This window comes from Paraburkholderia phymatum, from assembly GCF_038900715.1.
GTDB lineage: Bacteria > Pseudomonadota > Gammaproteobacteria > Burkholderiales > Burkholderiaceae > Paraburkholderia > Paraburkholderia phymatum_A.
Genome location: NZ_JAYMRZ010000043.1, coordinates 1 through 43,049 on the forward strand (window position 1 = coordinate 1; position 43,049 = coordinate 43,049).

The 43,049-nt window shown below is 58.3% G+C and carries 31 protein-coding genes and 15 pseudogenes; 29 read left to right on the top strand and 17 right to left on the bottom strand.

What is annotated here, in order from left to right; translation table 11 throughout:
* Window positions 1–1,034 precede the first annotated feature (1,034 nt).
* A complete protein-coding gene (locus VSR68_RS40790) occupies window positions 1,035–1,496 on the bottom strand; it encodes an iron-sulfur cluster assembly accessory protein (RefSeq protein WP_342937833.1) in 462 nt (153 codons plus the stop codon).
* 521 nt (window positions 1,497–2,017) lie between these two features.
* On the opposite strand from VSR68_RS40790, the pseudogene VSR68_RS40795 reads away from it, so the two are divergent.
* The 8 genes and pseudogenes from VSR68_RS40795 to VSR68_RS40830 form a co-directional block, all read left to right on the top strand.
* Window positions 2,018–3,139 (top strand): annotated as a pseudogene (locus VSR68_RS40795) (tetratricopeptide repeat protein); the annotation flags it as partial.
* A pseudogene (locus VSR68_RS40800) lies at window positions 3,136–3,538 on the top strand (MFS transporter); the annotation flags it as partial. The pseudogenes VSR68_RS40795 and VSR68_RS40800, both read left to right, overlap by 4 nt.
* 118 nt (window positions 3,539–3,656) lie before the next feature.
* Window positions 3,657–4,067, top strand: a pseudogene (locus VSR68_RS40805) (alcohol dehydrogenase catalytic domain-containing protein); the annotation flags it as partial.
* 374 nt (window positions 4,068–4,441) lie between these two features.
* A pseudogene (locus VSR68_RS40810) lies at window positions 4,442–5,128 on the top strand (branched-chain amino acid ABC transporter substrate-binding protein); the annotation flags it as partial.
* A gap of 71 nt (window positions 5,129–5,199) precedes the next feature.
* Window positions 5,200–5,943: pseudogene (locus VSR68_RS40815) on the top strand (IS6 family transposase).
* A gap of 463 nt (window positions 5,944–6,406) precedes the next feature.
* Entirely contained in the window at window positions 6,407–7,087 is a 681-nt protein-coding gene (locus tag VSR68_RS40820) for an ATP-dependent Clp protease proteolytic subunit (protein ID WP_342945118.1), read from the top strand.
* A gap of 54 nt (window positions 7,088–7,141) precedes the next feature.
* Complete coding sequence (locus VSR68_RS40825; RefSeq protein ID WP_342945119.1) at window positions 7,142–7,522, top strand: hypothetical protein; 381 nt, start codon at window positions 7,142–7,144, stop codon at window positions 7,520–7,522.
* Window positions 7,449–8,693, top strand: a complete 1,245-nt coding sequence (locus VSR68_RS40830; RefSeq protein ID WP_342945120.1) for an ATP-binding cassette domain-containing protein — start codon at window positions 7,449–7,451, stop codon at window positions 8,691–8,693. Before VSR68_RS40825 ends, VSR68_RS40830 begins: the two co-directional genes overlap by 74 nt.
* Here VSR68_RS40830 and VSR68_RS40835 read toward each other — a convergent pair.
* A pseudogene (locus VSR68_RS40835) lies at window positions 8,693–8,807 on the bottom strand (IS6 family transposase); the annotation flags it as partial. The gene VSR68_RS40830 and the pseudogene VSR68_RS40835 overlap by 1 nt on opposite strands.
* Before the next feature lie 152 nt (window positions 8,808–8,959).
* Complete coding sequence (locus tag VSR68_RS40840; RefSeq protein ID WP_342945121.1) at window positions 8,960–10,129, bottom strand: porin; 1,170 nt, start codon at window positions 10,127–10,129, stop codon at window positions 8,960–8,962.
* Window positions 10,130–10,731: 602 nt separating this feature from the next.
* Here VSR68_RS40840 and VSR68_RS42985 point away from each other — a divergent pair.
* Both VSR68_RS42985 and VSR68_RS40850 read left to right on the top strand, forming a co-directional pair.
* A pseudogene (locus VSR68_RS42985) lies at window positions 10,732–10,870 on the top strand (IS5/IS1182 family transposase); the annotation flags it as partial.
* Window positions 10,871–10,917: 47 nt separating this feature from the next.
* Window positions 10,918–11,934, top strand: coding sequence for a 1-aminocyclopropane-1-carboxylate deaminase (locus VSR68_RS40850; RefSeq protein ID WP_342945122.1), 1,017 nt, complete (start codon window positions 10,918–10,920; stop codon window positions 11,932–11,934).
* A gap of 5 nt (window positions 11,935–11,939) precedes the next feature.
* Here VSR68_RS40850 and VSR68_RS40855 read toward each other — a convergent pair.
* Both VSR68_RS40855 and VSR68_RS40860 read right to left on the bottom strand, forming a co-directional pair.
* A pseudogene (locus tag VSR68_RS40855) lies at window positions 11,940–12,110 on the bottom strand (DDE-type integrase/transposase/recombinase); the annotation flags it as partial.
* Between the two features lie 310 nt (window positions 12,111–12,420).
* Window positions 12,421–13,080 (bottom strand): annotated as a pseudogene (locus VSR68_RS40860) (hydrogenase small subunit); the annotation flags it as partial.
* Window positions 13,081–13,763: 683 nt separating this feature from the next.
* On the opposite strand from VSR68_RS40860, the gene ectB reads away from it, so the two are divergent.
* The 7 genes and pseudogenes from ectB (at window position 13,764) to hypF (ending at window position 21,625) form a co-directional block, all read left to right on the top strand.
* Window positions 13,764–15,032 (top strand): diaminobutyrate--2-oxoglutarate transaminase, encoded by a 1,269-nt coding sequence (gene ectB / locus VSR68_RS40865; RefSeq protein ID WP_342945123.1) that lies wholly within the window; start codon window positions 13,764–13,766, stop codon window positions 15,030–15,032.
* 118 nt (window positions 15,033–15,150) lie between these two features.
* Window positions 15,151–15,567, top strand: a pseudogene (locus VSR68_RS40870) (DDE-type integrase/transposase/recombinase); the annotation flags it as partial.
* A 943-nt stretch (window positions 15,568–16,510) separates the two neighbouring features.
* Window positions 16,511–17,092 carry a GNAT family N-acetyltransferase gene (locus tag VSR68_RS40875; protein WP_342945124.1) on the top strand — a complete coding sequence of 194 codons (582 nt, stop codon included), beginning with the start codon at window positions 16,511–16,513 and terminating at the stop codon, window positions 17,090–17,092.
* Window positions 17,093–17,250: 158 nt separating this feature from the next.
* Entirely contained in the window at window positions 17,251–17,559 is a 309-nt protein-coding gene (locus VSR68_RS40880; RefSeq protein WP_342937611.1) for a hypothetical protein, read from the top strand.
* Window position 17,560: 1 nt separating this feature from the next.
* On the top strand, window positions 17,561–18,148 hold the full coding sequence (locus tag VSR68_RS40885) for an isochorismatase family cysteine hydrolase (protein ID WP_342937612.1): 588 nt from the start codon (window positions 17,561–17,563) through the stop codon (window positions 18,146–18,148).
* Between the two features lie 82 nt (window positions 18,149–18,230).
* Window positions 18,231–19,256, top strand: coding sequence for a hydrogenase expression/formation protein HypE (gene hypE, locus VSR68_RS40890; protein ID WP_012406424.1), 1,026 nt, complete (start codon window positions 18,231–18,233; stop codon window positions 19,254–19,256).
* Window positions 19,250–21,625, top strand: coding sequence for a carbamoyltransferase HypF (hypF, locus tag VSR68_RS40895; RefSeq protein ID WP_342937613.1), 2,376 nt, complete (start codon window positions 19,250–19,252; stop codon window positions 21,623–21,625). The genes hypE and hypF overlap by 7 nt, the downstream gene beginning before the upstream one ends.
* Window positions 21,626–21,679: 54 nt before the next feature.
* On the opposite strand, the gene VSR68_RS40900 is transcribed toward hypF, so the two are convergent.
* Window positions 21,680–22,009: a hypothetical protein gene (locus VSR68_RS40900; RefSeq protein WP_342937614.1), complete on the bottom strand. Its 330-nt coding sequence runs from the start codon at window positions 22,007–22,009 to the stop codon at window positions 21,680–21,682.
* Here VSR68_RS40900 and VSR68_RS40905 point away from each other — a divergent pair.
* A complete protein-coding gene (locus VSR68_RS40905; protein WP_342945125.1) occupies window positions 21,996–22,157 on the top strand; it encodes a hypothetical protein in 162 nt (53 codons plus the stop codon). The two genes, VSR68_RS40900 and VSR68_RS40905, sit on opposite strands and share 14 nt — an antisense overlap.
* Before the next feature lie 730 nt (window positions 22,158–22,887).
* On the opposite strand, the gene VSR68_RS40910 is transcribed toward VSR68_RS40905, so the two are convergent.
* Together VSR68_RS40910 and VSR68_RS40915 are read right to left on the bottom strand one after the other, a co-directional pair.
* Window positions 22,888–24,084, bottom strand: a complete 1,197-nt coding sequence (locus VSR68_RS40910; RefSeq protein WP_342937616.1) for a pectate lyase — start codon at window positions 24,082–24,084, stop codon at window positions 22,888–22,890.
* Window positions 24,085–24,417: 333 nt separating this feature from the next.
* Complete coding sequence (locus tag VSR68_RS40915) at window positions 24,418–24,654, bottom strand: hypothetical protein (protein ID WP_342945126.1); 237 nt, start codon at window positions 24,652–24,654, stop codon at window positions 24,418–24,420.
* Window positions 24,655–24,698: 44 nt separating this feature from the next.
* Between VSR68_RS40915 and VSR68_RS40920 the strand changes: the two genes are divergently transcribed.
* The 3 genes from VSR68_RS40920 (at window position 24,699) to VSR68_RS40930 (ending at window position 29,650) form a co-directional block, all read left to right on the top strand.
* A complete protein-coding gene (locus VSR68_RS40920) occupies window positions 24,699–25,718 on the top strand; it encodes a YecA family protein (RefSeq protein ID WP_342945127.1) in 1,020 nt (339 codons plus the stop codon).
* Window positions 25,719–25,951: 233 nt separating this feature from the next.
* Entirely contained in the window at window positions 25,952–28,630 is a 2,679-nt protein-coding gene (locus tag VSR68_RS40925; protein WP_342945128.1) for a DEAD/DEAH box helicase, read from the top strand.
* An 18-nt stretch (window positions 28,631–28,648) separates the two neighbouring features.
* The gene (locus tag VSR68_RS40930; RefSeq protein WP_342937620.1) at window positions 28,649–29,650 is read left to right on the top strand and encodes a hypothetical protein; all 1,002 of its coding nucleotides are present in this window, start codon (window positions 28,649–28,651) and stop codon (window positions 29,648–29,650) included.
* A gap of 395 nt (window positions 29,651–30,045) precedes the next feature.
* Here the strand turns inward: VSR68_RS40930 and VSR68_RS40935 are convergent, their stop codons facing one another.
* Genes VSR68_RS40935 through VSR68_RS40950 form a run of 4 tightly spaced genes read right to left on the bottom strand, consistent with a single transcriptional unit; the run spans window position 30,046 to window position 31,117 of the window.
* Window positions 30,046–30,363 carry a CcdB family protein gene (locus VSR68_RS40935; protein WP_342945129.1) on the bottom strand — a complete coding sequence of 106 codons (318 nt, stop codon included), beginning with the start codon at window positions 30,361–30,363 and terminating at the stop codon, window positions 30,046–30,048.
* Window positions 30,363–30,635 carry a type II toxin-antitoxin system CcdA family antitoxin gene (locus VSR68_RS40940; protein ID WP_342937622.1) on the bottom strand — a complete coding sequence of 91 codons (273 nt, stop codon included), beginning with the start codon at window positions 30,633–30,635 and terminating at the stop codon, window positions 30,363–30,365. The genes VSR68_RS40935 and VSR68_RS40940 overlap by 1 nt, the downstream gene beginning before the upstream one ends.
* A 48-nt stretch (window positions 30,636–30,683) precedes the next feature.
* Window positions 30,684–30,935 carry an RES family NAD+ phosphorylase gene (locus VSR68_RS40945; protein WP_342937623.1) on the bottom strand — a complete coding sequence of 84 codons (252 nt, stop codon included), beginning with the start codon at window positions 30,933–30,935 and terminating at the stop codon, window positions 30,684–30,686.
* Complete coding sequence (locus VSR68_RS40950) at window positions 30,932–31,117, bottom strand: hypothetical protein (RefSeq protein ID WP_342937624.1); 186 nt, start codon at window positions 31,115–31,117, stop codon at window positions 30,932–30,934. The genes VSR68_RS40945 and VSR68_RS40950 overlap by 4 nt, the downstream gene beginning before the upstream one ends.
* Before the next feature lie 512 nt (window positions 31,118–31,629).
* Between VSR68_RS40950 and VSR68_RS40955 the strand changes: the two genes are divergently transcribed.
* The 6 genes and pseudogenes from VSR68_RS40955 to VSR68_RS40980 all read left to right on the top strand — a co-directional run bounded on the left by VSR68_RS40955 (window position 31,630) and on the right by VSR68_RS40980 (window position 34,994).
* Entirely contained in the window at window positions 31,630–32,211 is a 582-nt protein-coding gene (locus tag VSR68_RS40955) for a hypothetical protein (RefSeq protein ID WP_342937625.1), read from the top strand.
* An 11-nt stretch (window positions 32,212–32,222) separates the two neighbouring features.
* Window positions 32,223–32,906: a hypothetical protein gene (locus VSR68_RS40960; RefSeq protein ID WP_342937626.1), complete on the top strand. Its 684-nt coding sequence runs from the start codon at window positions 32,223–32,225 to the stop codon at window positions 32,904–32,906.
* Between the two features lie 12 nt (window positions 32,907–32,918).
* Complete coding sequence (locus VSR68_RS40965) at window positions 32,919–33,512, top strand: RES domain-containing protein (RefSeq protein WP_342937627.1); 594 nt, start codon at window positions 32,919–32,921, stop codon at window positions 33,510–33,512.
* A gap of 234 nt (window positions 33,513–33,746) precedes the next feature.
* Window positions 33,747–33,977, top strand: a pseudogene (locus VSR68_RS40970) (transposase); the annotation flags it as partial.
* Window positions 33,973–34,300: pseudogene (locus VSR68_RS40975) on the top strand (DDE-type integrase/transposase/recombinase); the annotation flags it as partial. The pseudogenes VSR68_RS40970 and VSR68_RS40975, both read left to right, overlap by 5 nt.
* Window positions 34,301–34,427: 127 nt before the next feature.
* Complete coding sequence (locus tag VSR68_RS40980) at window positions 34,428–34,994, top strand: sugar O-acetyltransferase (protein ID WP_342945130.1); 567 nt, start codon at window positions 34,428–34,430, stop codon at window positions 34,992–34,994.
* Window positions 34,995–35,353: 359 nt separating this feature from the next.
* Here the strand turns inward: VSR68_RS40980 and VSR68_RS40985 are convergent, their stop codons facing one another.
* Together VSR68_RS40985 and VSR68_RS40990 are read right to left on the bottom strand one after the other, a co-directional pair.
* Entirely contained in the window at window positions 35,354–36,046 is a 693-nt protein-coding gene (locus VSR68_RS40985) for an IS6 family transposase (protein WP_342945134.1), read from the bottom strand.
* Between the two features lie 248 nt (window positions 36,047–36,294).
* Window positions 36,295–38,610, bottom strand: a complete 2,316-nt coding sequence (locus tag VSR68_RS40990; protein WP_342945131.1) for a S9 family peptidase — start codon at window positions 38,608–38,610, stop codon at window positions 36,295–36,297.
* Window positions 38,611–38,792: 182 nt separating this feature from the next.
* Between VSR68_RS40990 and VSR68_RS40995 the strand changes: the two are divergent.
* Together VSR68_RS40995 and VSR68_RS41000 are read left to right on the top strand one after the other, a co-directional pair.
* Window positions 38,793–39,008: pseudogene (locus VSR68_RS40995) on the top strand (IS6 family transposase); the annotation flags it as partial.
* A 645-nt stretch (window positions 39,009–39,653) separates the two neighbouring features.
* Window positions 39,654–40,100 (top strand): annotated as a pseudogene (locus tag VSR68_RS41000) (IS6 family transposase); the annotation flags it as partial.
* A gap of 34 nt (window positions 40,101–40,134) precedes the next feature.
* Here the strand turns inward: VSR68_RS41000 and VSR68_RS41005 are convergent.
* The 3 genes and pseudogenes from VSR68_RS41005 to VSR68_RS41015 all read right to left on the bottom strand — a co-directional run.
* Window positions 40,135–40,302, bottom strand: a pseudogene (locus tag VSR68_RS41005) (IS630 family transposase); the annotation flags it as partial.
* Between the two features lie 151 nt (window positions 40,303–40,453).
* On the bottom strand, window positions 40,454–41,659 hold the full coding sequence (locus VSR68_RS41010) for a hypothetical protein (RefSeq protein ID WP_342945132.1): 1,206 nt from the start codon (window positions 41,657–41,659) through the stop codon (window positions 40,454–40,456).
* Between the two features lie 178 nt (window positions 41,660–41,837).
* Entirely contained in the window at window positions 41,838–42,830 is a 993-nt protein-coding gene (locus VSR68_RS41015; RefSeq protein WP_342945133.1) for a DNA-binding protein, read from the bottom strand.
* Window positions 42,831–43,049: the final 219 nt, after the last annotated feature.

Below are 43,049 nucleotides of genomic sequence, written 5' to 3' on the forward strand. Positions count from 1 at the left end.
TTCGGGCGCGCGTGACGGCGGCGCCTATCCACTGAGCCGGAGCGTCATCATGTCACTGCTCACCAACACTGTCCCATACGAAAGCGCAAGCCGCCACGATGTCACGTGGGCAACGCTCGCAACATGGGCTGTCGAGCCACGACTTCCCGGACATTCACTCGCGCAGCATTGAGGGCATGACGCCGCTGATGGTGGCAGCGCTGCACGGCGAAGACAGCATAGTCGCAGCGTTGCTGGAGAAGGTGCACACGTCGGCGCGCTCGACAACGAAGGTAGGTATGCACCACTTCGGCGATCGCCTTTGTCCAGGATGAAATCGACGCCATTGCGGGTCAACTTCTCACTGCGGTAATTTGTGAACAATAGCGACGTCGGCATCGCGCTTCGCTCACAACATTCATTTCTTGATCGCATCAGCCGTGCTGATTCCGAGTGGCAAACACCGCTCCTTACGTTCTTGCCGTGAAGATGTACGAAGCTGCTGCGGCTGCCGAAAGCAACCTGGCTGCAAGAGATTATCGTAATCTCCCCAGCTCGTGCGCCGGTGTTATGCATCGGTAGCAGCATCGCGTGATGACGTGGTCAGAACGGGGTCGAGAGGTCAGGACCAGCAAAAATCGCTTGAATTTCGGCTCGCGGCAACGCGCAAATCGGACGTCGATCGGCACGTTTAGTTTGGATCGACAGTACGGACATGGCCAAAGCCGGTTGTCGCTTGATTGCCGCACAGAATAATTTATATGAGCGCCCCCAACGCGTCAGGGGTTCTTACGTATTGATCTGATCACTGAATTCCAGGTCTGAAGTCAGGATCGAGGTGGTCCCCCTCGTATTTCTTGGCGTAGGTCATAGACGTCTTCGTCCATAAGGTCCGCAAAGTGGTTTGAGCGCGAAGTCAACGACCAGCTGCACACGTACGAACTGCCGGAACTTGCCTTCATGGAGATCGCTCAAGCGGGAGAGACGCAACCACCACCGTTTGTTTCCGCTACGACTCCAATCGAATCACGCGCACGTTTCATCGCATTCCGACTTCACCGGGGACACGTCGAGAAGGCGCTACTGTGACCGCAAAACGTTTGTTCGTTCAGGCTATCGATCACGAAGCACGGGTGGGGTGCTCGCTCATCATAGTCGATCCGGGCGCCCGCGAGGAACTTCAAGCTGGCGTTATCTATAAATATGGTAATGCCCTGCGTGTTTACCTTCATGTCGGAATGACCGACTGAATCATCTAGCACGATGAAATATTTTATATCGTCAAAGCCGCGCACTTCGGCGCACAGACGAATGTAAATCTGCGTTTCGCCTTGCAGCGCGATCAGTTCTGCGACCTTTTCTGCTGCTTGAGGCGTGAGAGTCGGGATGTCAGGCGCAGGTGCTGCTAAAAGAGACGTTCGTTGAACAACCATGTAAGTTTTTCTCAGTAATTGGTTAGGAAGACAGACAGTGTTGATCGCTATATGACAAGCAAATAAACGCAAGGTTTGTGCCATGCTGAATTTGTGAGGTATGGGGCCTTTAGTCTCGCATCATTTTACGCGCGCGATGAGCGTTAGGATTTGAATTATTGCGTCAGTTTTGTCAGGTTCGTCGGCATTGTTCACCGATATCGATAGCTATCGATATCAAAACACATGTCATGGAAAGGTTCGATTCGCAGCAGCACCATTTGGCAACGAAAGGGCCAGACGGCGACTGTCAATACGCCGCTTTTCGAGCTTTCACGCAAGCGGCTCGGTTCAAATCGGCAGGCGATGGGTTGGAAGTCGTCGAAAGCGGCAGGTCGTAGCGGTCGAGGCGGCCCATAAATCAGTTACTCCGGAAATTCGTTAGCAATCGGGCGCGGCTGTCGGCTGCGGCCGGCCCTGTCGCGCATCAATACGCGGGACTTTCATTAAACCAGGTTTTCTCGTGACACTGGTGGTCAGAATGTATAGAAGACGGGGCGCGTCCACGACTACTTCGATGAAAAACAGCGAAGCGCGCGCGTTGCCCGACATCCGCGCTGGATTCCGCGAAGGCGCTCGATCTCGTCGCCCGTAACGGGACGGAACGTGAGCGCAGCCACGTCGACGTGCTGTCGCTGGCCATCAACGGACAGGCGGCCAGGGCACTCACCGCCGCGCTCGCGCACACCGACCGCTGGCCGCGGGACATCGTCATCCTGTCGATGCCGCTTGGGGCGTTCGGCCTCTTCGCGTTTTCCGGCATAGCCGACCATGACCAGGCACGCGTCGACCTGTGCGAACGCCACGCGAAACACTTCGATGCCGACGACTGGTGGTTCCTGACCTATCGAGGCTGGGCGCATGGCGAAAACGGCGACCTCCAGCTCGGACGCACGCTGACGCAACGCGCGCTGCAAGTGCGGCGACACAACGTGAATGCGGCGCACGCCGTCGCCCACGTGCTGTACGAATCCGGTGCGAACGACGAGGCGCAAGACATGATTACCGGCTGGCTGCCGGAATATGACAAGACGGGCGTGCTTCACGGCCACATCGCATGGCATAGCGCGCTCATCGCCCTTGAGCGCGCAGACACCGGGCGTGCGCTCGCCATCTACAACGAGCATGTCGCGCCGGCTGCGTCACTCGGCACGCCGATCAACATCGTGAGCGACACGTCGTCGTTTCTCTGGCGCATGCAGGCCTACGGCCACGCCGTCCCGGCGGGTATGTGGGACGACGCTGCAAAGTACGCGTCGGATTACTTCAAGGAAGCGGGCTTTCCGTTCGCTGACTTCCACATGGCGCAGGTAGCCGCGGCGACGGGCGACAGCAAAGCCGTCGAACAACGCGTTGCCGTGCTCAACAGGCTCATCGACGAAGGCAAGCTCCCCGCTGGCCCCGTCGTCCCGGCGATCTGCCGCGCGTCGTTGGCCTTCGCCGAAGAAAAGTACGCACTCGCCGCGGAGATCCTCGAGCCGGTCGCGCGAGACGTCGTGCGAATCGGCGGAAGCGGCGCGCAGCGCGAGGTCGTCGAGGACACGCTTCTGGTTGCGCTCATGCGAAGCGGCGAGGCCGGGAAAGCGCATGCGATCCTCAACGAGCGGCTTCATCGTCGTCCGTCTCCTCGCGACGAGCGATGGCTCGACCAGTTGCGCAGCGCGCAGGCGCCCCTCGCGAATCGATGATCGGGGCGACCAGCGTGCGGAAACTGCTCGTTGAAGGGATAGGCCCGGTCGCCGCAATCTCGATCGCACAACTCTTTGGTACTGCACTGTGGTTCAGTGCAAACAGTACTGCCGGCGATCTGGTGAAAATCTGGCACATCAGCGCGGCTGACATCGGCTGGCTGACGAGTGCGGTGCAGCTTGGGTTCATCCTCGGCACACTCGTCGTCTCGCTGAGCGGCGCCGCCGATCGTTTTCGCGCGAGCAGGATCTTCGTCTGCAGCGCCGTCGTCGGTGCGCTGTTCAACCTCGGCTTTGCATGGCTGTCGACCGGTCTCGTGAGTGGCGCGCTCTTCCGCTTCGGCGTCGGTATCTGCCTCGCCGGCATCTACCTCATGGGAATGAAGCTGATCATCGGCTTTCCGGGCTATGTTACGGGCGCCATCGAGGCTGCAAGCCTCGGGGTGCGTGCATTGAAGGCCGCCGCGATACCTCAAGACGCGCTTTGCGGCGGCCGAAGCACGACAAGGAGTTGACGATGAAAAAGACTTACCGCGCAATGCAGGCGACGAAGCCCGGGATTCTTGAACTGGTGGAACGCCCGATGCCCGTACCGGACGCCGGTCAGGTGTTGATCGAGGTCGAGGCATGCGGCATCTGCGGAGCCGACGTCAGTGATATCGAAGGAGCGGCCCCGACACTGCAGTCGCCCCGCGTGCCCGGCCATGAAGTTGTCGGCCGCATTGCTGCCATTGGAGCGGGGACGCCATCGATCTGGAAGATCGGCCAACGCGTTGGCGTGGGCCGTCTCGGCGGACACTGCAACGAATGCCCTCAATGTCGCCGCGGCCAGTTCCAGCTCTGCCAGAACCAGCCGATCGTCGGCGCTTCGTGCGAGGGTGGCTATGCCGAAATGATGCTTGCCCGTAGCACGGGCCTGATTTCGATCGGCGTGCGCCCGATGATCGAGACGATGCCGCTGGAGAATGCGTTCGTCGCCTATCAGAGGATGAAGCGCGGTGGCGTCAAGTTCCGGATGGTCCTGACCATGGGGAAGACGCGCGACGTGCGCTAACGACGATCCATGGCAACGGGTTATCTTCGATAGGGCAAAGGATCAGGTTGCCCGGAGAGGAGGCATCGATAAAAATTATCGAAAAGTGTCCGCATCCCGATCGAAATTTGCAGAAAGGTCCTCGCGGCTGATTTTGGCTACTGTGCCGCGTCATTACGATGGTTACACGGCGAGCGCAGTGTTGCCGAGCCCAACGGGTCGCGGATTCTGTCGATCCGTTCCCCAGCCAACCTATCGTGAGTACGACCATGCAACTATCCCGGCCATTGATTTGCCTTGCGTCCCTGACGCTTGCCCTGCAACCTCTCGCGGCTCATGCAGATCTGACGGTAAAAATCGGGCAGGTTTCTCCTCTGACTGGCGAACTCTCCCACATCGGAAAGGACGACGAGAACGGTGTGCGGCTCGCGATCGAAGATCTGAACAACAGAAAGATTCGCATTGGCGGGCAAAGCGTGACGTTCGTGCTCGACTCGCAGGACGACGCGGCCGATCCCAGGACGGCGGTGACCGTCGCGCAGAAACTGGTGGACGACGGTGTGGCGGGTGTAGTTGGCCATGCGAACTCCGGGACATCGATACCTGCTTCCAAAATCTACTCGGATGCAGGCGTCCCGATGATCACCGAATCGGCAACCAATCCCAAGCTCACGCAGCAAGGCTTCACGAAGGTGTTCCGTATGGTTGCGAATGATGTGAGACAGGGCTCGGTGATCGGCTTGTATCTGGTTCGCGATCTTGGCGCGCGCAAGGTCGCGATCGTCGACGACCGTACAGCGTACGGTCAAGGTCTTGCCGATGAGGTCGAAAAGTCAGTCAAGGCTGCCGGCGGCAACGTAGTCGCCCGTGAATTTGGCACCGACAAGACAACGAACTGGATGGCGATTCTCACGACCATCAAGAGCCGTCAACCAGAAGGTATCGCTTTCACGGGGGCGACACGCAGGTTCTGTCGCACTAACGCGCCCAGGTTAAAATTGGCGTTCGATCATGAATGACGAGCGGCATGGGTAAGACGAAGACACCGCGCAAGGCTTTGCCGCCGGGCATCGGCAAGGTTTTCAAGCGAGTGCACTATCCGCTGGACGTGATCCTGCTGTGCGTACGCTGGTATGTGGCTTACTCGTTGAGCCTGCGAAATCTCGAGTAGATGATAGCGCAGCGCGGCATCGAGGTCGATCATTCGAGCGTACACCGTTGGGTCATCAAGCTCGTGCCGCTGTTTGAGAAGGTGTTCCGCCGCCACAAGCGACCGGTGGGCAAGAGCTGGAGGATGGACGAGACCTACGTCAAGGTCAAAGGCCAATGGAAAATACCTGTACCGCGCTGTCGACAGGCGTGGCAACACGGTCGATTTCCTGCTGCGTGCCCATCGTGACAAGGTCGCTGCGCGCCGCTACTTCGAGAAGGCAATTGATCAAAACGGTGCGCCCGAAACGATTACCGTGGACAAGAGCGACGCGAATCTGGCGGCACTCGAAGCCAGAATCTGGCGTCACTCGAAGCCATTAACGCAGAGCGCGAAACACCGATCAGGATCCGGCAGAACAAATACCTGAACAACATAGTCGAGCAGGATCATCGAGCGATCAAACGCATCATCAGACCGATGATGGGCTTCAAGAATTTTCGGTGTGCGCGCATCATTCTCTGGGGCATCGAAGTAATGCATATGATCCGCAAGGAGCAGATGGAAGACGACGGTCTCGACCGAACGGTTGCCGAGCAGTTCTACTCGCTGGTAATGTAAGCAATACTATGTAAGTGCAGCCATGTTTGGCCCGCCGTCGTTATCGCGACAAAACCCCGGCGGTCCGCATGACCAGGCCGCCAGCCAGATGTTTGATGTATTGCTGAAACCTCGTTTGCGCGCTCATCGTCTCTCACAGAGTGCATGGATAGGTGCGGTAGCGAATCTTAAACTCTCAGTAAGGGATTCGTTTTTTCGAGAGCGAACTCATTAGATCCCACTTGCAAACCGGTCAATATCAGAAAATATTTAGGATATAGAAAAACATTTTATATCTGTGCGATTGACAATCAGTGATAGAATGGCATTCATTCTGCATCGCATGCAGAATCCAACTTTCTGACCCTGATGTACGGCGATGATCTTGAGGAATTGGAGTCATCCCCGTCTGGCATTTGATGCCCGTCGGCGCTGACATCAATGATGGCTCATTGACCAGTGTTTCTCTTGCAAAGAGGAAGGCATGAATTTTTTTCGCGGAAATGTTCTCCGTGCTGCGTTGCTGCTATCCATTTTTTATGCAGAATCGGCTGATGCCGATTTATCAAAAACTGTCCCAGACCCGGCCCGGCCCGATGAGGTATTGACCAGCAAGATATTTTATACCGGAACTGTCACACTTCAAAAGGCCAATGACCTGGTGTCGGCGTTGGATGAACTGAACGTGAAATATCCTAGGCTAAAATCCATATACCTTTACATCGATAGCCGAGGCGGAAGCATGAGTGCCGGGCAAATTGCTTACCGCGCGATTCAGAGTTCAAGGGTGCAGGTAATAACAGTTAATCTGGATGAGGTAATGTCGGCTGCCACGATGATGTTCTGCGGTGCCCGGAATCGCCTCTCCTTTCCTGATGCGCACTTTCTTCTGCATGCGCCGAACGAGGATTTCGGTGGCAGCTTTCGGCCCGATGAGCTGAATCGCATGAGGGAAGATGTGGGCGACCTTAGGGTGATGCTGTCAGATATTTACGGTCAGTGCACGAATATGGATCGCAAAGAAATAAACTCAATAACCTATAGCGAAAATAATAGAGAGCGTCTTACCCCCGCTGAAGCTTCTGTCAAGGGAATGGTGACTGGAATGGCTCACGAAATTGTAGATGCGCCGGTGTCCTATTACGTAAAAGACCGTGCGCGATAAGTAAGAGGGTATGTCCGTCATCGGGCTTACTGGCACCTGTTCACCATTTTTACGTTGGTGGGTCTTGTCATCAATGGCGGCGTGGTTAACCTGTTTTTCAACTTCGTAGTCAGTCGGTTGACCTTGCACTGGCGCGCGTGGCTGACACGCGACTTGGTGCGGCGTTATCTGAATGGCCGTGCGTATTTTCGCATCGAGCAGGACAACGATGTTGATAATATCGACCAGCGAATCCAGCAGGAAGTCGGGCCGTTCTGCGGCATGGCCATGACGTTGCCGTGGGTCTTGCTATACACGGGATCGGGATTGTCCGTTCAGGGCTGGATCCTGAAATCGATTGCGCCAGCGTTGTTTTTACGGTGTGCTCGCCTATGGTGCCGCGACCACGGTCATTACGTGGTGGCTGTACCGTCCGTTTATTCGCTTGCAGTTTGAATCGACCGTGGCGCAAGCCGATCTGCGCTTTGGCATCCTGCATGTACGGAACTACGCCGAAACCATTGCTCTGTATCGCGGCGAACAGGCAGAGGGCACGAGCATCGGGAAACGCTTGCAACGAGCGGTTGGTATCGCACTGGCGACCTTGCGATATCAACTCGTCGTGAATACCGCAGAGGCCGGTCTTGGCTTGATCTGGACCCTATTGCCGGTTCTCGTCCTCGTGCCACTGTATTTCAGCGGAAAAGTTACGTTTGGAACGATGACCCAGGGCGCCGCTTCCGCAGGGCTGCTGCTGGGCGCGATCCAGCGAATGACAGGATTCGTGCACACATTTGCGACGGCGGCGCCTCACGTGGTGCGACTAGCGCAGATCGTTGAAAAAGTACAGGAAGTCGAGCAGGAAGGCGCCGGTCGGGACGACACGATCACGTTTCATCGTGGCCAAGCCATCCGGTTCGATCGACTCACCGTCGAGACGCCAGGACGGGAACGCACGCTGTTGCGGGACCTGTGCCTGACGCTTTCCGCTGGCGAGCACCTGCTGATTATGGGGCAGACCGGAGTTGGCAAAAGTTCATTGTTGCGGGCGATGGCGGGGCTGTGGCGCGCGGGTAACGGCACGATTACGATGCCGGACACCGATGAAGTGCTGTTCTTGCCACAACGGCCGTACATGCTACTGGGTAACTTGCGCGAGCAGATCCTGTATCCGGCGATAGCGCGGGCGTTCACCGACAGCGAACTCCAGGCATTCCTGGTCGAGGTATCACTGCCTGATCTTGCCGCCCGGCATGGTGGCTTTGACAGTGTTATCGATTGGTCGCGCGTGCTGTCACTCGGTGAGCAGCAACGGATAGGCTTCGCGCGTGCACTGGCTGCCCAGGCGCGTTACGTTTGCCTGGACGAAAGCAACGAGTGCGGTCGACGTGGCAACGGAAGCGCGGCTGTACCGGCTGCTCGCCCTGCGCGGCATGACCTGCGTGAGTGTCGGGCATCGACCGTCGCTGCTCCCGTATCACACCCGGGTGCTGGAACTACAACCGGATGGGAATGTGCGTTTGGTCACCGTCGACCGGGGCCGCGAAGAGGCGGGTCGGCTGAGCGACGAGGATGTCCTTTGAGCGCTGCTGTCGGCAGGCATTCGTTATCGCGACAAAACCCCTGAGCGAGTTCAGGTATATCGGCCTTTGCCGGCAGGATAACTGCGTAGTTGGTCGGTAACGATTGTGCGCGGCACCGGGTTAGAGCGCGGCACCCGCTGAAAGAAGCGATTTGCTGCGACCGCAGGGAAGCGGTGGCCATGATAAAGCGATTTCGTCTTCTACATTCCTTCATTCTACCGTCACCTCTCCAGCAACCTGACAGTGCCGTTGAGGATTACCGCGAGGGAGTGATCTACTCTTCGGGTAATGAGGCGGGCTTAGCCACAAATCAGAACTTGTGACGGATGGCAGCGCGAGCAAGGATCTGGCGATTGTTGGATGAATCGTTCATGTTGGCGATGCTGGCAACAGCGGGCGTTCCGAGAGACGATGTTCCCGATGCTTGCTGCCAACCAATTCCGAAATAAACATCGATGCGTTTGGACAGGAAGTAGTTGGTCGAAATCGTTACCTGATTGAAATGCTGGTTCCCGACTACGTGGCCGGCAGCGTTTTGAACGCCATTCGAGTGCAAATAGTCATATGATGCAGCGACAGTCCAATCTGGGTTGAAACGATACATTATTCCGACGTCGTAATTGTTGAATATTGCCGTTCCCTCTGCGAGCGACGGGCCGAGATTTGCGTATTGGACGTTGGAGAACGAAGCTGCCAAGATAACCGGGCCGATCGCGTAATTGGCTCCTACGACTGCCGACTGGTAAGCTTTAGCGGAAACATATCCCTTGTTCAGGGCACCCTGAAGAGGAGAAACACCATTCCCATAGGCAGTAAAAAAGCCTGTGCCTGGCGCTGCGGTGGGGTTCTTAAAATACTCGAATGCTGCCCCCAGTTTTAATGGCCCATTCGTGTACCCGGCACCTACGGAATAGCCGCTGGTAGATGTGAAATTACCGGCAACGCCACCAAAGCTATACGCCCCCCCGAAGTTCACGCCGCGGATGTCAGGGCTCATGTATCGTACTGAGTTATTCAGTCGAACTGTGTTGCACGCATTGTCCACGTCCCCTGGGTGGCCGGCCGGCGCACCTCCCACAAGCGCTTCGGCAGTGAGTGGCTCGGGGAAGTAGAAGATCATATCGTATTGACGTCCAAATGTCAGGCCACCCCAGTTGTCGCGTTTGACACCGACGAAGGCCTGACGACCAAACAGCAGGCCGCCCTGAGCAGCCTGACCGTTATTTAAGTTCACACCCGACTCAAGGGTGAAAATCGCATGTAAAGCGCCGCCAAGGTCCTCGACACCGGTCACGCCCCACCGACTTCCCATGACACCGGCAAGCGAATCAAGCGAAACCCTCTTTCCGTCGGCAAGGTTGCTTTGGTACATGATCCCTTCGTCGAGAACTCCGTACGGAGTCACGCTATTTTGTGCCTGAGCGAGTGAGCACACTCCGAACATAGCTACACAGACCGACTTTGCGAAACCATTGCACATAATCCGTTGTCCTGCATAATATTTTGAGTGTCATATACTTTTTTAACATGCTGGAGCGGGTACGAATTGCAAGCCGTCGTCAGGAACCCTGCCGCAATTTGTTATCCGATTTTGCCGAAGTGCTTTCAAAGCATAGGTTATGCCGACTTAGGTTCAATACCGAGATGTTGGTGCACAACTGCGCCAGCGACTTTCTACCGGGATCAACCCGGTGTTCCCCCTTAAGACACGGCGAACCTGTCATCACGCTGCCCGCAGATAAACCCGGCCCGCGCAGCTAGGTTGAACGATGGGCCGATTCCCAGTGAATGTGCTATCGCTTGCTGCGGACATAGCGCAACGCTGTCAGCCGGATTGGTATCGTCAATGCATGTTTTCATGCGAACCGCCCATGTGCGAAAGTCGCCATTTGGTTCGTAAGCATTCGCCTATGAGGGAAGATCGAATGCTAGAGAAGGCAGCGTGCAAGGATCAGCGCTCACTAGATTAGGTCTTGTTAACGCGAAAGAACCTCACTTCGCAAGCCCAAGGGAATTTACGGCGATCGCGGCTACGACTCCGACACACATCGCGAGCCCGTGAATGGTAGAACGGACGGACTCACTCACTTGTGGCTTCACAAATTCCCAGCGTCTTCGTATCCGCTTCAATCGTCGTAGCGATATTCACGAAGCATTCTTCAAATTTGCTTGCTCGCTCGTCTGCGGGAACATTTTCAAACGAGCAGCGTCACATTTTTGAACTGGCCTCATACTATGAACGCGCAAAATCACTTACACGGAGCCACGATGAACCTGCAACGATTCACGCGCTACCCGCTCACCTTCGGACCGACGCCGATCCAGCCGCTCAAGCGGCTCTCGCAGCATCTCGGCGGCAAGGTCGAGCTTTACGCGAAACGCGAGGACTGCAACAGCGGCCTTGCGTTCGGCGGCAACAAGACGCGCAAGCTCGAATACCTGATCCCCGATGCGCTCGCGCAAGGCTGCGATACGCTCGTGTCGATCGGCGGCATTCAGTCGAACCAGACGCGCCAGGTCGCCGCCGTCGCCGCGCATCTGGGCATGAAGTGCGTGCTCGTGCAGGAGAACTGGGTCAACTACTTCGACGCCGTGTACGACCGCGTCGGCAATATCCAGATGTCTCGCATCATGGGCGCCGATGTGCGGCTCGTGCCCGACGGCTTCGACATCGGCATTCGCAAAAGCTGGGAAGAAGCGCTCGACAGCGTGCGCGCCGCGGGGGGCAAGCCGTATCCGATTCCCGCCGGCTGCTCGGAACATCCGCTCGGCGGTCTGGGCTTCGTGGGGTTCGCGGAAGAAGTACGTCAGCAGGAAGCCGAGCTTGGTTTCAGATTCGACTACATCGTCGTGTGCTCGGTGACGGGCAGCACGCAGGCGGGCATGATCGTCGGCTTCGCGGCGGATGGGCGCGCGGATCGCGTGATCGGCATCGATGCGTCGGCGAAGCCCGAGCAGACGCGCGAGCAGATCACGCGTATCGCAAAGCACACGGCGGAAAAGGTCGATCTGGGCCGCGACATCACCGCGCAGGATGTCGTCCTCGATACGCGCTATGGAGGTCCCGAATACGGCCTGCCGAACGAAGGCACGCTGGAAGCGATTCGTCTGTGCGCGCGGCTCGAAGGCGTCATGACCGATCCCGTGTACGAAGGCAAGTCGATGCACGGGATGATCGACAAGGTACGGCGCGGCGAATTTCCCGAAGGCTCGAAGGTGCTGTATGCGCATCTGGGCGGCGTGCCGGCGTTGAGCGCGTATAGCTTTATCTTCCGCGACGGATGACAGGGTTAACATCCGCCCTCTGCGAAGATGTGCATCGACTCAATGCCGGACAGGATGATGCGCGCGCAACGGAAATCCTTGAAGCCCATCATAGGCCCGATGATGGGCTTGATTGCGCGATGGTCCTGCTCCACGATGTTGTAAAGGTACTGGATCTGCCAAATCCTGATCGGCGTTTATCCGTAAAATCAACTCGCCAACGCTTGCTCAAAGGAGAGCATCGTGCGTGCACAACAGGTTTCCAAGCGATGCGCCGAGGAAGTTATACTGGCGGTGTCGCTTGAGCTGGCAATGGCGAAGTGGAAAGTCGGGTTACATGATGGCCGCCGCGATCAGTTGGCCGTACATACGGTGACGCAGACCACAGGCCGCATCCTATCCTGCCTGCAGGCGATGCTGTCGCTGATTGAACAGCGTCGGCAGAAATGGGCGTTGCCAGCCGAACTTCGAAGCGTCGTAAGCTCCGAGGCGGGCCAGGACGCGTTCTACCACGTATGTGATGATCGCAGCCATTACCTCGGGAATCGGGGGACAACCTGGCACCTTGATTATCGGCTTGTCGAGAATCACGCCGGCGATCGGTGTTGCGCGAGTCGGGTTAGGCTTTGCTGCCTGCACGCAGCCCCATGATGCGCAAGTACCCCACGCGATCACCGCTTTGGCGTCCGCGGATACACGCTTGAGCTTTTCGATGAACGGCTCGCCGCCAGGAAAGCAGAACATGCCGTCTTCGTTCAGTGGCGGATTGCCCTCGACGGCGACGATATAGCTGCCCTTGTAGCGGGTCATGATGTCGTTCAGGATTGCTTCGGCCTGCATGCCGGCCGCCGCCATAATCGTGTCGTCGTAATCGAGCGAAATCATCGAGAAGATCGCGTCCTTCGCAAGTGGGTGAGAGGAGCGGATAAACGATTCAGTGCAGCACGTGCATTCGAGGCCATGTAGCCAGATTACCGGGGTCCGTGGTTTCGTTTCCAATGCGTGCGCGATACGAGGGATGAACGACGAACCGAGCCCTAGCGCCGTGGCGGTCAAACTGCAAAACTTGAGGAAACTGCGCCGCGTCGCCCCATGACTTCGCATGACATCGTAAAAGCTTTCCAAACCACCCCCTTTCGCCGACAAATTTCCAGTAGGGAAGATCATTGCGGACCACACCGCTACACGGCTGCAACTATTGGAGGTCGGAGTTGTCATTGATCTGTTCCTGTTGCTCCACACGCTGATCAGGCCCAGTCCGCGGACCGACTCTAAGCAGCTTTCGGGCCATGCCGGTCCGAACCCTCGTAAGTTGCCGGACGGCGGAACGTTGGCGGATATTTGTTGAGAAATTGCGCCGGGCTGATAAATGTCCGTTTCCCGACAAAACAAACGCGTTACTAGCAAATGATCGACACCAGTGCCGTGTAGCACTTCTGACTAAGTCATATTGAACGGTATGTCTAACGACTTCGTCATGTTCTGGTGCGGCTCTTGCTGAACAAGCCGTGAACCCGCTCTCGCAACAACTGTAGATGCCATGAATCTTATGAAATGTATCGTGCCGATCCTTGTATCTACGAGAAGCCAATGACGCCGGTGTCGCCAGACTAGGGCAACATGATGGTCTATATGGCGCACAAATGGACCGATTATTGAAAACCGGAGTACGAGGTAAATTGCACCGCGTTGCGTTTGCACAGCATGCCAGCCGCGCGGTTATATATTCGTCACTCGTCTATTGCGCCCGGAACATCACGACGTACTCCGGCTTGACTTGCGGAGAGATGACGCCAAGGGAATGGCTAGGCGCAGATAAAAATCCAATGCAGTGTTATGCCGGAGAATTCATGGAGCACATGATTGAGAAGCTAATGGAGCTAGAATCCAATGTCCGCACCTATTCGCGCGCTTTTCCAGTCGTCTTCTGCAAGGCGCGGGGCGCGGAGATCTACTCGGTCGATGGCCGACGCTATATTGATTTCTTAGCAGGCGCGGGAGCGCTCAATTACGGGCACAACCATCCGGCTTTGAAGGAGTCGATCATAGAGTATTTACGGGGCGACAACCTCGTTCATTCACTGGACCTTTGGACTGCAGCAAAATACGTTTACCTAGATACCTTTGACCGTCTGATATTGAAGGCTCGTGGACTTGACTACAAGGTGCATCTGACAGGACCCACTGGCACCAACGCGGTCGAGGCCGCCATTCGCTTAGCTCGGAAGATAAAGAAACGAAGTAACATTGTTTCCTTCACCAACGGCTTCCACGGCATAACCATGGGTTCGCTCGCCCTCACGGGAAATGCGAGGCTTCGGAGCGCAGCCGGTTTGCCGTCCATGGGCAACGCGTTAATGCCATTCGACAATTATTTTGGCAAAGGTGTCGATACCCTAAGGTATTTCAAAAAATGCCTGAGCGATCGCTCCAGCGGTCTGGACTACCCAGCAGCTGTTATCGTTGAAGTGGTGCAGGGAGAAGGTGGAATCAATGTCGCTTCTCCGGCGTGGCTGCAAGAGCTGGAAACGGTCTGCCGAGATCAAGACATCTTGTTGATCATCGACGACATCCAGGCGGGGTGCGGTCGGACCGGCCGGTTCTTCAGCTTCGAGCACGCGGGGGTGGTACCGGATCTCGTGACCAACTCGAAATCGCTGTCGGGATTTGGATTGCCTTTCTCGCAGGTCTTGATTCGCCCTGAGCATGATCAGTGGGAGGCAGGGCAATACAACGGTACGTTCCGCGGAAACAATGCGGCCATGATTACCGGTGCGAAGGCACTGGAATACTTTTGGTCGGACGATGCTTTCGCAGACGAGGTCCGGCGGAAAGGAGAAATAGTCAGGAAAGGCTTTCTCGAGCTGATAGATTTATTGCGATATCGTCAAGTTGAGGCCGAGGAACGCGGGCTCGGACTGATGCGTGGCATTGACGTTCAATCAGGCGCCTTGGCAACCAAGATTAGTGCCGAGGCGTTCCGACAGGGGCTAATCATCGAAACATCCGGGCATTCCGGCCAGGTAATAAAGTGTCTTTGTCCGCTGGTGACGACCGATGATCAGATCGAGGAAGCAATGCAGATACTGAGATGCAGCATCGACAACGTGCTCGGATAGGTTTTGGTTCCTGTACGGCCGCCGGTTTGAAAATGGATAAGCATAGGCAGTCTTCGAGCTTTGTCGCGATAAGCGTCCGGTATCATGTGTCATGACAATGCGAACGGTCGGACACTCGATGACGACTCTGAATCCAATTTTGGCACGGGTGCTTAAGCGTTTGCACTATCCGCTCGATGTGATCCTGACGTGTGTCCGCTGATATGTGGTGCACCGCTCGACCATCAAGGTGTTGCCGCTCTGGAAAAGGCGTTTCGCCGCAACAAGCGAGCCGTCTGGCGGAGCTGGCGAATGGGTGAAACGCATACCGAGGTCGGAGGCCAGTGGAAGTATTTGTATTTCGCGGTCGACAAAGAAGGAAATACCGTGGATTTTCTGCTGCGTGCCCATCGTGATAAGGCTGCGGCGCTATTTCGAAAAGTCCATCGACCAAAACTGCGTGCCCGAGACGGTGACAATTGATAAAGGCGGCGCGAATCTGGCGGCGCCGGATGCTCTCAACGCGGAGCTGGGAACACCGATCTCGGAGGAACAACAGTCTGCATGAAGACATGCGCAGCACGGTCCGCGAAAAATCCGCCAAGATACTACGAGACAGCCTTTACGGCAGACTCTCGGACAGAGAGCGCGGCAGGTTCGCAAGACGGCACCCTGTAATGTGAGGAGCCAACCCACGGATACCAGCCGAATCCACCGTCGACGTCACAGGCTGCGCCGCTCCCAGCTGATGGTTTCCGCTTCTACCCAGCGCAATCGAAACGCGCGTTTTGCAGCAGCTACGCCGACCGCGGCAAGCTTCATCAGGGGGTTCTCCGTCTGTCAACGTTTCGAGCCTGTACTTTGGCACATCCGATGCCGTCGGCAGTGAGAACCCGCTCCTATCTTTGACCCCTGTCCGATCTATGCCATCCTTCTACCTTGCGGGGCGATTCCATTTCAAGTGGCGGCAGCGACCCAGAAGCGATAAGTCTGGTCTCACCTACGCTATTGCGACAGAACCCGTGCCTCTCACCGTATTTCCACCGGAACGGTAGACATCGGCCTGATGCAGGTCAATTCCATCCACTTTCTGCATTGCGCGTGAGGTTGATCGATGTGATTATCCTCCGTACTCCTCAGATGAACGCCCGACGATCACGTCAATATGGTTCTGAAACGTGATCACGCGCACGATCAAGACCCGGCGAACGAAGCGCGCCTCGTCGAACACCTCGTCAGCTCAACGCGCCGTTCGTGTCTTACTTCGTTGAAGTCGCGCACAGCGCGCGCTTGCCGGCACCGAATCCCTGAGACGGCTATGACGGCACCGGTTGTGGCGGTCAACACTGTGGCCGAAAGCCGGCGCGCTCGCGTGAGCTGCACGCGGTCCTCCGCGCAGCGCGCGATGCGTCGCCGCGGCGCGATTTCCCTGATCCGGTATTTCACTGCATGAGGGCTCTATGACATTTGAATGGCCGTCATCGTTGTCGCGACAGGACATGACCGAGCTGGTCGACCTGATGAATACGGTATCGACGCGCGAGACGACGCTCGGATTCTTCGAGCCCATCACCGCGTCGACCGGTCTCGAGATGATGGAGTCTCTCGATGCCGACCTCCGCGCGCGCGCGGTTGACCTGCTGATCGCACGCGAGCGGCCGGGCGGTCGGATCGTTGGCATGCTGATTCTCGCGCGTCAAGCGTTGCCCGCGCGGCGGCACATCGTCGAAATGAAGCGCTGCGTGATCGAGCCTGGGTATCGAGGGCGGTTCGTGCTCAACGGCTGGCGGCTTGCGCTCGAACGTGTCAAGGAGATGGGCTGCGAAATGATCGTCATTGATGTACGCAGCGATGGTAAGGCCGAGCAGCTATGGCGTCGTCTTGGTTTCGTTGAGTACGGCCGACTCGACGACTTCGCGCGCGTGAACGGCCGCGTGATCACGGGTTATTTTCTGCGCGCGTACGTGGACGACGTGATCGCCTACCAGAAGCGCACGAAAACGTTCTGGCACCGCTCGGACACGCCGACTATCGGCGAGTCCGAGTTCGAGACCACGTCCGTCGAGCGGGACGACGCATGACGCCAGCCCACGTTGGCGTCGCTCCTCGCGATGTGCGTGCAGGGTGTGTGGGCCGCTCATGCGAACCATGCGGTTGGGCCGTGGATCGTGGGCCGCGCAGCCGTAGTGTAGGGCATCTGCAGCTTCGGGATGACTTACGCGGTGACTCGGCTGATCACGTGGCTGGCCGTGCGATTCCGGTGCGACCCGCCGGCGCCACACCCCGCGAAGGCAATCGTGCTCGCGATCGGCTGGGGATTCTGGTCGCGCAGGTGCTCGCGCACTGGCTGGCCGGCACGCCGCATATCGCGGCGAAGATCCCGCCGGCCGCTTCGCTCTGTACGATCTATTGCACGGCTGACACGATCGGCCGCGTGGAGCTCGACGCGCGCCGTGCGGGCGTCGGCGCAGCGAAAACAACCATCGACGCCGCTGCGGCCGTCAGCGCGACCGCGGCCGTCACTCACCTATCCGACAGGAATGCATGACATGGCAAGCAACATTGCGGTTCTGACGAATGATCTCCAGTACGAACTGGTAAACAAGAATCCCGAGCGCATTCGCGCCGTGGCCGACGCGAAGGACAATTTCTGCCGGTTTCTAGACGGCATGCGGGACCGAGGCTGTGAGATCGTACACCTGCAACTCATCAATCGAGAAGACGACGCGAACGCCGAGCGGTACAACGGCTATCTGCCTGTGACGAAAGATAGCGAAGGCGCACAGATAATCGCCGATTTCCTCGTCGAATCGGATCTGGTCGTCGAAAAGAACAAGGACAGCGGCTTTTACGAGACCGATCTCCACGAAATGCTCCAGGCGCGCGGCGTCGACACCGTGGTCGTGACCGGCATGCAGACGCAGATCTGCGTGCAGACCACGGCGGCGGATGCGTTCTTTCGTGGATACAACATCTGGGTGCCGTCCGACTGTGTCGTGTCCGCGCAGGAAACGGACAAGAAGCGAGCGCTCGAATGGCTCGATGCCTATTGCGCGACCGTGACCGAATCGGCCGAGGTACTACGCACGATCGACGCGTTCGGTCACCTGCCTCGCAAGGTGATCAAGACGCCTTGACGCACGGGCTCGCCGGTCGCGGTGCCGCACACGCGGCCAGCGGACGACAGCATGTATCCCGAAACTTTCGATCGAAGCATCCATGAATATCAATGATCTTTCGCGCTCGGCGATCGTACTCGACCACGGCACGGGTGCCAAACTCAGCCGCGAACTGGTAGAAATGATCGTGTCGGTGCTGGGCGATACCTATATCGGCGAAATGGAGGACAGCGCGCTGCTCGACGTCGACGGTGGATACCTCGCGATGACGACGGATTCATTCGTCGTCGATCCACCGCTGTTCGGCAACGGCGACATCGGCAAGATCGCGGTGTGCGGCACCGTCAACGATCTGGCGGTGATGGGAGCGACGCCGAAGTTCCTGTCGCTCGCACTGATTCTCGAGACGGGTCTGCCCTTGAGCACCCTGGTGCGAGTGCTGGAGTCGATTCGCGACACGGCGCGCGAAGCGAACGTAAAGATCGTCGCGGGCGATACGAAGGTCGTCGGCAAGGGCGAGGCGGATCGGATCTTCATCAACACGACGGGCGTTGGATTCTTCGGGCGCGCTCCACTGCGGATGAAGCATGTGCGGCCGGGCGATCGCGTTATCCTGAGCGGGTGGATCGGCAATCACACGATCCACCTGTTGTCGATTCGCGAAGGGCTCGGATTCGAGACGCGCGTGCTGAGCGATTGCGCGCCGCTCAACCGTATGCTGGCCATGCTATTTGACGCGATGCCGGAAAGCGCGCTGCGCTCGGTGCGCGACGTCACGCGCGGCGGCTTGTCGGCCGTGATGCACGAATATGCGTCCGCGCTCGATTCGACGATCGAAATTCGTGAAGCCGACCTACCGATCCAGGCGGAGACCGCGATGGCGGCCGACATGCTCGGCGTCGATCCGATCAACATGGCGAACGAAGGCTGCCTTTGCCTGTTCGTCGCGCCGGAGCATGTCGAGCAGGTGCTTACGGTGCTGCGCGGTCATCCATACGGCAGGCAGGCGGTCGAGATCGGCGAGGTGCGCGACGCGGGCGATCGCGCAGTCGTCATGCGCACCCGCAACGGCGAGCTGCGCACGATTGAGGAACTGGCAGGCGCGGAGTTGCCGCGCCTATGTTGACCGGCAACGCAACCGCCGTCGCTCCGCACGCCGGCGCGAACGGGCCGACTCGATGGCGCGTGCGTGTTACCGGCGTGGTGCAGGGCGTCGGCTTCCGGCCGTTCGTGTACCGGATTGCGACGTCGCGCGCGTTGCGCGGTTGGGTGCTGAACGATGCCGACGGTGTACTGATAGAGGTGGAGGGCGACGCGCACGCACTGGCCGATTTCGCTGCGGCACTACGCTCGGAATTGCCGCCACTTGCGCGCGTAGCGTCGCTGCAGTCGCACTGCGTCGCGCCGCTGCTTGACGCGACGGAGCGCTTCGTGATCCGGGACAGCGAGCGTAGCGGCAGTAACCTAGCGCAACTGCCTGCGGATTCGCACGTGTGCGATGCCTGCTTGGGCGAGATGGCAGATCCGGCCAACCGGCGCTATCGCTATCCCTTCATTAACTGTACAAACTGCGGGCCGCGCTTCTCGCTGATCAAGGCGATTCCGTACGATCGCATCAATACGACGATGCGCGCGTTCACGATGTGTACGCGGTGCGAAGCGGAGTACCGCGATCCGTCCAACCGCCGCTATCACGCGCAACCGAACGCGTGTCCGGAATGCGGGCCGCGGGTGGAGCTATATGATGCAGACCGGATGCTGTCGGCCGGCGACGACGCGTTGCGCGCGGCGATCGACGCGCTGCGCACGGGCCTGACGGTCGCGGTCAAGAGCGTCGGCGGCTTTCATCTCGTCGTGGACGCGCGCAATCCGGACGCGGTCGCGCGGCTGCGCGACCGCAAGCGCCGCAATTCGAAGCCGTTCGCGCTGATGATGGCGTCGGTCGAGACGGCCCGGCGCTGGACCGACTGCAGCGAACTTGAGGCGCAATGGCTGAGGTCGCCCGGCCGGCCAATCGTGCTGCTGCGCAAGTTAAACGGCGTTGGCCTGGCGGAGAACGTCGCACCGCGCAATCCGAACCTCGGCGTGATGCTGCCGTCGGCGCCGCTGCATTACCTGCTGCTGTCCGATCCCGACCTGCCGGCACTGGTGATGACGAGCGGAAACGTGTCTGAATTTCCGATTGCGTATCGTAACGAGGAGGCACTCGTGCGCTTGTTCGAGGTGTCCGACCTGGTGCTGCTGAACGACCGCGACATCGCGATTCGTATCGACGACTCCGTGATTCGTTGCTCGAACCACCCTCAGTTGCCCGAACCGCAGATCAGTTTCTTCCGGCGCGCGCGAGGCTTCGCGCCATACGTAATAGAAGTCGGTCGATCGATGGCGCCAGTAGTCGCCTATGGCGCGGAACTGAAGACGACAGTTGCGCTCGCGGATCGCGAGCGAATCTATGTGAGCCAGCATATCGGCGATCTCGGCAACGACGACACGTTTCGTTCGCACCAGACGATCGCGTCGCACTTGGCAGACCTGTATCGCGTGAAGCCTACAGTGGCCGCCTGCGATCTGCATCCATCGTTCCGGTCGACCCGGCTCGCGTCGGACACACATGTGTCGCGTCAGCAGGTCCAGCATCACCATGCACACATGGCGTCGTGCCTCGCCGACAACGGGCTCGACGGACCGGCCATCGGAGTGATTCTGGACGGCGCCGGCTATGGCATCGACGGCACGACCTGGGGCGGCGAGTTTTTCATCGGCGACGCGCGGGCGGTGCAGCGCGCGGGACACTTGCGTTACCTGTCGCTGCTCGGCGGCGACAAGGCGGTGCATGAACCGGTGCGCACGGCACTCGCACTTGCGCTCGAATCGTTCGACGGCGATGAAGGCATGCTGGCGTGCGTGCCCGCGCTTGCGGCGCTTGGCCATGAAGCGCGGCACGTGTACGCGACGATGTGGCGGAAGGGCATCAACGTGACGCGCGCGTCGAGCATGGGGCGGTTGTTCGACGGCGTCGCGGCGCTGGCGGGCGTTTGCTCGCGGGCGGAATATGAAGCACACGGGCCGATCGAATTCGAGGGGCTGCTTGCGCGCGATCTGGCGATGAGCGAACCGTATCGTTACGCTTTTGACCCGTCCGCCGACGCGCCGATCGAGCTTGACTACCGGCCGCTCGTGCGGCAGGTCGTGTCGGATACTGCCGGTAGCGTCGAGCTGGCGACGATCAGCCGACGCTTTCATTCGACGATCGTACTGGCGATTGCGTCGCTGTGCGACCTGCTGCGTAGCCGGCATGCGCTCGACACGGTCGTGCTGAGCGGCGGCGTGTTCCTGAATGAATTTCTGCTGGTGAATGCACTGGTCGAACTTCGGCGGCGAGGCTTCGACGTACATGCGCATCGCGACGTGCCGACCAACGACGGCGGTATTGCACTCGGGCAAGCGGTCGTCGCGAGCGCGAGAATCACAGCGGAACGCAAGTCCGTCATATAAATGGCTCTTTCAGGGATTGAACCGACGAACAGACCAGATGCTGAATTGTTCGATCTATCCGATATGTTCGAGGTAGTTCGGCAACGCTGGCGCGCGCACGTGGCCGACAGCGATGGGAAGGAGTGTCTCGACTGCCTGTCTCGCGCCGGCACGCTGGAGCTGAGCCACAATCACCCGTACGTCTGCGACCGCGTGATTGTATATTTTCAGCCGGACCAACTGCTCCAGGCGCTCGACCTCACGACGCCCGCGAAGAGTTGCTTCATCGAAGCGCTGTTCGACGCGCTGCCAGAAATGTTCGCGCGGCAGGCCCGCATCCAAGTTCTGCGGGCCGTCCGACTCCGACGCGACCGAGGCCGTCGTCAAGCCGATGAAGACGGCCACCGGCCAGCGCTCGGTGCTGGCGTTTCGCGGCCGATATCATGGCATGACCGCGGGTGCGTTCGCCCTGACGGGCAACCTGAACGCGAAGACGGACGTCGCATCGCTGATGCCGGACGTGCATTGCGTACCGCCGCCCCTTCCGCGCTGACGGGGCGGGTACGGAAGCACTCTCGCTAGCGTACATTGAGCGCGTGCTGAATGATCCCGAAAGCTGCATCGTCGCGCCTGCCGCGGTCATCGTCGAGGCGGTGCTGGGCGAAGGCGGGCTGATTCCAGCGCCGCCCTCGTGACTACGGGGGCGCGCGACCTTACCGAACGTTTCGGCATCCCACTGCTGATCGACGATTCAGATGGGACTCGGCCGGACCTGAACGATGTTCGCGTTAGACCTGGCGGGGCATCGTGCCCGACGCGCCCCTGATCTCGAAGGCCATTGGCGGCGGCTTCCCACTGTCCGAAGTGCTGTATCAGGAAAGCGATGTCAGGTAGCCGACGATCTCCAACGGGGACTACGGCGACATACGACCATCTGGAAGCTTCTCTACAACCACTACGTCATCGCGACGAAGTTCGACGCGCCCGACATTGAAGCCTTTGCGGTCAAGGTAAGACCAGAGGCCGGCGGGGCGACTACGGACCCAACAGCGGGGGCTTCGACCGGCCTGAATACGGAACCCTCACTTTCATCCTGAAGTGAAACGCGATCCCACCTGCACATACCGATCACCGTTGCATGTTGCACGGCGGGGAATCCCAATCTGCGAACGAATATTGCGGCGCCCCGCGATACGTCGCTGGCGACCGTCGGCCTTTACTGACGTCGATGCCCGTGAGACAAATCCAACAGCCACGGGCAGTCGTCCTGTTCATGCTTGCTACTAGCGAGGACCGAAGGTCTGCACGGCTTTGAGGATAGATGAGGCTGTCCCGGCCCGATACGCGTAACCGACGGGCGCGAGTGAAAAAACCTCGCCCCTTGCCGATCTGCCGGTGGTCTGGTCGTACCGGTTTGCGTTCTCATGGAAAGCGTAGACGTCGCCCGGCGAATCAAGGCCAACCTGAATGCTCTGGTTTGTCCTGAAAAAATAGTTGTTTTCCGAATAGACAACGCCGCCGCTGCCAATCTGCAGAGCGTTGTACTGGGTCTCGTCTGACCCAGCCGCCGTGAGGCCAGTGGGTGTCGCCCCGTTATCGAAATAGTTGTCATAGGCGTGAATCCAGCCCCGCAGCAGCGGACGTCCCTTTAGGTTCGGGCCGAACTGGTTGTGGTGCAACGTGACATGCAGCCTGTTCCCTCCATATGCATAAGAATCCTGCCTGTTTGCGCCAACCAGCATCGCCAGACGTTCATTGGCCAAGTCCTGGTTCTTGCCCGCCCAGTTCCACATAGGATCGGGGTGCATCGTCAGCCACTCGCTGGTGAAATAGAACCGGCTATAGGAAACCGTCACCCTATCCGACGACAGTGTCACGCTCATTAGGTCGTCGCTCGTATCGTAGAACGCACAATGATCGACCCACGCATTGGTGACCCGTCGAAGCGACACGCCTTCATAATTGATACCGGCGTTACTGGATGTGCCGTAAACTTGAGCGGGCAGGGCCTGAAGGTCCCGGATAACGCCATGAAAGGTGATGTTTCTGATCACGACATTCTGGATGTTCTTGCCTGCCGGCAGCATCTCGCCGTCAAATTTGAGCTGGATGTTTTTCAGCACTGCACTGCCTCCACTGGCGCCTTCGATCGTCGTGTTGTTCCAGTCTGTGGTGGCGAAGGTGACGGTCGTCAGTCGCGGCCCGCCGTAAATTTCCCCCTTGACAAGGATGTGGTGCTGTCGCGCGTTGAATGCGGCCAGCAGATCAGCGAGGCTGGCAACCGTGACGGCGGAATCGTCTGACCCGGTCGCCGTTGCGAAGCCGCCGGTGTTCGTCGGCAGGCGCGCGGTGATTGCTGCCTCACTGGACTGCGAGCCTGTCGCTGCTGACGGATCTGGCGCAGAAGACGCCCCATGCGCGCTGCCACGAGCGCACAGTAGATTTGCGATTAATATTGTCATGAGTAGCCGCCAGTTCATTCGTTTCTTCCATTCGAGAATGCATAAAGCCAGGAACCGGCAATGGGCAGATGCCCGGCCCAAGGTGCATTCGGTTTAAACGTCGATGCACGTCCGCATCAGGCTGCGCAATCTGATGCGCGCATGGGCGACGTGAATGTTAACGCAGCTCTGCGCGCGCCCAGGATTGGGATGGCGGACACAGTCATACCCGTGAGCGCGGATTGGCAAACGTTAAGAAGGATTACTATGTAATATTTTTGGCTTGCCATGGTCTGCGTATTCGGCGTGCATGGTGGACACTGACGGCGCATCGGGGAAGGAGGATGGAAGCCGGTGACTGGCATCGGTATATTATAGGTGCCGGAACAATGGGGAGGCGCTTTCGCGAAACTCGAGTTTCTCCAGCAAATGCGTCCGATAGCGATAACAAGAGTTAGCGATATGCACGCGAAAAAATTCATCGCCTTCCGACCGGTATTCCGATTTGCGCATCGCCCCGTCGGGTAAAATGTTGGCCACCCGGCGCCCGCCGAAATGGTTGCGTGCAAGCGCTGCATCGAGTTGCATGTCGGCGACAGTGACATACACAGGCGATCAGCATCGCGTCTACCGTATACCACCGTGGGAATATCATGAATCTCGATTCCGAATTCGACGATCCGCTGACTGATGAAGAGTTTGGTGTGCTCGAACGCTTTCTTTCGAGCAATGCCGTTTGCGACGATGCGATGGACGCCGTCAAGTTGCACGGCTTTCTGACCGCCGTCATCTCCGGACCGAGCATGGTCATGCCGAGCGCGGTGCTTCCGTGGATCTGGGATGCGCGGCACGCAACACGTCAGCCCAGATTTTTGTCAGCCGGTCGGGCACGCAAGATTGCCGGACTGATCATTCATTACTGGAACGACATCAACAACGCCCTGAATCACTGTCCCGATCTGTTCGAACCTCCGCTGCACACGACCGAGTGGCGGGGTGAAGAGATTCTCGTCCTCGACGAGTGGTGCGAGGGCTATTGCAAAGGCATCGACATCGATCGGGAGGCCTGGGAGCTGCTGATTGAACGACACCCCGAGTGGTTCAATGTCATCCTGCTGTTTGGAACAGCCTCCGGATGCCAGGCACTGGGGCAGCGAGATTACACCGTCGAGCAACGTCGGTCATTCGCAAATCTGCTCACGGTCGCAGCGCTCAATATCCATCGATACTGGGATGAGGAGCGCCGAACACTGATGGAACAGGGCGAGCGGCCGAACATGGTCCCGGCGGTTTCAAGGCCGAGAGACAGGACGGGCAAGCATGCCGGGCGCAGCTATCTGGATGCGCAAGACGGGAACGAGTCCGAGGACCTGTTCCTTGTCGATTCGCTCGGCCGGACGACGGAAGATGCGTTTCACCCGCTTGCATTGTCCCCGCTGTCTACCAGCGTCACTCGCGAAGGCACGTCTGTCGATGTGCACGTCTATCGGGCCGGAAACGACAGCCGCGATGGCTGGATCCTGGAAATCATCGACTCGCACGGAACATCAACAGTCTGGGACGACCCGTTTCCGACCGACGGAGCCGCGCTGGGAGAAGCGTTGAACACCATCAACTCGCATGGCATTGCATCGGTAACGGCAGGTGTACCGGAGCACGTGACGAAGCACTGACCGCTCTTGAACCGTCTTGCGCGCTGAGTAAGGTCCGGTCGCCGCACCCTGCGGGTCAAACCTTGTGCGGCACGGACAGAAGCGTCACCCGGCAATGCCGTACAACATGCCGGCGGAAGCCAGCACCATGATCAGGACTAGCAGTTTTTCCCGGGGCGCAAGATATTACGTGATCTGCACGCCAGGCTATTTGCCGCCTGCATTCGAACCTGGTACTTCCCCATCGACCATCCATGCCTTTGACCGATAGCGATTGTCTCGCGCCCAAAATCACACCGGCAGGCCATCTCCTTGCAGCACCGGACGTCGATGCGCCTCCCTTGCCAGATGACGTTGCGCTAGGCGCTTCCTTCAGGCGCGGCACGGGTCATGGGCTGCTCTATCTGGGGAGCGCAACCATAGGGCGTGCACTGCCACCTGCGTGGGCATGGTGGCGCGACTTTGGCGCCCGCTATGTCACGTCTTTATGCACCACGTCAGAAGGCGAGGAGGTCACGGTCTCCCAACCGGACACAAGGGACTTCGAAAGACTGATCGAAGATGCGCCGCCCATGACGGGTGCCGAATATCTCACGTCGGATGTCCTCGCGGCACTGTGGGGCGAAATCGACGTCGCTTTAAGGGATGAGCTGGCGAGCACGGGGGAGTCGCTTCAGGCATTTCTCAAGTCGCGTCATCCTGCGTGGAATCTTGTGGGCCGTGTTCACTTCAACCTTGCCGAAAACCGCAAGGATCCTGAGGCCCCTTTCGCTTTCCTGGCAACCTACGCAGCGCGGATATCGGCCCATGGCAAGACACAACATCAACCGCTTTCGCGGGCGCTCGAGGAATTTTCCGGTGCGCGGAACAAGGCGAAGCTGCTCTCTCTCCTGATGCCGGTTCAGCGCGCTGCTGAACGCTGCGACTGGCTTCGTGCAATGCTCGATTCGCGCGAAATATACCACCCGTTGCGCTGGATGCCGGCTGACGCTTACCGTCTTCTCTGCGATTTGCCCGCTCTGGAATCTGCCGGAATCATGGTCCGGCTACCGGCTACCTGGGCGACGGGCCGCCCCGCGCGACCTGCGGTCAAGGCCAGCGTTGGGGCACGGCCTCCGTCGCTCCTCGGCAAGGATGCGCTGCTCGACTTCAGAATGGAGGTGTCGCTCGATGGCGAAGCGTTAAGTCCCGCCGAGATCCGGCGTCTGCTCAAGGGGGCCGACGGTCTCCAGTGGATTCGTGGACGCTGGATCGAAGTGGACACGAAAAAGCTCGGCCACGTACTCCAACGCTTTGAGAGTATGGAGAAGGCGGCGCAATCGGGGCTGCCGTTGAACGATGCCTTGCGTCTCCTCGCGGGCGTATCGGACGACGAAGCTGAAGGCTCCGACGAGCGCGACTGGGCACAGGTCGTTGCAGGAGACTGGCTGGCAGAGACGCTTGGACATTTGCGCCAACCGGAAGGGTTGGTGCAGGTCGATCCGGGCCCCGACCTGAGAGCCCAGCTTCGGCCATACCAGCAGGCCGGCGTGCGATGGCTATACCTCCTTAACCGGCTCGGGCTGGGCGCGTGTCTGGCCGACGACATGGGCCTCGGAAAGACGATGCAGGTACTCTCCCTGCTGTTGATCCTGAAGCGCGAACAGGCCGACTCGCGCCCGAGCCTGCTGCTCGCCCCCGCGTCCTTGCTGGCAAACTGGGCAGCGGAAGCTGAACGCTTCGCACCCGGCCTGCGTGTGCTGGTGGCTCACCCGTCCGTGACGCCTGCAGAAGAACTACGCGCACTGAGCGACGCGCACCTCACGCAGACAGACCTCGTCATTACCAGTTTCGGTTCGCTGCTGCGTCAACCCGGTATGGAAACGATCCAGTGGCGCATCGCGATTGTCGACGAGGCCCAAGCGATCAAGAATCCCGGCGCCAGGCAGACGAAACAGGTAAAGAAGCTTCAGGCCCAGTCACGTATCGCCCTGACGGGCACCCCTGTGGAAAACCGCCTGTCGGATCTGTGGTCCATTTTTGATTTCACGCATCCAGGCCTGCTGGGCTCGGCGAAGGAATTTGCCGATCTCAGCCGGCGTTTGGCAAAAATCGAGCATTTCGGTCCGCTTCGCACGCTTGTGCGGCCCTACATCTTGCGCCGTCTGAAAACCGACAGGCGTGTTATCGCCGATCTCCCCGAAAAGACCGAACTCAAGGCGTGGTGCCATCTGAGCCCCGTCCAGGCCGCGTTGTACGAACGCGCGGTCAAGGACCTGGCGGCGGCGCTCGAGGGTGCCGACGGTATTGAACGCAAAGGCATCGTTTTAAGCTACCTGATGCGTTTCAAGCAGATATGCAACCATCCGTCCCAGTGGCTTGGCGACGCGGCGTGGAGCCCCGAAGCCAGCGGCAAGTTTGGCCGCCTGCGGGAGTTGGTCGACGTGATCGCGGCGAAGCAGGAAAAGGTACTGGTGTTCACCCAGTTCCGCGAAATCACCGAGCCGCTTGCCGCGTTCCTGGGATCCCTTTTCGGCCGGGAGGGATTGATTCTCCATGGCGGTACGCCCGTAGGCAAACGGCGCGAACTGGTCAGGCAATTCCAGGAAGATGAATCAACGCCGTTCTTCGTGCTGTCGCTCAAGGCGGGAGGATCGGGACTGAATCTCACAGCGGCGTCTCACGTGATTCACTTCGACCGCTGGTGGAATCCCGCCGTAGAGAATCAGGCGACCGACCGGGCGTTTCGCATTGGCCAGCGCAAGAATGTTCTGGTGCACAAGTTTGTTTGCCAGGGCACGGTCGAGGATCGGATTGACCAGTTGATCGAATCGAAGCAGCAGTTGGTGAACGATATGCTTGAAGGCGGTGCGGAACTGCAGCTGACCGAGATGAGTGACCAGGAGCTGCTTGATCTTGTCAAGCTCGATATTCATTCCGCGCAGGAAAACTGATCATGGAGAGGAACGCTGATGGCAAACTACGGTGGATGGAACCCTTACGTCCCGGTGGCCGAGCGGCGAAAAAAAGCGGAGCAGCTGGTCGCCAGAGCGACCAGGGCTGGCAAGACCCTGTCACCCATTGCACCGTATCGCGGGGCCATTGCGAAGACTTTCTGGGGCAAAGCGTGGTGCGATAATCTGGAGCAGTACAGCGACTACGATAGCCGCCTGCCAAGGGGGCGCACCTACGTGCGCAATGGTTCGGTGATCGATCTGCAGATTACAAAGGGCAAGATCCATGCGCAGGTGATGGGATCAAGCCTGTATGAGATCACAATTGATGTCGCCGCCTGTCCGGAAAGGCAGTGGCGCGCGTTGAGCGCCGATTGTGCGTCGTCGATTGACTCCATGGTCGAACTGCTGCTGGGTAAGCTATCGGCTGCGGTGATGGGCCGCATCTGCAAGCCCGGCACCGGGCTTTTCCCCGCACCGAAGGATATCAAATTCGGTTGCAACTGCCTGGATTGGGCGGTGATGTGCAAGCACGTCGCAGCAGTACTCTATGGCATCGGCGCACGGCTCGACCAGCAGCCCGAATTGCTCTTTACGTTACGTGGCGTTGACCCCACCGATCTCGTCAATCACACAGGTGCGAATTTGTCCGGTGCGGGAAAAGCTTCCCCGGCGTCCGGCAAGCTGCTCGACAATGCAGTTCTGGGCGATGTGTTCGGTATCGACATTGACACGGAACCATGTGCAGATGCCGACTCGGTCCGAGGCAACCGCACGCGCGAACCATCCACTTCGCAAGCGAGAAAGTCTGCTTTGACCACGCCGAAGCCGTCCGTGACCGTGAAATCGGCGCCGAAGGGCAAGGTCGCGACGCCGACCGCGAAGTCCGGCCCCGCTGCCATGAAAAAGCCCAGGGGCAACTCCGATCCCGGCACATCGAAGACGAACCGTTCGGTCGCGTCTCAAAAGGCCGTTGCACGTCCGCGTACTACGTCGAAATCCGCGAAACGCCGCGGGTGATCTTTTGTCCCGCGTTTCACCGCTTGAGCCGGCGACCTGTTTCGCTCTTACGGATTTTTGAATCCTGGCCGACTCTCTGATTGAGTGGGACTACGGTGTCGCGATTTCGCCGGCGACGGCCTGGCGCTACCTCAAGACGCGAATCACGACTGCGCATAGACTCAATCTAGCGAATATCGATAGGTATCCTATATTTTAGGCGCTTTTACGAATCGACCGACAATCAAGGGTCTTCAATTTCGAGGATAGGGCCAGGCTGCAACCGCATGCAAGAGTTGCAGGTCGCGAACTCTTGCATTATGCGGCCGGGGGAGGATAACGCCTGATGCTGACGAGGGATGTCGCGTCAACCGATTGGGTCCTGTTTGGTAATGCCAACAGCAGTGATTGAGCGATCAGTAGCCGCCCAGCAGACGGTCAAGCGCTGCAGTGATCTTGTCCCGATGCTCCCGCAATGAGCCGATCGAGGGACCAAGCTCGGTTAACGGAACAGATGCAATGAACGCCGGGTGCATCAGGCATTTGACGCCAGCGATCTCGAAGGACGGCGTGAGATCTGCTGGCAGTTTGCCGGGAGGGAAAGAGTCCGCACGAATCAGCGGGACAACAACCCGAATTGTCAGGCCATCGAGAAAGTCACTCTGCACGTCGATAAGGTACGGCGTACTCGCCTTGCTTTTACCGGGGTTGGCATAAACTTCGAATCGCGCCATCAAAACATCCGGTATTCAGCGAGTGGAAGGCCATTCTTTTCGACCCAGTCGTTGGTGTTCTTAATGAACTCCGCGTTCTCCTGCGCCCAGCGACGACCTTCCTCGGCCTTGATTGCGTCGCGCAAAGCCTGCTCGCAGGCACGCGAGAAGTTGATGCCCAGTTCCTTCGCCCGCTCATAAACGTCGACAGGCAGCGTGACATTGGTCGCCTTCCGTGGCACGGCGGCAGTTGCATGTGCCATGTGAGCCTCCATGTTGGTGAATATGCGCATATCTGTCCACATTCTACACATGATCAATGCCGTCCGCTGCGAAGGCGCTTACGTCCAGGACGACTGGTTTTGCGGAAGCGAACGCTGTGGGTCATGCACGTCAAGTCGATCTGTCGGCTCAAGCTCATCCACGTATAGGACGAGATTTACTCCATCCGGCGATAGGCGTGACCTGAAGAAAATCCCTTTCGCCCCGGCCGCGATAACCTCGTCACCGACAACCCGGCTGGGGGTTCGATGCGCTGGTTGAACCAGCAGCCACGCCAGTCGCAATAGAAATCTTCCCACAGGGCAGATCATTTTCCGCTCTGATACCCGCCTGTAAAGTCGACGATAGGGTCAACGGTCAACTGGTAACTGACAAGCGTGCCCGGCGGCATCAATGGAGAAATCTGCTGATATTCCCGTACGGCCGCGTCGACGTCCAGTGCGAGATAAAGGGCGTTAAGCCCGGTTAGCGTGGCCGCCATGCCTGCCAGCACCGGCGCCGCTCGTCGGCCCGACCGCCCACTTGGGAACATGCATGCGGTAGGCCGTAAGCTTAGACAGGGCCTTCACGATTACCAGGTCATGTTTCCGGCCTTCAACGATCGTCGCGTGTTTCTCATCCCTGGAACTCTGTATCGATATAGAAGTTGTCGTCGTCGACGGTGAACTGAATCCATCCGTCGCGGCGGGTGGTCAGGACATGCCTGTCTTTCATGGTCGTGCGCACGCGCACACCCTGAGCGCGAACGACGGCGCGATAGTCGGGCAGAGGCTGCCATGTTTCGCCGATTGGCGGGGACTGTGAGGTACGCCCATAACGCCGTACTTCGGGGCCACTCGCCAGCAACCCAGACTAGACGCTCATAGACAGATAGCAAACCTATTCTGGCAATGATGCGTTCACGGCAGGCTTACCTGAGAAAAACGCAACGAATGCGACAAAGAATAATATTGCGAAAACTGCGAAAATAGCTTATCGTGGAAACATCCGAACGGCAGATGCTCCATGTGGTACACCGACTGCGATCTGTCCGAAGCGATAGGGGGATGCGTAGCGGATGTGACTGAGAATCAGGTCACACCGCCTGTGCCCGCACCCGGCGAATACGCCGAGCGTGAGGCTCGGCCCGCGCGGCTGCTGCTTTACCCGTTGCTCGCTGAATCGAATGAAGCGGTGTCAAGCCCCGCGAAGGTTGACCCCGCAGAACGTCAAAACACCTTGCTCGCTGTTAACCCCGACGCCTTTTGGCGAGTCTGGACGCTGCTGTTTGGTCAACCGACCGATACGCGCCCCAGCAAATCGCTAGTGGCGCAGGTTGCTGCGGCGCTGTTCGGATCAAGAACTGCACCCGGCGCCGATTACCTGGCGGCAGATTTCGACGCCGTCAATAGCCGTGAGCTCGCACGGGAATACCGTCTGGCGCGGTTGCGCGAGCTCGTGGCCAGCCGACGACACCTCGCGCAGTGCTTCGCTGCGGCCCGCGCATTCCTGCTCCGACATATCGCACGGGCTACCGTCGAAACGGGTAGTACGGCGGCCATCGCGAAGCGCATGACGCCGCTTGGCGCACCTCCGCAAATCGCATGAAGGAGAGTTTCATGGCACAGGCAATCAACGAGCGGAACGCAGCGGCTGACTTCAAGATCCGCGCTTTCCTGTCGGGCGGGACGCCTCTTGACGTACAGCGAGCGGCTCGTGACGTCGCCGAACTGTTTGCATCCGACGTCGAGGGCACTTTGCGCGGCCAAGCGCCCGAACTGGTGACTGGCAGGATCCACGAACTCGTGCGCAACGTTCTTGAGCGACGTCTGGCAACGATGCTGGCGCTGGAAAAATCCCAAGACGCGGAAAACCGCTCGCCCACGTTGCCTGTGGCCAATCTGAGACCCTCGGACGTGATTGAACAGCGCAAGGTCAGCATGTCGCTCGCGAGCCTGTATCGCTATGTTGAAGCGAATAAGTTCTACTGCGTCGTGCCTGCGGGGCAAAGCAACGGGCGTGAGTTTCCGGCGTGGCAGTTTGTTGAGCCGGTACCCGAGCTGCTTCAACCGGTGCTGTTCGCGCTTCGAGGATCGTTGAGAACAGAGGTGCATGCTTTCTTCGTGACCGCGCAGGACGAACTGAACGAATTGTCTCCCGCGGAGATATTGGCTGGCGTGCCGTTCGAGACGCGCCCGTCGGTGCACCTCAGCCAGCTGCGACTCTTGCAGTTGCCCGCGATGGAACGCCAACGTCGGGTATTGTCGCTGGTTCGGGCGTCGGAGAAAGGCATGGCCGAGTGAACGGCTAATGCAATGACCAATAAGAATGAACCGATCGTCGAACTACCCCCGCATCTGCGGAACCGGATTCCGTCGCAAGAGCTTTTGAGGGAGGCACTTTCCCGCGAGCTCGCGGATCCGGACACGAGCGCACAGTTATTCCGTGCCGCGTATGTGCCCGAGAGCGTGTTGCCCGTCAGGGTACAGCGTGTCTACCGATTTGGTCCGCCGCCTGAGCTATTCCGGCCGGACGGCACACCGCCATTCTGGTGGCTCTACGCGGCCCATGCGGCGGAGACGGCAATCTGGGAGGCGCAGTTCTGCAAGAACGACGTGACGCGCACCGGAACGTTTTATTTCGATACGTTTGCAGTCCAGCACGGGGTAATCGCCGAGCTGAAGTTTCCGCGTCCGCCGAGGCTCTGGAATCTGAATGGCTCGGCATCGAGCAGGCTTGGCATCTATGACGACTTGTCGAGCCCGGACTATGAGTGGTCGCAGTGGTTCGGCTATCAACTCGACCGGACAATCCAGTCCGTTGACCCCGTCACGCGGCCGGACGGATTTGTGTATGGCGATAGCAGGGACGTCGCTGAGAAGTATGGTGCAGGACTGGTTGGCGCCTGACCCGAAGAGAGGGTTTCGAGTCAGCCACTACGGAAGATCCAGCAGGGGACGATATGTCTGCGTGGTCGCAGACAACGGAACCGGGTCGAAGGCAATGTTCTTTTTTCGACATCGAGACGGAAAGTGGTGCGTCTTTCCACCCGATCCCGAAAGGCCGGCCATGCACGGAGAAATCGCGCTATGCGAAGGCTAGGGCCTGTTCACACTAATCGTATTGGATCGTATCCTTCGGCGATGGAAATCACCGAAGCCCAATATCAGCGGATTGAGCATTGCCTGCCGCGACAGCGCGGCAATGTCAGCCTGACAAACCTGCAGGTGCTCAATGCGATTCTTTATGTGGCCGAGCATGGGAGCAAATGGCGCGGACTGCCCAAGCGCTTTGGCCGATGGCAAACGATCTACACGCGAATGAATCGCTGGTCCAGCGACGGCGTGCTAGATCGTGTGTTCACTGAACTGCAACAAATTCGGTGCTGTCTTTGCCCAGTGCGTCAAAGCGGCGCGGCGAAAGCTGGATAGCACTTGGTATCTTCAGATTTTCGTGACGCTGCGCGGCGGGTCGTATCTATTATGGCGTGCGATCGATGAGCACGGCGCCAAACTCGATGTGCTGATGCAAGAGCGACGCGACAAGGCCGCGGCAAAGCGCTTTTCCGGCGGGTGCTGTGTTCGAACCCGGTGCCGCGCAGGATCTGACGGACCCGCTGCGCAGTTACCCTGCGGCGAAAGCCGAGATCCCCGAGTTCACTCATGAGAAGCGCGTATTCGTCAAAACGGCTGCACGTGAACAGGAGCATTCTATGGGCAGACGCCACATACCCGGAGTGGAAGTTGAATGACTGACGACTCGACGCGCGCTTACCGACTATGGGAACATGGCGCAAGCGACGAGCTTGACTGGAGAGAAGGGTTATGAGCAGAACGGAGAAAGAAAAGATGCTTGCCGGAGAACTGTACACGGCGAGGGCAGCCGAGATTCAGGTCGATCAGGCGGAAGCCCGAGCATGGATGGCCCGCTTCAACGGAGCCATCGACATGCCGCTCTCGGAGAGATACGAACTCTTGCAAGAGAGACTCGCTACGATTGGAACAGACTCCATGATTCGTCCCCCGTTTCATTGTGACTATGGCTTCAACATCAGTCTGGGCGCCGGGGTGTTCCTCAATTACAACTGCATCATCCTTGACGTCGTTCGGGTCGAGATCGGCGATATGACGCAAATTGCAACCGGCGCGCAGATTTTGACCGCGGATCATCCTCGCGATCCGGCTGTTCGTTGGGCAGGGCTCCAATTCGGTCGGCCGGTGAGGATCGGACGCAACGTTTGGATCGGTGCCGGCGCGATCATTCTGCCGGGCGTGACGATCGGCGACGACGCATTGATCGGCGCAGGCAGCATCGTCACACGCGACGTGCCAGCTGGCGCCACTGCTGTCGGCAATCCCGCACGCGTGTGTTCGGCGCCAAAGATCACATGAGTGGAGCGCAGTGCCCTCGGGTTACGCGTCGTTCTTTGTTTTGACGATGAATTCTCGATGCGTATTTCGCACCAAGCCGGACACTGATTTCGCAGCAAGCTGGACAGGCATTTCACGCGAAGGTGGACACGGATTTCACGGCAAGCTGGACAGCGATTTCACACGAAGCTGGACAGTAACGCTCTGATGTAGCGACGCGGGCTATGTCGCAATAAGGGACCTGCTATGCTGACGTCCCGAAGACGGACGATCTGACCGATAAAGCAGAACCTGAATCCCGCGGTGGCGAAGGTGCTCAAGCGCCGGTTCTGTCGCGGTAACGGTGGACGGACGAGCCTGCTCGATATAATCAGGATGGCTTACATAACCAAAGAGTAGAACTGCTCGGCGGCTGACGGGTGGGTGCCTTTTTTCACCCGCATCTGGCCTTTCCGAATCATATGCATGGTCTCGATGCCAGACAGAATGATGCGTGCGCAGCGAAAATCCTTGAAGCCCATCATCGGTTTGACGATACGTTTGATGGTCCTGTGATCCTGCTCAACAATGTTGTTCAGGTACTTGCATTGGCGAATCCTGATGGGCGTTTCCCGCTCGGCATTGGCGGCCTGAAGCGCCGCAAGGTTGGACCCGCTTCTATCCACCGTGACCGTCTCCGGCGCGCCATTCTGGTCGATCGCCTTTTCAAAATATCGTTGCGCGGCAATCTTGTCCCGACGGGCCCGAAACAGAAAATCGACCGTGTCTCCGGCCTTGTCCACCGCCCGATACAGGTACTTCCACTGGCCCCGCACCTTGATGTACGTCTCGTCCATCCGCCAGCTTTTGCCGAGCAGACGTTTGTGCTTGCGGAAGGCTTTTTCGAACAACGGCACCAGCTTGATAGCCCATCGGTGCACGGTCGAATGATCGACCTCGATACCGTGTTCCGCGATCATCTCTTCGAGATCACGCAGACTCAGCGAATACGCCACATACCACCGTACGCACAGCAAAATCACGTCCACCGGGAAATGCAGCCGCTTCAGGACCTTCGCGATCCCCACCGGCAACGTCTTCCGGGAAATGCGTTCTTTCTTCACCGGCGCTTTGCACAAATTTTTCATGTTCTGATTTTACGCTACCTCCTTATCGCGACAGAACCCCGGCGATGACACTGCGCCGGTCTCCCACACGAATCTTGCGGGCTTGCGTTCAACGAAGGCAAGCAATAGCAGTCCTGAGCCCAATGTAAACGATTGAATGTGACTATACAAAAATCCTACGAACTCAATGTCACCGCGATCAGTATAAAGGGTCATCAACTCGACGGAAAATGCGTCGATGTGGCATTCCAATTAGGCGGATCTTGCCCGAAAACATTGCGAACGAAGAAATCCATGAGCTTACGCTCGGTGAAGATACCGGGGGCTCCATGATCAGCACCAGGCACATAGACCATTTCGAATTCCTTTCCCGCCTTAATGAGACTGTCGGCGAGCGCAAAGGTGGAGGCCGGATCGACATTGTGGTCCATTTCGCCCACAACAAGCATAAGTTTGCCGTGCAGATTGTCGGCATTGTCGATGGCGGAGGACTGTGAGTATTCAATGCCGACGGGCCAGCCCATCCACTGTTCGTTCCACCATATCTTGTCCATACGGTTGTCATAGCAACCACTGTTGGCTACCGCAACCTTATAGAAGTCCGAATGGAATAGCAGTGCATCAATGGCGTTCTGGCCGCCAGCTGATGTACCGAAGATTCCCAAATTCGAGATGTCGTACCAGGGATATAGAGAGGCAGCCGCCTTATGCCACAGAATGCGATCGGGAAGGCCTGCATCTTTCAGATTCTTCCACGCGACGTCATGGAAAAGGCGTGAACGGTTGTTAGTGCCCATTCCGTCGATTTGCACAACGATAAAACCCAACTGGGTAAGGGGCTCTGTTGTGGTTGTGAATGACTTTGGGACGTGAGAGCCTTGCGGGCCGGCATATATATCCTCCACCACAGGATACTTCAGATGTGGATCGAATCTATCTGGTAGATGAATGATTCCCCAAATATCGGTCTTACCATCGCGCCCTTTGGCAACAAAATTGATTGGTGCTCTCCATCCATTAGATTCGAGTTGGGAGATGTCGGTGCTCTCGATCTGCATCAGATTAGCGTTGTCTCTAGACCGGAAAAGCGCCATGCGTGGGGGAAGGTCGATACGCGACCAGAGGTCGACGTAGAATCTACCGTCAGGAGAAAACTCGATGTGATGATTGGCCGGTTCTGGCGTAAGTGAGGTAAGCCCCTTTCCGTCGAAGCCAACTCGGTAGGCGTGAACGAAATAAGGGTCCTCACCGAAATTCATTCCGCTTGCTTCAAACCAAATTTCCCTTCTGACTGGATCGATGTGGTCCACCGCGCGGACAATCCAGTCACCTTTGGTGATTTGGTTTTCTAAAACACCGGTACGGCCATTAAAGAGGTACAGATGTTCAAATCCATCGCGCTCGGATGCCCAGATAATTTCCTCTCCATCATTAACATTGTAACGAAAGTGTTTTCCGGCATTTATTTGGTTATTTCTTAAATCTGTATAATCGACGAACGTGGAGCTGACCTCATCGATCAAAGAGCGCGTACGGCCGGTGGCTGCCTCCACCTCGATTACTCGGTAGAGCTGATGGCCGCGTTGGTTGTACTCAAATGTAAAGCCTTCCCCATCCTTCCGCCAATTAATTTGGGAAAGGTCAAAAGGATTCGGGAACAAAGCATTGTCGATATTGACCATGCGCTTGTTGACTATGTCGAATAGTACCGGTTGCGGTCGCGGAAGAATATCTCCCGCTTTGGGATACGCTATTGGCTCATACCTCGCTTGATGGTTTGTTGCTGAGGAATTGACAAGCATGATTTGACGCGGTTGGCCGACGGCGACACGGTAACCTGCGAGGTGATTGGAGTCAGGGGACCACTTTAGGGATGAGAAGACGTAATTGTTCGCTTCTGTCCCGTCCCAACTTAACGGTACATTTACTGACCCGTCCTTACTCAGTAGAAAGACGTTGTAGTTTTTGATATATGCTTTCCACTTGCCGTCCGGTGAATCGCTTGTGATTCGACTATCGCTTTCAGCCGTTGACGTGAAGTCGTTATGAAATGACAAGATTTCGCCCTGAGAGATCCTAGTGCAGATGTAGCTTGAAAGATCACAACTCCACTGAACGGAATCAATGGAGAACAGCAACTGGTTGCCGTCTTGTCCGATTTCGAAACGGTCAAAGGGCAGCGAATTGCCTCGGAAATTCGAGGAGGCCGCCTTATTTAATGCGTCGGCAAGGCGGCTATGATCGAAAGCCGGTTGCTTCTTCCCAGTTTTGATATTGAATTTAATGAACTGGCGCTCACCATGTGTCGTCCGTCGGTAGGCAAGGGTCTCGGGCGAAAGCCAGAAAGGGGGGGTATCGACGAAATTGACAATTTTATCCGAGTATTGATAACGAACTGTGAGAGCCCGCTGAAAGTCTGAGGGGGTAAGAGCAAAGGGGGGGTGTATGGTTCCGTTCCCCTGGTTGTCAGCAGCCGATAGCAACGTGCAGTAGGAAATTAGAAGCAGAAAGATGGTGACAATTTTTTGCATGGATGTTTGGCCTTGACTATGTATAGGTTACGTCGTCGGCTTACCTTACTGCAATTTTTATGCCATCAGTGAATGCGAGTGGGTATGATCAGTGTCCGCTGAGCGCAAGCGAGGCGACCGGTGAGGTTCTGTCGCGATAACGGGAAGTAGAATGGCCGGTTTTGGAAACTGCAAGTCAGCAGATGAATAAGCCAGCGAAGACGCCGCGCACGAGCCTGCCAGGCGGCATTGCTGCCAATGTCCTCAAGCGCCTGCACCATCCGGTGGATGTGATTCTGCTGTGCGTGCGCTGGTACGTGGCGTACTCGCTGAGCTTGCGGGATCTGGAAGAGATGATGGCCGAGCGCGGCATCGAGGTGGATCATTCCACGGTGCATCGCTGGGTGACGAAGTCCGTGGGAAACGGGGCTTGCGGCGAGGCGGTTACGCCAAGATGAGCCTCTAGGCTGAGCATGGGACGGTTGAGGAACACGAACCTGTTTGAACGCATCTGAGGGTTGAATCGTCACCCCTGCCTACACCGCTTAATAGGCAGGACGCGAATTGTTGCCGATCATATGTACGGCCCGGCAACGCGAATGCTGACTGGCCATGTAGGCCCATCAGCACGGAGCCATGGAGAGCGCGCAGCTAGGCCGTGGTATTCGCGACGACTTGCGGCAAGCAAGGATAAAGACTGCGACAGGCAGCCTCGCCCGTGCGCTTGAGTCCAGCATGTGAACTGGGGAAGGCTTGCACAGATGTTAAGGGAGTGTGCCCCCAATGATGTGCGAGCTGGCGGAGCCTCCGTAGTAGTCCGAGGCCGGGAAAGCCGGCTACATGGCGAAGGGGGGCAGTTGAAGTGGTTTGCCTGTTGATTAACTGACTGTAGTGAGGTGAAGACCTTCGATAACCAGTGAAATACAAAGCAAACTGGCGGCACGGTGGAACGGTGTCGCCTTTCTTCGAAACGACACTTCAGCGGAGAGCCGGATGCGCTGAGAGGCGCACGTCCGGTTCGGGGAGGAGAGGCAGGGAAATAGTTCGACTACGCCCTGTCTCTTACTCCACTCCTCGTCAAGGGCCAGTGGAAGTATCTCTACCGGGCCGTGGACAAGGCCGGCAAGACCATTGACTTCCTGTTGCGCGCGCGCCGAGACACTGCCGCTGGCCGGCGCTTCTTCGAAAAGGCCATCGCCCAGAACGGTGCGCCAAAGACCGTCACGGTGGACAAGAGTGGCGCGAACCTCGCGGCCCTGCAGGCGATCAATGCTGAGCGGGAAACGCCGATCAAGATCAGGCAGAACAAGTATCTGAATAACCTCGTTGAGCAGGACCACCGTGGCATCAAACGCCGGGTCAGGCCGATGTAGGGGTTCCAGAATTTTCGCTGCGCTCGCATCGTCCTCGGTGGCATCGAGACCATGCGGATGATCCGCAAAGGGCAGATGGTTATCCCCAAGGGGAGCAGTCCGTCGGCCGCCGAGCAGTTCTATTCCTTGGCCATATGACCGCGGCGCTCTTGCCACCCTCGGTCGCCCTTACTCACACGTCAGAAATATAGCGGACAGATTGATGCCTAAAAAATGATCGAACAAGGCACGGATCCCGTCCGATTTGTGAAAGTTGCTCGTGAATTTTTGAGCCCAACTTTTCACCTTTTTGAAGCGGGCGTCGCGCGACACCGGTCCGCTTGACGTGACTCCACACGAGGGGCGAACAAGGTAAGCACAATTTCCTATCATAGGCGTCCAAGTTATTATGACTTGGTCAAGTCGCCGAAAATTGGCATATATGCCGGGCGTGCTATCTGTGTTCGGAGTTCATCCCAGATTTGTGGAAATGTTTCAGCAGGTCAGGGAGGCTAAGACTTGGGTTGCCACAAATACCCCGCTTTTTGCAGCCGGGCAAGCCAGGCTCCCCGCTTGCCATGACTCGACATCAATTGCGCCAGACGACGCCGGAATACGGCATCCCGCCTGGCGTTTTCATACGCTTCGGCGAGATCCTGCAACTTCTGGAATGCTTGATCGTAGGCGCTGCCCGTCGTGCGTTGCAGTTGTGCGTCGATGCTTGACCACGCCGTGTCTTCCTGTTCGAGAAGTGATGTGAGGTACCGTGTGCGCTCCTTACGACGGCGGGCCTCGTCCGCCTGGCGTGCTTCCTGCTCCCTTCTTTCACGGATGGCACGATGAGAGGCGACCCTTGATTCGATTTCGGATATTCGACGGCGCCCGGGCAAATTCAATTGCTTTGCATTCCTACCCTTTTCCCATTTGAGAAAAGCGTTTCGAAGCGTTCTCTCCGCTTCACGGCCACGTCCTTGTAGCAGCATGCGCAGTTTCGCCCGCATTTCATCAACCGGCAACTCACGTAACCAGGGATCAAAGCGACTGTCTTCGCTCCCGCTGGATTCTGGGGCCAATAATGACGGACTGGCCTCGGCGGCAGCGGCGAGCCAATCCGCATCCAGCATCAGAAACTCGGCCAGTGCTACCTGTGCAGGCGTCAACGCCTGTAGTCCCGCAGGTACCGGCGGTTCGATTTCGTCATCGTGTAGCTCATCATTCCCGAGTCGGGCAAGCCACCCAAGATAAAGCGGGCGAGTATCGCCGTCGAGCAGCTCGTCGCGTACTGGCAGCAGGCGCGTCATCCACCCCGCACCATCCATCTCTTCCGAGAAGCGGGCGTGTTCGCCCGAGTCATCGTTGAACGACCAGTCGAGGATGCACCAGTCATCGACGTCCATGGCCTCGAATGCTTTCTCGAAACGGGAGCGCCTCTTTCGTCCAGCCTTGACGTAATCGCGGATGGTCGCCGCGTCAAACGTCCCGTGCGGCAGGCGAAGAAGCAGGCGGCAGCTGCCCCAGTTGGAGGAGTAGACGTGGGCATCGAAATATTGCTGTACCCACTCGAGCGGGTCGCCCTTGAGGTCTCCCCAGTGATATTCGTTGACGAAGCTTGAGGCGGTGATCGTGGCCCGCGAGGAGAAACTGCGCAACTCTGCCTGCTGGGTCGCCGTCAGCAGCTGGTCGACGCATGCAAACTCGTAGTATTGGTATTCGCTCATGCCAGATTCCCGTAGCGAAGCGCATGGAAGAGAAGAAGGTGGATGTGCTGGTGCGCAACCCGCCGGAGCCATGAAACTCCGGGCCGACGTGAAAGCCAGGATGCTTCATGGCAAGCGCCGAAAGGCGTGCGCGTTGCCATTGTGACGTCCTTTCGGCACGCGATGCGATGCGGCGCTTTCAGCCAGCCGCGTCCGCGCCGCCCAGTCGCATCCGGTAGTCCACCAGGAGCTGCTGTTGTGCTTCGAGCTGCGCGGCCAGCTTCGTGAGGTCCGCGCGGAGCGAGTCGCGAGCCTCGCGTATCTGGAGCAGCTCGGCTGCCCTCGCATCGGCAGCCGCCTGCGCTGCGTCGCGCTCGGCCTCGGCGCGCGCCCGATCGGTGAGCGCGAAATTGAGGGCGGACTGCAGCGCCTCGCCATGTGCCTGCTGATCGCGTGCGAGCCTGGTCGTGGCTGTCGCTTCTGCGACGAGCCGCGCGTTGTCCCGGTTCAGCTGTGTGATCTCGTTCTGCCGGACGATGGCCGTCTGGTTCGCCTGACGTAGCTCAGCCTGGACCTGCTGGACCTGCTGCTCATGTCGGTGGGCTTCCTGTTCACGCTGCTCGCGCGCGGCCTTACGGAAGTGCTCAAGGGAATCGCGCGCATGCACGAGCTTGGCCTCAAGCGACAGGCGGAAGCCTTCCTGCTCGGCAAGGCGCTCGGTCTGGTCGCGTACCTGCTGGGTGAGCCGCTCGACGTCCAGGTCGCGCTGATGCAGCGTCACGCGAGTCCCGGCGTGCGCCTCCTGCTCCGCGGAATGGGCGGCGGTCGCGCCAGTGAGTTGCTCCCGCACCGTGGCCAGCTCAGCGCCGAACCTTGCGATTTCGGACTGCGCCAGCTGCTGTTGCGCGGCCGCAGCGGCGGCCTGCTGGTCGACGAGGGCTTGTGCTTCCTTGTGCAGGCGGGCTGCGAGCCGGGCCACCAGATCCTGGATCGCGTCCGAGAGCGACCCGGCGCGTGTGAGTGACGCGCCCTCATCTTCCTCCAGTTCCTTCAGATACCGGTGGATCGTGGTTTTCGAGCCCGTGTTGCCGAGCGCGATACGTATCGCGTCGATCGATGTGTGCTGCCCCTGCGCGAGCAATGCGTCGCGGGCGCGCTTAACGTCCATGCGCGTAAGACCGGTGCGGGCCATCTGCTTCCTCGCTCGAATATCGTACTGTATTACGTACCATGTATATACGTATCGTATGCACCGGTCAAGTGACGTCATCGATGGCGTTTGTTGATATGCGATAAAGGAGGATTATCGAATGCGAGAGCCCGAAAAGTGACCTCCGGCGGACGGAAACGGTACGGAATACGGATTCGCTGCCCGATTTCAGGCCAGCTGCAGCTGGAGACCCTCTCCGGG

Excerpts from the sequence above, each read along its gene's own strand:
- VSR68_RS40965 (WP_342937627.1), top strand. The coding sequence starts at position 32,919 with ATGACCAATAAGAATGAACCGATCGTCGAACTACCCCCGCATCTGCGG.
- VSR68_RS40930 (WP_342937620.1), top strand. The coding sequence starts at position 28,649 with ATGGCAAACTACGGTGGATGGAACCCTTACGTCCCGGTGGCCGAGCGG.
- VSR68_RS40905 (WP_342945125.1), top strand. The coding sequence starts at position 21,996 with ATGAAGACGGCCACCGGCCAGCGCTCGGTGCTGGCGTTTCGCGGCCGA.
- hypE (WP_012406424.1), top strand. The coding sequence starts at position 18,231 with ATGAATATCAATGATCTTTCGCGCTCGGCGATCGTACTCGACCACGGC.
- VSR68_RS40945 (WP_342937623.1), bottom strand. The coding sequence starts at position 30,935 with ATGATCTGCCCTGTGGGAAGATTTCTATTGCGACTGGCGTGGCTGCTG.
- VSR68_RS40955 (WP_342937625.1), top strand. The coding sequence starts at position 31,630 with ATGTGGTACACCGACTGCGATCTGTCCGAAGCGATAGGGGGATGCGTA.
- VSR68_RS40920 (WP_342945127.1), top strand. The coding sequence starts at position 24,699 with ATGAATCTCGATTCCGAATTCGACGATCCGCTGACTGATGAAGAGTTT.
- VSR68_RS40990 (WP_342945131.1), bottom strand. The coding sequence starts at position 38,610 with ATGCAAAAAATTGTCACCATCTTTCTGCTTCTAATTTCCTACTGCACG.
- ectB (WP_342945123.1), top strand. The coding sequence starts at position 13,764 with ATGGAGCACATGATTGAGAAGCTAATGGAGCTAGAATCCAATGTCCGC.
- VSR68_RS40790 (WP_342937833.1), bottom strand. The coding sequence starts at position 1,496 with ATGGCACAAACCTTGCGTTTATTTGCTTGTCATATAGCGATCAACACT.
- VSR68_RS40885 (WP_342937612.1), top strand. The coding sequence starts at position 17,561 with ATGGCAAGCAACATTGCGGTTCTGACGAATGATCTCCAGTACGAACTG.
- VSR68_RS40840 (WP_342945121.1), bottom strand. The coding sequence starts at position 10,129 with ATGTGCAATGGTTTCGCAAAGTCGGTCTGTGTAGCTATGTTCGGAGTG.
- VSR68_RS40820 (WP_342945118.1), top strand. The coding sequence starts at position 6,407 with ATGAATTTTTTTCGCGGAAATGTTCTCCGTGCTGCGTTGCTGCTATCC.
- VSR68_RS41010 (WP_342945132.1), bottom strand. The coding sequence starts at position 41,659 with ATGAGCGAATACCAATACTACGAGTTTGCATGCGTCGACCAGCTGCTG.
- VSR68_RS40925 (WP_342945128.1), top strand. The coding sequence starts at position 25,952 with ATGCCTTTGACCGATAGCGATTGTCTCGCGCCCAAAATCACACCGGCA.
- VSR68_RS41015 (WP_342945133.1), bottom strand. The coding sequence starts at position 42,830 with ATGGCCCGCACCGGTCTTACGCGCATGGACGTTAAGCGCGCCCGCGAC.
- VSR68_RS40935 (WP_342945129.1), bottom strand. The coding sequence starts at position 30,363 with ATGGCGCGATTCGAAGTTTATGCCAACCCCGGTAAAAGCAAGGCGAGT.
- VSR68_RS40980 (WP_342945130.1), top strand. The coding sequence starts at position 34,428 with ATGAGCAGAACGGAGAAAGAAAAGATGCTTGCCGGAGAACTGTACACG.
- VSR68_RS40850 (WP_342945122.1), top strand. The coding sequence starts at position 10,918 with ATGAACCTGCAACGATTCACGCGCTACCCGCTCACCTTCGGACCGACG.
- VSR68_RS40940 (WP_342937622.1), bottom strand. The coding sequence starts at position 30,635 with ATGCGCATATTCACCAACATGGAGGCTCACATGGCACATGCAACTGCC.
- VSR68_RS40910 (WP_342937616.1), bottom strand. The coding sequence starts at position 24,084 with ATGAACTGGCGGCTACTCATGACAATATTAATCGCAAATCTACTGTGC.
- VSR68_RS40875 (WP_342945124.1), top strand. The coding sequence starts at position 16,511 with ATGACCGAGCTGGTCGACCTGATGAATACGGTATCGACGCGCGAGACG.
- hypF (WP_342937613.1), top strand. The coding sequence starts at position 19,250 with ATGTTGACCGGCAACGCAACCGCCGTCGCTCCGCACGCCGGCGCGAAC.
- VSR68_RS40960 (WP_342937626.1), top strand. The coding sequence starts at position 32,223 with ATGGCACAGGCAATCAACGAGCGGAACGCAGCGGCTGACTTCAAGATC.